At 41.4% G+C, this 57,671-nt stretch carries 46 protein-coding genes and 2 pseudogenes (2 of these 48 cut by a window edge); 24 read left to right on the plus strand and 24 right to left on the minus strand.

Features of this window, described 5'->3' with window-relative positions:
- On the minus strand, window positions 1-420 hold the 5' portion of the coding sequence (locus ND16A_RS11120; protein ID WP_033077222.1) for an amidohydrolase. 369 nt of this gene lie to the left of the window's left edge; only the first 420 of its 789 coding nucleotides appear in the window; its start codon is at window positions 418-420; its stop codon lies off the left edge, out of view.
- Window positions 408-1,538 carry a methionine aminotransferase gene (locus tag ND16A_RS11115; RefSeq protein WP_052073017.1) on the minus strand — a complete coding sequence of 377 codons (1,131 nt, stop codon included), beginning with the start codon at window positions 1,536-1,538 and terminating at the stop codon, window positions 408-410. Before ND16A_RS11115 ends, ND16A_RS11120 begins: the two co-directional genes overlap by 13 nt.
- Window positions 1,539-1,818: 280 nt before the next feature.
- On the opposite strand from ND16A_RS11115, the gene ND16A_RS11110 reads away from it, so the two are divergent.
- Entirely contained in the window at window positions 1,819-3,021 is a 1,203-nt protein-coding gene (locus tag ND16A_RS11110) for a cation:proton antiporter (protein WP_033077224.1), read from the plus strand.
- 188 nt (window positions 3,022-3,209) lie between these two features.
- On the opposite strand, the gene ND16A_RS11105 is transcribed toward ND16A_RS11110, so the two are convergent.
- Window positions 3,210-3,620: a hypothetical protein gene (locus tag ND16A_RS11105; protein WP_033077225.1), complete on the minus strand. Its 411-nt coding sequence runs from the start codon at window positions 3,618-3,620 to the stop codon at window positions 3,210-3,212.
- 190 nt (window positions 3,621-3,810) lie between these two features.
- On the opposite strand from ND16A_RS11105, the gene ND16A_RS11100 reads away from it, so the two are divergent.
- The 3 genes from ND16A_RS11100 (at window position 3,811) to ND16A_RS20185 (ending at window position 6,536) form a co-directional block, all read left to right on the plus strand.
- On the plus strand, window positions 3,811-4,743 hold the full coding sequence (locus tag ND16A_RS11100) for a LysR family transcriptional regulator (RefSeq protein ID WP_081945532.1): 933 nt from the start codon (window positions 3,811-3,813) through the stop codon (window positions 4,741-4,743).
- A gap of 252 nt (window positions 4,744-4,995) precedes the next feature.
- Complete coding sequence (locus ND16A_RS11095; protein WP_235282047.1) at window positions 4,996-5,391, plus strand: MOSC domain-containing protein; 396 nt, start codon at window positions 4,996-4,998, stop codon at window positions 5,389-5,391.
- A gap of 716 nt (window positions 5,392-6,107) precedes the next feature.
- Window positions 6,108-6,536 (plus strand): hypothetical protein, encoded by a 429-nt coding sequence (locus tag ND16A_RS20185; RefSeq protein WP_052073009.1) that lies wholly within the window; start codon window positions 6,108-6,110, stop codon window positions 6,534-6,536.
- A gap of 110 nt (window positions 6,537-6,646) precedes the next feature.
- Here ND16A_RS20185 and ND16A_RS19915 read toward each other — a convergent pair.
- The 5 genes and pseudogenes from ND16A_RS19915 to aroG all read right to left on the minus strand — a co-directional run.
- Window positions 6,647-6,889: pseudogene (locus ND16A_RS19915) on the minus strand (sorbosone dehydrogenase family protein); the annotation flags it as partial.
- On the minus strand, window positions 6,888-7,070 hold the full coding sequence (locus ND16A_RS20190) for a hypothetical protein (protein WP_052073011.1): 183 nt from the start codon (window positions 7,068-7,070) through the stop codon (window positions 6,888-6,890). The pseudogene ND16A_RS19915 and the gene ND16A_RS20190, both read right to left, overlap by 2 nt.
- Before the next feature lie 64 nt (window positions 7,071-7,134).
- On the minus strand, window positions 7,135-7,893 hold the full coding sequence (locus tag ND16A_RS11090; RefSeq protein WP_033077228.1) for an alpha/beta hydrolase: 759 nt from the start codon (window positions 7,891-7,893) through the stop codon (window positions 7,135-7,137).
- 385 nt (window positions 7,894-8,278) lie between these two features.
- Complete coding sequence (locus ND16A_RS11085; protein WP_033077229.1) at window positions 8,279-8,665, minus strand: DUF2750 domain-containing protein; 387 nt, start codon at window positions 8,663-8,665, stop codon at window positions 8,279-8,281.
- A gap of 2 nt (window positions 8,666-8,667) precedes the next feature.
- Window positions 8,668-9,723 carry a 3-deoxy-7-phosphoheptulonate synthase AroG gene (aroG, locus tag ND16A_RS11080; protein ID WP_033077230.1) on the minus strand — a complete coding sequence of 352 codons (1,056 nt, stop codon included), beginning with the start codon at window positions 9,721-9,723 and terminating at the stop codon, window positions 8,668-8,670.
- 221 nt (window positions 9,724-9,944) lie between these two features.
- Here aroG and add point away from each other — a divergent pair, with 221 nt between their 5' ends.
- Both add and deoD (ND16A_RS11070) read left to right on the plus strand, forming a co-directional pair.
- Entirely contained in the window at window positions 9,945-10,949 is a 1,005-nt protein-coding gene (gene add, locus ND16A_RS11075; RefSeq protein WP_033077268.1) for an adenosine deaminase, read from the plus strand.
- Window positions 10,950-10,968: 19 nt separating this feature from the next.
- Window positions 10,969-11,685 carry a purine-nucleoside phosphorylase gene (gene deoD, locus ND16A_RS11070; RefSeq protein WP_033077231.1) on the plus strand — a complete coding sequence of 239 codons (717 nt, stop codon included), beginning with the start codon at window positions 10,969-10,971 and terminating at the stop codon, window positions 11,683-11,685.
- A gap of 69 nt (window positions 11,686-11,754) precedes the next feature.
- Here the strand turns inward: deoD (ND16A_RS11070) and ND16A_RS11065 are convergent, their stop codons facing one another.
- Together ND16A_RS11065 and ND16A_RS11060 are read right to left on the minus strand one after the other, a co-directional pair.
- On the minus strand, window positions 11,755-14,070 hold the full coding sequence (locus ND16A_RS11065; RefSeq protein WP_033077232.1) for a TonB-dependent receptor: 2,316 nt from the start codon (window positions 14,068-14,070) through the stop codon (window positions 11,755-11,757).
- A 146-nt stretch (window positions 14,071-14,216) separates the two neighbouring features.
- Window positions 14,217-15,437: a phosphopentomutase gene (locus tag ND16A_RS11060; RefSeq protein ID WP_033077233.1), complete on the minus strand. Its 1,221-nt coding sequence runs from the start codon at window positions 15,435-15,437 to the stop codon at window positions 14,217-14,219.
- Window positions 15,438-15,672: 235 nt separating this feature from the next.
- Between ND16A_RS11060 and udk the strand changes: the two genes are divergently transcribed.
- The 3 genes from udk (at window position 15,673) to ND16A_RS11045 (ending at window position 19,327) form a co-directional block, all read left to right on the plus strand.
- A complete protein-coding gene (gene udk, locus ND16A_RS11055) occupies window positions 15,673-16,308 on the plus strand; it encodes a uridine kinase (RefSeq protein ID WP_033077234.1) in 636 nt (211 codons plus the stop codon).
- Window positions 16,309-16,347: 39 nt separating this feature from the next.
- The gene (locus ND16A_RS11050) at window positions 16,348-17,598 is read left to right on the plus strand and encodes a NupC/NupG family nucleoside CNT transporter (protein WP_033077235.1); all 1,251 of its coding nucleotides are present in this window, start codon (window positions 16,348-16,350) and stop codon (window positions 17,596-17,598) included.
- Between the two features lie 262 nt (window positions 17,599-17,860).
- On the plus strand, window positions 17,861-19,327 hold the full coding sequence (locus ND16A_RS11045; RefSeq protein ID WP_235282048.1) for an alkaline phosphatase: 1,467 nt from the start codon (window positions 17,861-17,863) through the stop codon (window positions 19,325-19,327).
- A gap of 153 nt (window positions 19,328-19,480) precedes the next feature.
- Here ND16A_RS11045 and nhaA read toward each other — a convergent pair whose 3' ends face one another.
- On the minus strand, window positions 19,481-20,686 hold the full coding sequence (gene nhaA / locus ND16A_RS11040; protein WP_033077236.1) for a Na+/H+ antiporter NhaA: 1,206 nt from the start codon (window positions 20,684-20,686) through the stop codon (window positions 19,481-19,483).
- A 423-nt stretch (window positions 20,687-21,109) separates the two neighbouring features.
- On the opposite strand from nhaA, the pseudogene ND16A_RS21025 reads away from it, so the two are divergent.
- Window positions 21,110-21,256 (plus strand): annotated as a pseudogene (locus tag ND16A_RS21025) (IS3 family transposase); the annotation flags it as partial.
- Between the two features lie 19 nt (window positions 21,257-21,275).
- Entirely contained in the window at window positions 21,276-22,166 is an 891-nt protein-coding gene (locus ND16A_RS11035; RefSeq protein ID WP_033077237.1) for a prenyltransferase, read from the plus strand.
- Between the two features lie 45 nt (window positions 22,167-22,211).
- On the opposite strand, the gene ND16A_RS11030 is transcribed toward ND16A_RS11035, so the two are convergent.
- From ND16A_RS11030 to ND16A_RS11020, 3 genes are all read right to left on the minus strand, one after another.
- Window positions 22,212-24,362: an MtrB/PioB family decaheme-associated outer membrane protein gene (locus tag ND16A_RS11030; protein ID WP_033077238.1), complete on the minus strand. Its 2,151-nt coding sequence runs from the start codon at window positions 24,360-24,362 to the stop codon at window positions 22,212-22,214.
- A 17-nt stretch (window positions 24,363-24,379) separates the two neighbouring features.
- Entirely contained in the window at window positions 24,380-25,390 is a 1,011-nt protein-coding gene (locus ND16A_RS11025) for a DmsE family decaheme c-type cytochrome (RefSeq protein WP_033077239.1), read from the minus strand.
- Window positions 25,391-25,484: 94 nt separating this feature from the next.
- Window positions 25,485-27,749 (minus strand): OmcA/MtrC family decaheme c-type cytochrome, encoded by a 2,265-nt coding sequence (locus ND16A_RS11020; protein ID WP_033077240.1) that lies wholly within the window; start codon window positions 27,747-27,749, stop codon window positions 25,485-25,487.
- Between the two features lie 185 nt (window positions 27,750-27,934).
- On the opposite strand from ND16A_RS11020, the gene ND16A_RS11015 reads away from it, so the two are divergent.
- Window positions 27,935-28,540: a c-type cytochrome gene (locus tag ND16A_RS11015; protein ID WP_033077241.1), complete on the plus strand. Its 606-nt coding sequence runs from the start codon at window positions 27,935-27,937 to the stop codon at window positions 28,538-28,540.
- 101 nt (window positions 28,541-28,641) lie between these two features.
- Here the strand turns inward: ND16A_RS11015 and ND16A_RS11010 are convergent, their stop codons facing one another.
- From ND16A_RS11010 to ND16A_RS10995, 4 genes are all read right to left on the minus strand, one after another.
- A complete protein-coding gene (locus ND16A_RS11010) occupies window positions 28,642-29,820 on the minus strand; it encodes a cystathionine beta-lyase (RefSeq protein ID WP_033077242.1) in 1,179 nt (392 codons plus the stop codon).
- Window positions 29,821-30,054: 234 nt separating this feature from the next.
- Window positions 30,055-30,309, minus strand: a complete 255-nt coding sequence (locus tag ND16A_RS11005) for a prolyl oligopeptidase family serine peptidase (protein WP_327144300.1) — start codon at window positions 30,307-30,309, stop codon at window positions 30,055-30,057.
- A gap of 3 nt (window positions 30,310-30,312) precedes the next feature.
- Window positions 30,313-31,764: an arylsulfatase gene (locus tag ND16A_RS11000; RefSeq protein ID WP_033077244.1), complete on the minus strand. Its 1,452-nt coding sequence runs from the start codon at window positions 31,762-31,764 to the stop codon at window positions 30,313-30,315.
- A 43-nt stretch (window positions 31,765-31,807) separates the two neighbouring features.
- Window positions 31,808-32,599, minus strand: a complete 792-nt coding sequence (locus ND16A_RS10995) for a SphA family protein (RefSeq protein ID WP_033077245.1) — start codon at window positions 32,597-32,599, stop codon at window positions 31,808-31,810.
- A 518-nt stretch (window positions 32,600-33,117) separates the two neighbouring features.
- Here ND16A_RS10995 and ND16A_RS10990 point away from each other — a divergent pair.
- From ND16A_RS10990 to deoD (ND16A_RS10980), 3 genes are all read left to right on the plus strand, one after another.
- The gene (locus ND16A_RS10990; protein ID WP_033077270.1) at window positions 33,118-34,338 is read left to right on the plus strand and encodes a phosphopentomutase; all 1,221 of its coding nucleotides are present in this window, start codon (window positions 33,118-33,120) and stop codon (window positions 34,336-34,338) included.
- Window positions 34,339-34,436: 98 nt separating this feature from the next.
- Window positions 34,437-36,731: a TonB-dependent receptor gene (locus ND16A_RS10985; RefSeq protein ID WP_033077246.1), complete on the plus strand. Its 2,295-nt coding sequence runs from the start codon at window positions 34,437-34,439 to the stop codon at window positions 36,729-36,731.
- A 107-nt stretch (window positions 36,732-36,838) separates the two neighbouring features.
- Window positions 36,839-37,543 (plus strand): purine-nucleoside phosphorylase, encoded by a 705-nt coding sequence (deoD, locus tag ND16A_RS10980; RefSeq protein WP_033077247.1) that lies wholly within the window; start codon window positions 36,839-36,841, stop codon window positions 37,541-37,543.
- A 113-nt stretch (window positions 37,544-37,656) separates the two neighbouring features.
- Here deoD (ND16A_RS10980) and ND16A_RS10975 read toward each other — a convergent pair whose 3' ends face one another.
- Together ND16A_RS10975 and ND16A_RS10970 are read right to left on the minus strand one after the other, a co-directional pair.
- Window positions 37,657-38,613 (minus strand): sugar-binding transcriptional regulator, encoded by a 957-nt coding sequence (locus ND16A_RS10975; protein ID WP_033077248.1) that lies wholly within the window; start codon window positions 38,611-38,613, stop codon window positions 37,657-37,659.
- Window positions 38,614-38,617: 4 nt separating this feature from the next.
- Window positions 38,618-39,568, minus strand: coding sequence for a sugar-binding transcriptional regulator (locus ND16A_RS10970; RefSeq protein WP_033077249.1), 951 nt, complete (start codon window positions 39,566-39,568; stop codon window positions 38,618-38,620).
- A gap of 379 nt (window positions 39,569-39,947) precedes the next feature.
- Between ND16A_RS10970 and deoC the strand changes: the two genes are divergently transcribed.
- From deoC to ND16A_RS10955, 3 genes are all read left to right on the plus strand, one after another.
- The gene (gene deoC / locus ND16A_RS10965; RefSeq protein ID WP_081945536.1) at window positions 39,948-40,943 is read left to right on the plus strand and encodes a deoxyribose-phosphate aldolase; all 996 of its coding nucleotides are present in this window, start codon (window positions 39,948-39,950) and stop codon (window positions 40,941-40,943) included.
- A gap of 27 nt (window positions 40,944-40,970) precedes the next feature.
- Entirely contained in the window at window positions 40,971-43,376 is a 2,406-nt protein-coding gene (locus ND16A_RS10960; RefSeq protein ID WP_033077250.1) for an aldehyde dehydrogenase family protein, read from the plus strand.
- A gap of 105 nt (window positions 43,377-43,481) precedes the next feature.
- Window positions 43,482-44,720, plus strand: a complete 1,239-nt coding sequence (locus ND16A_RS10955) for a NupC/NupG family nucleoside CNT transporter (protein ID WP_033077251.1) — start codon at window positions 43,482-43,484, stop codon at window positions 44,718-44,720.
- Window positions 44,721-44,766: 46 nt separating this feature from the next.
- On the opposite strand, the gene ND16A_RS10950 is transcribed toward ND16A_RS10955, so the two are convergent.
- The gene (locus tag ND16A_RS10950; protein ID WP_033077252.1) at window positions 44,767-47,175 is read right to left on the minus strand and encodes a DNA polymerase II; all 2,409 of its coding nucleotides are present in this window, start codon (window positions 47,173-47,175) and stop codon (window positions 44,767-44,769) included.
- 93 nt (window positions 47,176-47,268) lie between these two features.
- Between ND16A_RS10950 and dinG the strand changes: the two genes are divergently transcribed.
- Window positions 47,269-49,350 carry an ATP-dependent DNA helicase DinG gene (gene dinG, locus ND16A_RS10945; RefSeq protein WP_033077253.1) on the plus strand — a complete coding sequence of 694 codons (2,082 nt, stop codon included), beginning with the start codon at window positions 47,269-47,271 and terminating at the stop codon, window positions 49,348-49,350.
- Between the two features lie 12 nt (window positions 49,351-49,362).
- Here dinG and queE read toward each other — a convergent pair whose 3' ends face one another.
- Window positions 49,363-50,037: a 7-carboxy-7-deazaguanine synthase QueE gene (queE, locus tag ND16A_RS10940; RefSeq protein WP_235282049.1), complete on the minus strand. Its 675-nt coding sequence runs from the start codon at window positions 50,035-50,037 to the stop codon at window positions 49,363-49,365.
- Between the two features lie 75 nt (window positions 50,038-50,112).
- Between queE and queC the strand changes: the two genes are divergently transcribed.
- Both queC and ND16A_RS10930 read left to right on the plus strand, forming a co-directional pair.
- Complete coding sequence (gene queC, locus ND16A_RS10935; protein WP_235282055.1) at window positions 50,113-50,805, plus strand: 7-cyano-7-deazaguanine synthase QueC; 693 nt, start codon at window positions 50,113-50,115, stop codon at window positions 50,803-50,805.
- Window positions 50,806-51,353: 548 nt separating this feature from the next.
- The gene (locus tag ND16A_RS10930; protein ID WP_235282057.1) at window positions 51,354-52,301 is read left to right on the plus strand and encodes an MBL fold metallo-hydrolase; all 948 of its coding nucleotides are present in this window, start codon (window positions 51,354-51,356) and stop codon (window positions 52,299-52,301) included.
- Window positions 52,302-52,608: 307 nt separating this feature from the next.
- Here ND16A_RS10930 and ND16A_RS10925 read toward each other — a convergent pair whose 3' ends face one another.
- Window positions 52,609-53,256 carry a hypothetical protein gene (locus ND16A_RS10925; RefSeq protein ID WP_033077254.1) on the minus strand — a complete coding sequence of 216 codons (648 nt, stop codon included), beginning with the start codon at window positions 53,254-53,256 and terminating at the stop codon, window positions 52,609-52,611.
- Between the two features lie 368 nt (window positions 53,257-53,624).
- Between ND16A_RS10925 and ND16A_RS10920 the strand changes: the two genes are divergently transcribed.
- From ND16A_RS10920 to ND16A_RS10910, 3 genes are all read left to right on the plus strand, one after another.
- A complete protein-coding gene (locus ND16A_RS10920; RefSeq protein WP_033077255.1) occupies window positions 53,625-55,148 on the plus strand; it encodes a sensor histidine kinase in 1,524 nt (507 codons plus the stop codon).
- Window positions 55,148-56,524 carry a sigma-54-dependent transcriptional regulator gene (locus ND16A_RS10915; protein WP_033077256.1) on the plus strand — a complete coding sequence of 459 codons (1,377 nt, stop codon included), beginning with the start codon at window positions 55,148-55,150 and terminating at the stop codon, window positions 56,522-56,524. The genes ND16A_RS10920 and ND16A_RS10915 overlap by 1 nt, the downstream gene beginning before the upstream one ends.
- Window positions 56,525-56,878: 354 nt before the next feature.
- Window positions 56,879-57,085 (plus strand): hypothetical protein, encoded by a 207-nt coding sequence (locus ND16A_RS10910; RefSeq protein WP_033077257.1) that lies wholly within the window; start codon window positions 56,879-56,881, stop codon window positions 57,083-57,085.
- Window positions 57,086-57,107: 22 nt separating this feature from the next.
- Here the strand turns inward: ND16A_RS10910 and uvrB are convergent, their stop codons facing one another.
- Window positions 57,108-57,671: the end of an excinuclease ABC subunit UvrB gene (gene uvrB / locus ND16A_RS10905; protein ID WP_443080320.1), read on the minus strand. Its footprint extends 1,437 nt past the window's final position; the window shows 564 of its 2,001 coding nt (coding positions 1,438-2,001); its start codon lies off the right edge, out of view — the gene reads right to left on this strand; it ends in the stop codon at window positions 57,108-57,110.

Below are 57,671 nucleotides of genomic sequence, written 5' to 3' on the forward strand. Positions count from 1 at the left end.
GATGCCATTAATGGTGATTAGTTTTCGCTTTTGCCCTTGTTCGACATGATCTTGCTCTTTGCCCAGGCGAAATAAATGGCGTTTGTCGTAATGTTCAACTGTGCCATTAGCCCATACCCAATAAAAACGATTCACCTTCTTATCGTTTTTATTGACTAACACACTGCCAGCAACGACACAGTTATATTGCTGTGCCATTTTCTTTAGCCAGACTAAGGCAATGCCGCCATCTTCGGCCTCTGCCACGCCTTTTTTATTAATACAGAAGCCCGTTGAAAATGTTTCTGGCAGCAATAATAAGTCGGCGGCAGCATTTTCACTAAAGTGATCGGCGATCAGCTGTTCTAAGCGATTAAAATTGGCTTGTTGATCTAACCAATGAATATCGTATTGCACTGCGGCTATGATTAAAGTTGACATAATATTTCTGCGGCTTTTAGTAGGGTGTCGTCGTTTTTTGCAAAACAGAGGCGGATCACTTTATTATTTTGAAGATAATTCAGCCGTTGTTTCGCTTGGTAAAATGGACTGAGTGGGATAGCAGCCACGCCTTTCTCTTTTGCTAGCCAATGACAAAATTGACGATCATTGAGTTTTGATATCGCTGAATAATCCAATAATAAGAAATAAGTCCCTTTTGACGGCAGTATGGTAAAACGTGAATCCTTTAGTGCGTTGATCAGTACATCTCGTTTTTGCTGATAGAAACTTGCTAAGCTGGTGACATGCAATGGTTGCTCTTTTAACATTTGCGCAATCGATATTTGTGCCGGAGTAAATGCGCTAAAGGTGACGTATTGATGGATTTTTCTAAACTCGCTAGTAAGCTCTTTTGGTGCGGCGCAATAGCCCATTTTCCAGCCAGTGCAATGAAAGGTTTTACCAAAGCTGGATACAACCAAGGCTCGTTTAAATAACTCGGGATAGCGCAACACACTTTCATGGCGTAAGTCATCAAAGGTGATGTGTTCGTATACTTCGTCGCTGATCACATATAAATTATATTTTTCAATCAATGCCTGTAGCGCACTAAGATCCGACTGGCTGAGTATTGAGCCTGTTGGGTTGTGTGGGCTGTTGATGATAATAGCGCGTGTATTTGCATTAATGGTCTGCTCGACCAGTGACCAGTTTATTCCATAACTTGGAACATCAAGTGCTATATGGCGACAAATTCCGCCAGCAAGCTCAACGGCAGGTGCATAAGAGTCGTAGGCGGGATCAAAAATAATCACTTCATCATCTTTGCGCACCAGGGTTTGGATAGCTACCCATAATGCTTCTGTCGCCCCAGAAGTAATAGTAACGTTGTTTAGCCCATCGAGCTGTTGTTCTACAGCTAAATGAGTTTGATATTGCCTATGTACCATTTTGGCAATTTGCGTTAACAGCTCAGGCAACCCGTTTGATGGTGAGTATTGATTCTGCCCGGCACTAATCGCTTGGTTAATTTTATCTTTCAAAAAAGCCGGGGTATCAAATTCAGGGAAGCCTTGCGATAAATTTATCGCCTGATGTTGATTCGCCATAATCGACATTTCAGTGAAAATACTGGTATCTAAGTTTGGCAGTTTACTGGTAAAAGAGGATGACACAAAAGGCTCCTGTGATGTTGTTTAAGTGGGTATTGAAACAAAGTTCGAATGTTAAGGATAACGATTTATTAATTCAATTGTTATCAATTTTTAAACCACACTCCAAAATAAATTTTCTAAGCCTCTGAAATAGTTAAGAGTTTAGTAAAGACAATGGTGAATTTTATATTTTTTACTAATATAAGTAGATAGTCATTAATCGTTAAACACGCAGAGGCACAACGTGCACGATAGGCCCGCATTAATCCTGACCGCTCTATTGATTTTATTATTTGGTTTAATTTCGAAAAAAGCTGAACACTCCATCGTTTCAGCGCCTATGGTTTTTGTCGCCATTGGTGTTCTGGTGAGTCCATTAGGGTTAGATCTTTTTCAAGCCCAGTTTCACGGCGAGGCAGTTAAGGGTATTGCCGAAATCACCTTGCTGATGATTTTATTTATTGATGCTTCATTTATTAAATTTTCGCACCTTAAACAGCGTCTCGCCGGGGTTCCTGCAAGGTTATTGTTAGTTGGGCTGCCTTTAACCATGATACTAGGAACCGTTGTCGGCTACTTTATTTTCCCTGCCGTGAATATTTGGTATTTAGTGATATTGGCATTAATTTTATCGCCAACCGATGCCGCTTTAGGACAAGCCGTAGTGAAAAGCGATGCCGTGCCGGAAAAAATCAGAGATTCGATCAGTATCGAGAGTGGCTTAAATGATGGTATCGCATTGCCGCTAATTCTGGTCTGCATTGCGATACTGGGCAGTGGTGATTTTACCCTATCTACTGATGATAAATGGCTGAGATATCTAGCGTTACAACTCACTTTAGGGCCTTTATTTGGCGCAGTCGTCGGCATAGTAGGAGGAAGGCTGGTTGAATGGGCATCGGCGAAAGACTGGATGGAACCTACTTTTCAACGCTTAGCTTCCTTTTCTCTTGCGTTACTGGCATATGCTTGCGCTGAATTATTTCATGGTAACGGCTTTATCGCCGCTTTTGTTGCAGGCCTAACTCTGGGGGTTAAATCGCCAATGGTTCGCCTGCGACTGCAAGAATTTGGTGAGGCCGAAGGCCAGTTATTGTCGCTGTTTATCTTCCTTATCCTGGGCTTGGTTGCCGTGCCTTTTGCTTATCAATTCTGGACCAGAGAAATCGTTATTTATGCATTGTTAAGTTTAACCCTAATTCGCATGCTACCGGTTATGCTCTGTCTGCTCGGCACCGGGTTACCGTTTTACAGCAAAATTTTTATTGCCTGGTTTGGACCCCGCGGCATTGCATCATTTTTATACTTGTTGATCATGGTAAGTGATTTGGGCATAAAGGGCTACGAACAAGTTTTAGCAACCATTATTCTCACTGTGCTAATGAGCGTTTTTGCTCATGGCATATCTGCGGTGGCGATGAGTGATAAGTTTAAAAAAACGCTTTGATTTTAGCATGATTAAAAACTTGCAACGATTTATCGGTTAATTTACCGATTTCAGTTGCTCAGCTAGACATCCACAAGTCGCTAAAAATAAACTGGCTGCCGCAGCCAATTCTCACCAACACGAAAGAATCCCTTACAGTTAATGTAATCGGGATTTTTCGTATCTGGCGTTGGATTAATTATCTGCTATTATTTTTCCACAACTTCGTTGTTATTAATAATATAAACATCTTTGCCTTTAAGCACACCTGTACACTGTTCATTAGGTTTAGCACACCAAGCATCGACTACATGCAATTCATCTTCTGCTTTTACAATGTAGCGCCAGCCGTAAAGAACTTCTTTTTTCTTTTGTGCCGCTTTTCTTGCACCAATAAGGCCACCAGCTACTTTTGCCGCATCATTACCACTCCCGGAACCAAATGCCGAGCCAATGCCAACACCAATAGCAGCGCCAAGAACAGGCCGACCATCACGGCCAACTTCTGTGGTGATGACTTCTGACTTTTCAACAACGCCTTCAATAACATTGGAAGCGGCGAAGGTTTGGCTGGCAAACAAGGTAACAAATACTAGTGCTATTGCTTTAAATTTTATCATCTTATTTCTTCATCCTTATAAGTCTTAACTTAACAACAAACGAGATAAGCTTATGCGCAGATTTTTCTAGCTAGACTTCAGCTCGTTCAACTAATGAGCAAATAATACCCAGTTTGAATTATTCCGTCCAATGACTTATTCTCAGAACTAACATTCCTAAAAGTCATATCTGAATTGAATAGTAGAGTTAATGATGATTGATACTGAAAAGAAGCTTTCCCGGTTGGATTTTAATTTACTCATTCCTTTGAGTGTTTTACTTAAAGAAAAGAACATCAGCAGAGCTGCAGAACAACTTTCGATATCGCAATCAGGAATGAGCAAAACCTTGCAAAGGCTGAGAGATTTATTTGACGACCCTTTGTTTTATCGTACCAGTAGAGGCGTGATTCCAACAGTAAGAGCCAAAGAGTTAGAGCTGTTATTACCAGACGTGGTGGCTGCGCTTGAAAACATCATGATAAGTAGTAGCTTTGATCCGAAAACAAGCGAGAAATGTTTTAATATTTCGGTACCGGCTATTTTAAGCCACTCCATTACCCTGCCATTAATTAACCACCTGATAGAACATGCGCCCAATGTACGCATCAATGAACAACAAATACTGCTTAACCCACTCCCTCTACTCGAGTCTGGCGCGTTAGATTTTGCTGTACATCTGCAGAAACCTGATGACAATAATTTTGCCGCAATTTCTTTAGGGCAGGTAACGCCAATAATTTATGCAAAGCAAAATCACCCTCTGTTTAAGTATAAACAGGTGTCTTTAGAGCACTGCTTAGCTTATAACTTTGTTGAATTATTGATATCGTCTGGCGATGTTATACCTGCTGACAATCCATTGAATAAATTATTATTTGGAGAAAATAAAGTCAAACAAACCATCCTCACCAGCAGTCAAATGCATATCTTAATCGAGGTAATGAATCACTCAGATTACTTATTCGTCGGCTCCAGCCTACAGATGTCATCAATGTCACTAAGCCAACAAATAAAGCCGGTATATGAATTTGACATGTCTAATAAGAAACCGTTTGACTTGTATCTGATTCATCATAATCGAATCACCAATAGTGAAGCTCATCAATGGTTAAAACAATTATTCATGACCAGCACAATCTAACTCTAGCGAAGGAGTGGAATAATTCTCTTAGTGAACATTACGAGCAAAAAAACAAGCGATTAATCGTCAATATTTTACCAATACATTTTTATTAACCATACTTTAGCTATGCCATAATTTAGTATGATGACTTAGCCTGATAACTAATACCCTATGCAAAAGCCCAATCCCCCAATGCAGCAATTGTTAAACACCCTGCCCCAGCAAGGTGAACTTGTTTGGATTGGCGCAAGGACGGCAAGAAATGAAGCAATGCTAGAATTAAACCAAGCTGACGTTAAAGTCGGTGAAGGCCTGGTTCAGGACAGGTTTAGCGGCAATGCCGAAAGTAAAAGACAAATCACTTTGATCCAGCAAGAGCACTTAATGGCGATGGCTTCGCTATTACATCGAGATAGCATTGCCGCCAGTGACCTAAGACGTAACCTCGTGGTGTCTGGCATTAATCTGCTGGCTTTAAAAGGGCAAACTTTTTGTATAAACGCTGTTGTATTACAAACTACCGGCTTGTGTCACCCTTGCACAAAAATGGAAAGGCTGCTAGGACCCGGAGGTTATAATGCCATGCGAGGACACGGAGGCATCACCGCGAAAGTGTTAACCTCTGGGGTTATCAAATTAGGCGATACGGTTAAGCTAATCGATTAATTCCCTAATTGAAATAACCTCCACTTCTATAAATACTGCCTACAATCAAAGGATTAACAAAATAAATTAGCGATTCACGGATTTTATGGACTTACCAACACTTAAACATTCAGGTTTAGCATTTATCATAGGGTTAATGCTTATCTCTAACACCGCGTTAGCCGACGACTGGTCATTTCAACTATAACCCTACGCATTAGCCACAACCATTGAAGGTGATGCCGGTATTCGACAAGGCGTGTTAGAAGGTGTAATGATAAAAAGAAAAATCTACCCGAGTGTTTTGGTTGATTCATTTGTCGGTTTTCGTTGGTGGGATAATGACATTGATGTCACGATAAAATCAGAACTTTACCAATAGATTTGCAACGTGAAATATTGACAAATTTTACAAACGTCAGACCGCTATATTTTTAAGGATCGGCTAAACTACTATCGTTAAATTCATCCGGTAATTGAACCTGTGCTTCGCTTACTTTGATCAACAAAGTCAAAACCACGATTGCAATTAAGGTAATAGCCAATCTTTTCATAGGATACATCCCAACAACTCAAATTGGCGTGATCATAGGAAATTTTACTGGTTGAAGTGTTACCCCTTTGTAACGCTTTAGCCGAGGGCGAGAAAGCAGTTGACCAAGATTTAGGCGTACAACTTTGTGAAAAAATGGTTTAATGGTGCAAATAAATTTATTGATGTTAAAGTGAGAGAGTGAATGAACGAACCTGTTATCGCCCGTTGGGCCTTGATTCGGGACATGCTCGTTTTTCAAGTGAAGTTAGCAATGGATGCCATTCGTGACTTGTTCTTAAGCCCGGTATCCATTATATGTGGGCTTGTTGATATATTAAAAGGTCATTCTCTTTCCCAGAGCTATTTTCATAAATTAATGAGGTTTGGTCATAAAACCGACTCGTGGTTAAACTTGTTTGGTAACCATAATACCGGGGCTGAACATATTAATGTTATAGATAGTCAAAAAGCTAAGGCCGATGTGAATGTGGATCAATTATTTTCCCAAGTTGAGTCCTTATTAAAAGAGCAACACGGCAAGGGAGGTTTAACGGCTTCCGCGAAAGCCACAATTGATCGTTATCTTAATAAGATAGTGGAAACCAAAACTCCCAGTGATAAACAAAGATAAAACAATACGGCTCACAGCGGCCTCCTGGTGAATAGTACACGACATTTCAGCGGTAAATGAATATAGTGACTGACTCCATTTATCGTTATCTTGCGCCGTTTTGAAACGAATTAATTGCCATACCTTACTCGATATATCACATTGGCGTAATCATCAGAAATTAACAGGCTGCCATCGGGCATCTCTAAAATGGCTGCTGGCCGGCCAAAAGTTTCCTCATTTTTCATAAACCCCGTAATAAACGGGGTATATTTTACAATTTTATTATTTTCAATGGTTGCTACGGCGACTTTGTAACCCGATTTTTTACTGCGATTCCACGAGCCATGTTCGGTCACAAACAATTGCTGTTTAACCTGCACGTCGTGAGCCAACATATACAATCCCATTTGGAGATAACGCCATTTGCCGGGCATTGTTCACACCTTTGGCAAAAAATTCAATGGTGAACCCTTCTGGCAGGTTAAGGGAATCCAGATCGATAGCGCCGACATGCAGCGATAAAAATGCCATTGTCAGGATAAGTTTTTTCATATTTTTGCCTTTTTGTATACATTTCTATTAACAATCTACGCCAATATAGTCCATTGCATTAGTGTTATTTGGATTGCAAGTATTGATAAATCGCGTTTGCATATTCTGGGTGTTCTGAAATATCGTTGTGGCCTGCCGATTTTATGACCAGCGATTGTTGTTGTTTGCCAAAAGCGGAGATTAAATTGTCACTATGTTTTCTCGGGATCACCTGATCATACTCGGCCATTAAAATGAGTGGTAATGTGTTAATTTCTGCTACTTGGCCGAGTGAATTGTATTTATCTTTTAATAACAAAGAGATCGGGAACATCCAGTAGACTCCTTTCGCGACATTTTCAATGCTGTCATAGGGAGTAACCAGAATAAGGTTTTCAATGTTGCGTCTTGCCGCAACATAAGTTGCAATGCCTGAGCCTAGACTGCGCCCCAAAAGAGACATCTTTGTATGCTGGCTAACGAGTTGATCATAGATATGTAAAGCATCGCTATACAAACCGTTCTCCGTTGGGGTTCCCATACTTTCACCATAACCCCGGTATGGGATCAGGTAAACGCTATAATTAGGTAGGACTTTTTGGAAAAATGAGATGTTTTGTTCGATGCTTTCGGCATTACCTCCATAGTAAAGCAACGCCTCATCTTGTTTTGGGTTAATTACCCAGCCTCTCAGTTCAATACCATTATTGGTAAAACTCACTTTAGTTGCGTCAACGAACTTGTCGCTTGGTTGTGGGAAGTATAATAAGGCTCGTTGACCGAAATAGATCAAAAGACAACAAAGAACATAGGCAACGAATGCGGCCAATAACATACTTTTCATCTCTCGATTTCTCCTTGCCTCTAACATTCATCTCGCCACATGACGGCAAGCAATTATGGAAAACTGTATTTCAAATCTCGTCTCTACTGTAAGTAGTTATACTTGCCTACATCTCCTTGCGGTAAACTGAAACCTCTTGGAGATCCCGGACCAAAATCACAACTACTAACGACATCGAAATAAAGGCAATGATACAAATCATAAAGCATTTCATATTCACCTCGCATATGTTGTAAAAATAAAAGTGACGGCTATATGTTAAGCATAAGAGACGGGGGATATTTCCCCCAAATAAACAAAAAAGAGCCTCTCATCAGGCTCTTTTTAGGTATTATAGCTAAAGTTTGAATGTCACCTTAATCAGTGTTTTCATTGTTTAATTTAACTAATTCTTACGGGCAAGTTTCGCCAGTTTTTTTTCAATCACTTGGGAAAACTCCCAAGGATGAAATACCTGGCCGGTTAATGCCGTAGTCGGAAAGATGATTAAACTTAATTCGTCTTCTTCCATGCCCGGTAACCATTTATCTTTAATATCATTAAAACTTAACAATTTCGGCTGGCAATGATCCCATTCGTCGGTAGCCCACAATGAAGCGGTTTCTTCTGTCGGCCAAAACGGGACGTAGTCTTCCTCATTTTCGGTGAGCATAACCGCACCGTGCTCGTCGGTCAAAATCCACGCCTGGCGCTCGGCCATTAAATTTTGCATGAACAGCTCATAGCGCTGCTCATCCGATAAATTCACACTGTTCTTATCAATTAATACCATAGTTAGCCTTTCATACGTTTAATTGAAGCTTGCGAAAGTTTCTCTAATAACACTTCGGTGTCTTGCCAGCCAATACAGGCATCGGTAATGCTTTGCCCGTAAGTCTCTACTTTATTATCGACAATATCCTGGCGACCTTCAACCAGGTGGCTTTCCACCATCACGCCAAAGATTGACTGATTGCCATTGGTCATTTGATTGCAGACATCGTCACAAACCAGCATTTGGTTTTCAAATTTCTTACTCGAGTTGGCATGGCTGAAATCTATCATAATTTTAGCAGCTAAATTCACCGATTCCAGTTGTGATGATATGGCATCGACATGTGGTTTTGAATAATTTGGCTCTTTACCACCACGCAAAATGATGTGACAGTCTGGATTACCTTTGGTTTCAACAATGGCGGAATGGCCTAATTTGGTCACCGATAAAAAGTGATGTGGTGCACTTGCTGCCCCTATCGCATCGATTGCTACTTTTATGGTGCCGTCGGTGCCGTTTTTAAAACCCACCGGACAGGAAAGACCAGACGCTAATTCCCGGTGTACTTGCGATTCTGTGGTACGAGCACCAATAGCGCCCCAACACATTAAATCGGCCATATATTGTGGCGTGATCATATCAAGGTATTCACCCGCGGTTGGTAACCCCATGTCGTTTAAATCGAGTAACAGTTTACGGCCGATGCGCAGGCCTTCATTAATTTGGAAACTGCCATCAAGGTGTGGATCGTTGATCAAGCCCTTCCAGCCGACGGTGGTTCGCGGCTTTTCGAAGTAAACTCGCATCACAATTTCAAGACTGTCTTTATACTTGCGACGCAGTTTATTTAAGCGACTGCCGTACTCAAGCGCGGCGATAGGATCATGAATCGAACATGGACCAATGACCACCAACAGGCGATCATCTTTCTCGTTGATAATATCACTTATCGCTTGTCGGCCAGCAAATACACTTTGAGACGTTTTTTCGTTGTTGCGATAGCGTTCAAGTAACGCTATTGGTGGTAAAAGTTCTTTTAGTTGATTAATGCGAACGTCATCGGTTTGGTGCAACATGGCAGTCTCTTTCAGGTTAAATGTCTGTAAGCGCTCAATCTAGCAGTGTTTTTAGAACATGCCAACGTTAAAATGCAGTAAATGCTCTAAATAGTTGGCTTTATAGCAAGTTGATTAAAAAAACTTCTCATTGAGCGAATTAAATCACTAATTTGGCTATTATCTTATTAGCAACTATTTATATAATAGCGTATATATTAATTTTAGATGAAGGCCTGACCATGGTTTTTGATAATCTTCCCCTTATCGATTTACATCGCCACCTCGATGGTAACATTCGCCCAGATACGATATGGGATTTAGCCCAACAAAATGGCATCGCCTTACCGGTTGAGCACTTTAACGACTTTATCCCGCATGTTCGCATTGAAGATAAAGCCAGTGATTTGATGGAATTTTTGGCAAAGCTCGATTGGGGGGTAAAGGTATTAGCCAACCTTGAAGACGTGCAACGAGTCGCATTTGAAAACGTAGAAGATTTATCACTTGCCGGTATCGATTACGCTGAACTGCGTTTTTCCCCTTATTACATGGCCATGTCGCATAATTTACCCACCGCCGATGTTGTCGCCGCCGTTATCGCCGGGGTAAAACAAGGTTGTAGTGAATTTAATGTACAAGCCAATCTTATTGGTATTTTAAGCCGCACCTTTGGTTTAGAGAAATGCCAACACGAACTGGACTCTTTACTGGTTCATAAAGATAACCTGGTCGCCATCGACTTGGCTGGCGACGAGCTAGGCCAGCCAGCAGAGTTGTTTGAACAACAATTTAAGCAAGTGGATAAGGCGGGATTAAATGTTACCGTTCATGCCGGTGAAGCTGCGGGACCCGAGAGTGTTTGGCAGGCCATTAAGCTATTGAAAGCCACTCGTATCGGTCACGGCGTAAGAAGTTATCAAGACCCGGCACTATTAGAGTATTTGGCCACCAACAATATTACCTTAGAGACTTGTTTAACCTCAAATTATCAAACTGGCACCATTGCCAACATTGCAGACCACCCTATTCATACCTTTTTAGCCAATGGGGTTAAGGTGTGTTTAAACACCGACGACCCAGCGGTTGAAGGCATAGAGCTTAGGCATGAATACCACATTGCCAAAACGACTTTAGGCTTAACCGATAAGCAATTACAAGACATTCAATTAAATGCCCTGCATGCGGCGTTTATCTCAGATGCTGAAAAACAAGCGTTACTTAAGTTAAAATCAGCTAACATTTAACCCATTAGGAAATAGACAAATGGCAACTCCCCACATAGAAGCAGCAAATGGTGATATCGCAGCAACGGTATTAATGCCTGGCGATCCATTAAGAGCAAAATTAATTGCCGATACATTTCTCGACGATGCCGTATGTTTTAATACGGTACGCAATATCTTAGGCTATACCGGCACCTACAAAGGCAAGCGCATCTCGGTGATGGCCTCGGGTATGGGCATTCCATCCATTTCGATTTATGCCACCGAATTGTACAAAGACTATGGCGTAGAAAACATTATTCGTATTGGCAGCTGTGGCGCGGTATTAGACGATGTCAATATGATGGACGTTATCATTGGCATGGGTGCCAGCACCGACTCGAAAGTGAATCGTAGTCGTTTTAACAATCATGACTTGGCCGCCATTGCCGATTATGGTTTGTTAAAAAATGCCGTAGATGCCGCCAGCAATTTAAATAAACCGGTGAAGATAGGCAATATTTTTACCGCCGATTTATTTTATACCCCAGAATTTGAGTTTTTCGATAGCATGGCCAAACACGGTATCTTGGGTGTTGAAATGGAAGCCGCAGGGCTTTATGGCGTAGCGGCAGAGTATGGCAAAAAAGCCTTATGTATTTTAACGGTGAGTGATCATATAAAACGTGGCGAAAGTTTATCGGCACAAGACAGACAAACCTCGTTTAAAGATATGATGGAAATTGCTATGGAATCAGTTTTACTGCAATATTCATAACTTTAAATTTGCCCTAATAAAAAAACGGCGCAATGCGCCGTTTTTATTAGGGAAAATTTAAAGTCTGTCTTAGAAGAAACTTACTTTAAATTCAGCACCAACAAAGCGCTCTTCATTGACAATGGCAGTGTTATTAGTGAAATCAACCGCGCCGATTGCTTGTTGCTCATCGGTAATATTACGCACAAATAATGACACATCGTATTCTTGATCATCAGTCTCCCAAGCATAACCCGTACGAACACCACCTTCGAATAATGACTTACCGGTAAATTCAGTAGAATCATATAAGAAGAAACTGATCTCATCACGGTAAGACCAATCGGTATAGGCATAAAACTCACCGTCACCAAGTTCACGAGAATAACGAGCCGTGAAGGTGTAAATCCATTCTGGCGCATGCGGTAAGCTGTTGCCATCGATTATGGCTCTATCAGGAATGAATGCCGCAGGATTGCCCGGAATGATCTCGTCATTAATGGTACAAGAGGCACAAACAGGCACTGATAAACCACTGTCGTTTATTTCAGTGTTGTTATAACTGGCACCAACAGTAATCGCTAAGTTGTCCGTTAACATAAATTCTGAATCAAGTTCAAAACCATAGCCGACAGTTTCATCGGCATTTATTAACCGCGCGGTGTTACTGTCGCCACCTACCGAAGTTAACTGTTGATCATCCATGGTGTAGTAGAAAACTGAAGCATTGATTCGGCCACTGCCGTCCAATACATCGGCTTTAACACCGGTTTCAAACGATAAAATGGTTTCTGATTTGGCTACCGAAATCCCTTCATCAAAGGAAAATAATGAACGACCCTGAATACTCGGCGCTCTAAAGGTATCGGCGACACGCGCGTATAAATTAATATCATCCGAATATTTATGACTAACACTGATGTCCCAACTCACGTGTGAGTCACTAGTACTTTCCTCACCAGCTTGTAAGTCAGGAAAACCATCAAAAGCCAATGGGGATTGGGTTCTAAGATTGTTATAATCTTTATCATCATCTGAATAACGTAAACCTAAAGTCATTGAAGTCGTATCAGATAAATCATAATCGAATGAACCAAACACCGCCCAGGCCGTAGTATCCTGATTTTGCACAACATAACCAGCCTGTACGCCATCTGTGAATAAGGCATCGTAGGCAAAACTTTCAATGGTTAATTCTTCGCTAAAGTAAAATAGACCCACTTGATAGTTAAAATCACCGGTAAAATTACTGGTTAAACGTAACTCTTGGGTAATTTGCTCGTGATCTGGAATACCATCTGCAGTTTCTGAACTGATATTTATCACCCCAGGGCCGGTAGCGAATTCCACTGGCGGACAACCAAAGCCATTACAACCGTAACCACCATCAACATCGGCACGAGAGAATAACTCGGCACTTTCATAACCGGTAATTGAAGTGACGGTGTAATCATCGAAATCAAATTCCAGTTTTAAGCTGGCGCCTTCAGTTTCTACTTGTTGCGTTGCTCGCGAAGCTGAGTCATGAAAAACAGTGTCACGGTCAAAACCACTGACTAACGAATTACTACCCGTTTTAATGGCATTGGCATAGAAAGTCACCGGCTCACCATCTAAATCTCGCATGTGATAGTTAAATAACGCGTTAAAATCATCGCCTTCGTATAAGAACTGGATACGCATGGCTTGATCAGTATAACCACCTAAAACGTCATCTTGTTCAAACCCCGGGGCTTTGTTATCGATGTAATTATCGCGGTCTTGACGTAATACCGAAATACGTGCCGATAAATTATCGGTTAAACCACCACCAATGGCAGCTCTAACATCGGAGGTAGACTTACTTCCGTAGGATACTGAGACAAAGCCGTCAAAGTCTTGTGACGGTTTTACCGAGTCAAACTTTACTAGTCCTGCAGGGGTGTTACGGCCGAACAAGGTACCTTGTGGGCCGGCTAAGGCTTCAACCCGAGCAACATCAAATACCGGGAAGCCTTTTAAGATTGGATTTTCTTGTACGACGTCATCAACCACTAGCGATACCGGTTGTGAAGCGTTTAAATCGAAATCGGAATTACCTAAGCCACGCATATAGAAGCGCGGGAAGGTACGACCAAATGATGATTCTACCGAAAGGCTGGGTACACGTGCATTTAAAAAGCGGATATCCATGGCGCCGGAACTGATGGCGGCCAGTTTTTCACCCTGCAATGCAGTGACAGAAATTGGTACTTCTTGCACATTCTCAACGCGTTTACGGGCAGTTACTTCGATAACTTCGAGTTTGCTTTTATCTAATGCCTGAGCTTCTTCAGCGGCGATTGCGTTTGGTGTTGCCGCAACAATTGTTGAAAACAGTGCAGCCTTAACACCCCATGACAGAGCATTGGTTTTAAAGATTGTCATCTTATCTCCCTGGTTTTTTTGTCTTTTTGCCGCTTATTACAATTAAGTAAAAACCAAACGACTTAAGTTATTTTTATATTAAAAATGTTACCTTAGTGTAACAAACAGATCATAAAACAATTGTTTGAACATTTAAAGTTCTATCGCTATTTGAGTAATAATTGCGGCTTAAAAGACACGCCGTACTCTAATGGCTCCAAGCCAAAAATATCGGCCAGCGTAGCACCAATGTCGGCAAAGGTATCGCGTTCACCCAAATCGATTGCCGGCATATTTTTTTGGTAAAACATTACCGGTACGTATTCGCGGGTATGATCGCTACCATGCCAGGTGGGATCGCAGCCATGATCGGCGGTCAATACCAAGATATCATCATCTCTTAACTCGTCATCGATATGCAACAGGCGGGCATCGAGGTATTCAAGGGCCTTACCATAACCAACAGGATCACGACGATGACCAAAGTCTTGATCAAAGTTCACCAAATTGGTAAAGATCAGGCTATTATCGCCTTGCTTTTGCAACTGCTCAATACTGGTATCGATTAATGCGGTTAAGCCGGTGGCTTTGTAAGCTTCAGAAATCCCCTGACCGGCATAAATATCAGAAATTTTACCTATGCTGATCACTTTACCGCCCTGCTCGGTTAATTTTTCCAGCATGGTAGGTGCTGGTGGCAACACGGAATAATCGCGACGATTACCGGTACGCTCAAAATTTGCGGAACAATCACCAATAAAGGGTCTGGCAATCACCCGGCCAATATTCATGTCTAACTCGGTCAGTAAATCTCTGACTTGTTGACAATATTGATACAGGTTGTCTAAGCCGAAGGTGTCTTCGTGGGCGGCAATTTGAAAGACACTGTCGGCGGAGGTATAACAGATTGGCAAACCAGACTGCATATGCTGCTCACCCAATTCGCCGATAATCGTGGTGCCTGAGGCATGGCAATTGCCCAAACACCCTTCTATCCCGGTTTTTTGATAAACGTTTTGCAGTAGTTCATCGGTAAATGATCGCTGCCTATTGGTGAAATAGCCCCAATCAAACAATACCGGTACCCCCATTATTTCCCAATGGCCACTGGGAGTGTCCTTACCAGTGCTGATCTCGGCGGCATAACCATAAGCCCCGGATTGCGGCGCATGTCCGGTTACAGCGGGTGATTTTTTGCCGGCGTCTGTCGCGGCGTGTAACAGGCCCATTGCAGACAGCGTTGGCAGGTGAAGTTTACGACCCGTTTCATGGTGAAATGCATCGGCAAGGTTGGCAAAAGTATTGGCTCCAACATCGCCAAACGCTTCTGCATCGGGTGCAGCTCCCAGACCAAAACTATCAATTACCAGTATTAACGCACGAGCCATATTTTAAACCTTATTAATTTAAACCTTATTAAACAGTATGTTAATATTTTACACCGAATCGAAATAAACAGTTAATAGAATCTTTCTATCTTGCAAACATTTATTGTAGACTAGGCGGCGGTCTACTTAATTATAGAATCATTTATAAATTAGTCTGGGTGATGTTAAGTTTCCCTAGTTTTTAATGAAAAATAAACAATACTAGTTTACAAGTTATGATTCTTTGGGAATAAATTTGTCTCTCAACACCCTCACAACCATTGCCATTGTTGGTGCATCCGCATCAGGTAAGTCTTTGTTTGCGCAAACCATTTACGATGAATTAGTCGATGAGTTGGGCTCGCAAAGCATGACCATCATCAAAGAGGACTCGTATTACCGCAACCAAGATCACTTGCCTTTCGAACAACGTTTAAATACTAATTATGATCATCCAAAAGCGTTTGAGCATGAATTGTTGGCGCAACATTTATTGCAGTTAAGTGCAGGTAAGTCTATTGAGGTGCCCGTTTATGACTATAAACAGCATACACGTAGCGTAGATATTGAACAGGTAAGTCCGGCCCGGGTGGTGTTAGTGGAAGGCATCTTATTGCTTACCGATAAAACCTTACGTGACCGATTTGATATTAATATCTTTATCGATACGCCATTAGATATTTGTTTAATTCGCCGCATTAAACGTGATTTAGAAGAAAGAGGCAGAGATTTGGACTCGGTGACGAGCCAATATCAACAAACCGTACGACCTATGTATTACCGTTATATCGAACCGTCACGGGAACATGCGGATATCGTCATCACCAAAGGTGGGCGCAACAGAATGGCACTGGAGCTGATAAAAGCGAAAGTGCGTGAACTGGCAAAATAATAATAAAAATAAAATAAATTTTAACATATAGGTGAATTGATGAACTTTGATACTTTACGTGGTGTAGTTGGGATACTTCTTATCCTCGGGGTTGCATATTTAGCGAGTTCGCATAAAAAGAGCATTAACTGGCGCACCGTTGGTGGTGCTTTTACCATACAAGCGTTTTTTGCGGCGCTTGTCCTTTACAGCTCAGCAGGCCGTGCAGCACTGGAATGGATTTCAACGAAAGTTCAAAATGTCATTGATTATTCTGGTGACGGCATCGCGTTTCTCTTCGGCAATTTAGGCAATGCAGCTTCTTTTACCGAGGGCGGTATAGGCTTCGTATTTGCCATTCGAGTGTTACCGGTAATAGTATTTTTTTCATCACTTATCGCCGTTCTGTATTACTTAGGTATTATGGACAAAATCATCAAGTTTCTTGGTGGCGGTTTAGCCAAATTACTGAAAACCTCTGATCCAGAATCGCTATCAGCTACCGCCAACATTTTTGTCGGTCAAACCGAAGCACCGTTAGTCGTACGTCCATTTTTACCAACAATGACTCGCTCTGAACTTTTTGCCGTAATGGTGGGTGGTTTAGCCTCAGTTGCGGGTGCCGTATTGGCAGGATATGCGTTATTAGGTGTTGAGCTCAAATATTTGATTGCCGCAAGCTTCATGGCCGCCCCTGGTGGCTTACTGATGGCCAAATTTATCATGCCGGAAACCGAAGAACCGAAAAATGCGCTTGAGCAAGTGCCCGATGAAGGCCAAGAGAAAGATGCAGTAAACGTAATAGATGCGGCTGCAGAAGGTGCCAGTAAAGGGATGATGTTGGCTCTTAATGTGGGTGCCATGTTGATGGCTTTTGTTGCCTTAATCGCCTTGTTAAATGGTCTCATTGGCGGTATTGGCGAGATGGTTGGCGTTGAAGGACTCACTTTGCAAATGATCTTGGGTTACTTATTCCAACCCATTGCTTATATGTTAGGTGTGCCTTGGGAAGAAGCGTTTCAGGCCGGCAGTTTTTTAGGACAAAAGCTTATCCTCAATGAATTTGTTGCCTACGCCGATTTTATTCCACTTAAAGACCAGTTAAGTGCCGGTACGCAAGCAATAGTCACTTTTGCATTGTGTGGCTTTGCCAATTTATCTTCCATCGCCATATTACTCGGCGGCATTGGTTCGCTAGCTCCCAGTCGTAGACACGACATCGCCCAACTAGGTATGAAGGCGGTGTTTGCCGCCACTCTTGCCAACTTAATGAGTGCGGCCATTGCCGGCGTATTCATTTCATTAGCGTAATTAACAGAAAGCCCGTACTAAGCGGGCTGTTTTATTTAAGGTATACAAGACAAACCAAGATTCAAAGTTTACCGCGATTTAATCACAGACATTTTAAGTGATGATTGGCTTTACCCGTTTGTTTGGCACACACAATCAAGACATCGACCTTTATAAATAAAAAACAAAATTACCGCTACTTTGCTCTTAACCTTATATATTCAATCTGCTAGTATTCCTCAACTATATAGATACTAAACTTGCAGCTTTTCAGGAATTTGTAGTGATTAAATCCTTCTCCTCGCCTTTAACCAAAAAAAGTACATTTATTTTAGCCGTTTCATTATTCGGCTTAAACGCCGGCGTACAAACAAAAGAAAATGAAACGCCGACTGAGCAACCTAAAAACATCATTATGATAGTTGCCGATGGCATGGGTCCGGTATTTCCAACCGCCTATCGCTATTATTTTGATGATGAAAATACGCCATTAGTGGAAAGAACCATTTTTGATCAATTTTATGTCGGCAGTGCCAGCACCTACCCTGCAACAGAATCTGGTTATATCTCCACTTCTGTTGCCAGTGGCGCGGCATTGGCTACCGGCAAAAAGAAGACAAACCTGTTTGTTACCGATTCTGCGGCGAGTGCGACAGCGTTAGCTACCGGGGTAAAAACTTATAATAAAGCCATTGGCGTAGATCAAAATAAAAAACCACAATTAACCGTTTTGGAGTGGGCAAAAAGTATCGGTAAAAAAACCGGTATCGCGGTAACATCACAAATTGTTCACGCCACCCCAGCCTCATATATCGCCAAAAACGTCAGTCGAAAAAACTACAACCCCATTGCCGATGATTACTTTGACTTAAGGGTGAATGGTAAATTTAAAGTCGATGTGATGCTTGGCGGCGGTACCAAATACTTTATCCGTGACGACAGAAACTTAAAGGACGAATTTGTTGCCGCGGGTTATCAATATATCGATAGCTATGACCAATTAAGCACCTTAACCCCAGAGCAACCGGTATTAGGCTTGTTTGCCAAAGATGCACTGCCAGCCGAATTAGACTCGAAACAAAAAAATCGTCTCACTACTTTGGCCAAAACCGCCATTAAGCAATTAGAAAATGAAAACGGTTTCTTCCTGCTATTAGAAGCCAGTCAGGTTGACTGGGGCGCGCACAGTAATGACATTGCCTATTCCATGGGCGAAATGAAAGACTTGGCGGCAACAATGACGTATTTAAAATCTTATGTTGCCAGCAACCCTGACACTCTGGTGGTGCTCACAGCTGATCATAATACCGGAGGTTTTACCATAGGCGCTCGCGGTGTGTATAAATGGCAACCTGAATATTTAAAAAATTTCAAATCATCCCCAAATAAAATGGCGAAACGGTTGGCTAAGAAAACTCTGTCAGTTAACAATTTAAGCGATGAACTCGGCTTTGCCCTCAAACCTGAGGAGTTAAAACAATTAGAAGTGATTTTGCTTGAACACACTATAGATATTAAAACAAATGCTCTGAGCGAAGACAAAAACAAAAAAAACCTAGTTACGCGTTACTATGAATATATAAATAAAATCATAGACTTAAGAACAAATAGTGGTTGGACAACAAAAGGCCATACCGGTATTGATGTGCCGGTATACGCCTTTGGTAAAGGCAAAGAAAAGTTTGCTGGCTTTCAGGATAACATTGAAATTGCCGATAAAATATTTGCTTTAATGGGCAAATCAAATTAACTAACCGCGCTATCATTCTGGTAGTTCGGGATCAGTTCATGTACGAATACAAAGGCCTGCAATTTTGCAGGCCTTGTTTTAATTATCGCTAAATGATCAATAAATTATCCGACTTGGTATAAAGCAAGCCGATTAAATAACTGCTGGAATAAATTACTCAGCAGCTTTGTTTGGAAGCGAGAATTTTAAAATCAAATAACCGATTATACCGGAGATTAAGGAACCAATGATTATTCCTAAGCGCTCATCGAACAATTTATCAAAGCCAGTGGATTCAAACGTTAACGAGCCGATAAATAAACTCATGGTAAATCCGATACCACATAATGCCGCGGTGCCATAAAGGGCTTTCAGGTTCATACCTGTTGGCAGTTTGGTAAAGTTCAGCTTTATCGCTAACCAACAAAAGCCAAATACACCGACTTGTTTACCAATGAGTAAACCTAACGCAATGCCTATTGGTACATTGTGCAGCACATCTTCCATGCCCACGCCTCTTAAACTGATGCCGGCATTGGCAAAAGCAAACACTGGCAGCACAAAAAAAGCGACAACGGCGTGCAGATCATGCTCTAAGCTCTTTAACGGCGAGTATTCCGGGTTAGTTTCAGATTTCATAGGGATAAATAATGCCACCAACACCCCGGATAACGTGGCGTGTACACCGGATTTTAGCATTGCCGTCCACATGATAAGGCCGATCACCATGTACAAACTTCTGGCTTCAATTTTGTACCGATTTAATAAAAACAATATTGGCAAACAACATGCAGAGACAATTAGCCCGGTAATTGAAATATCGGCGGTATAGAAACAGGCGATAATAATAATGGCACCAATATCATCAAAAATGGCAAGAGAAGTTAAAAATATTTTTACCGAGGTAGGTACACGTGAGCCAAGCAAGGCTAGAACCCCTAAAGCAAAGGCAATATCCGTTGCCGCCGGAATGGCCCAGCCGTTTATCGCTTGCGGATCATCGTAATTAAAATACACATAAACCAGTGCCGGCACTAACATACCACCAATAGCACCAACCCCAGGTAAAATGATATTGCGTTTATCCGCTAATTCACCCTCAATTAATTCCCGTTTTAACTCAAGCCCGACCAGGAAGAAGAACACCGCCATTAAGCCATCGTTGATCCACAGCAGTAACGGTTTCGCCACTTCTAAAGGCCCTACCTTTACCGCGACAGGAATATCTAAAAACAATGCGTAATAATGATCCCAAGAGGAATTGGCAAAAATCATGGCAAGCACTGCGGCCACCATTAAAATAATACCACCTGCCGATTCGAGTTTAAAAAAGCTGGTGATGAAATTGTCTTGCTGGGTGATGTCTTGCTGGGTGATCATAGGTCTCCAAACTGATGAATAATAAATGATTTCGGTTATTTTTTCTTAACAGCCAGATGTTATAGCAAATTTTTGCTAATTAATTAACTTATCCTAGTCCAAATCACAGAAAAGTAAGATAAATGGCGTTAGATACGCAAATAGAGTAATCAATAACTCAGTTCAGGTTTTGCCGCTTTGAACTAAACCGATCCCGCCGGAGTTGGGTGTTCCCTGCGAGTTAGAAGTATGAGATAGGCCGACGTTCTGAACATCATAATTATAAATCTACAGGCTTAATTCTAAAAGGCCATTGTCAATATCATTCTTTTTAATTTTCTAAACCTGCAAAATTACTTCCATCATTATAGAAATGTTACGTTAAAAATATTTTGTTTATGTCAGCGTAATAACGTAAATTTAAAGTAATAATGAGTACGGTGAAAAAATTACCAAACAAGATTTGAAACACAGCAAGATATTTTAAATTACATTGCTATCTTTTATAACAGTCACCGCTTGCATTCTTCTTTGGATTACAACAGCCCAAATGCTGATGAAAGTGAAATGAATAAATGGATTTTTTATTAATCTCTATTGGAACAGTAAAATGAAATATAAAGCTGTATTGTTATCAATGAGGTTGCCTTTTTTGCTACTCACGCCGGTTTGTATTTTATTAGGTGCTAGTGTTGTTATTGCAAGTCCCGAGAAGCTTAATTTTTTATCCTTATCTTTAGCCTTTGTTGGCGCCCTATTAGCTCATATTAGTGTTAATACCCTTAATGAATTTTTCGACTTTAACAGTGGTTTAGATCTGATCACCAAAAGAACTGGTTTTAGTGGTGGAAGCGGTGGCTTACCGCAACAGCCTGAGTTAAGTAAGCATGTTTTAATGCTTGCTGTGATTTGTCTATTTTTGGTTGTTTTAATTGGTGGTTATTTTTATTCTCGTTATGGCGCTGAAATTTTGCCTGTTGGTATTTTGGGGCTGCTGATCGTAGTTACTTATACTCAATTGATTAATAAAAGCCCGTTATTATGCTTGATTGCGCCTGGACTTGGTTTTGGTTTTTTAATGGTGGTAGGTACTCAGTTTGTCTTAGTTGGGCAATATTGGGCTAGTTCTTTGCTGATTGCTGTTATCCCATTTTTTTTAGTCAATAATTTATTATTGCTTAATCAATATCCTGACATCGAGGCAGATCGAAAAGTTGGTCGTAAACATTTTCCAATAACCTATGGCGTTAAACAAAGTACCAGAGTGTATGGCGTGTTTTCTTTGGCGAGCATGCTGGCGATTGTTATATATGTTAGTTTTGGCTATCTGCCCGAACTAAGCCTTATCGCTTTAATTCCCATGCCTTTAGCGTTATTTTCCTATTCTGGGGCGCTCAAGTATAAACAAGCAATTGGTGAACATCCACAATACCTTGGCGCGAATGTAGCAGTAACTATTTTAACGCCTTTATTGTTATCAATTTCGATTATTGCAGGCTAGTTATTGTTCATTCAACCGGACAATATAACGGACCCTTTCGCAAAACTAGAACTGATAAGTCATTCCAGCAGTCAGTCTATAGGCATCGTAGTTATAACTTGATAAACCGTTGCCAAGTACATTGACCATGCGATCTATGTCATATTCAAATCGCCAGTCTTGTTCGTCAAATTGTTGATACAAAAGATCAAAATGCAAGTTCAAAACCGGTGAATAGATATAATCTGCGTATACTTTGATGTCATGAGAATTAACCACCAGTTCGTTGTGACTGTTACTGCTCGATAATGAAGGTGTCTTTACCTGTGTTGTACCAATAGCATATGAGTAGCTGTAATCCATTCCCATGGTAAGTTTACCATCCGATAGCTTTTCAGCCATTAGATTTATACCAGCACTATCTGATTTGTCATCTTGGTTACTTAACCAATCAACCTGATTGAACCAATAACTGCCTTGGCTAATATTATCTTGCCATTGTTTATGTGTATAAATGAGCAATGATAGGTGTTTGTTAAATGATGTGCTCATTGACAGGTCAACGCCACGGCGTTTACTTTCAATTAACCCTATGTCGGTTTTTTGATATTTATCCCGTGAAAAGTAAGCCTGAAGATTTACTTCTGAATTCACCAAGATATTTGTTTCGGCGTTACTAAACGGACTAAAAGATAATCTGCCCTTAGCTTGTTCTCGTTCTCTATCTGCTTGATAATATTTTTGTAATGCTAATGCATCACTAATCGGTGTTGTCTGATCTGTGCGATTATAAAGTGAGCCATCACGAAACTCCCGTGATAACTCAACACTGACGGCATTAAAAGGGGCAAGTCGAGTAGCAACCTTGAACCAATACTTTTCATTTTTAGTTTTCTTTCTATCTTGTAAATCACGTTCTCGTTGATCTAATTGCCAGCCAAAAGTTAACTGCGATCCTATAGCAAAACGATACTGGCTGTATAAATTGATTTTAGTTTTCTTGAAGTTATATGGCCGATTTGAAGCGACATCGTCCAATACCACACTGTCAGTGTACACATATTGATATTCATTACTTTGTGTGTTGTTGTCACGATCGTCTAAATGATAATTTAATGTTATTTTCCATTTGTTTTCGGTTTTATACTGTACCTTGATATGGCCTGATAAAGTGCCTACTACTGCATTTAAATGGTTTGACGGCAGCATATTAATGGATAATAGAGGATTATTACTATAAGGTAAAAACGATTCTTTTTGCCTCAGCTGTCCATAATTCAACCGAGCCTGAAGGCTTAAATTATTCTTGTGATAGTTGCCGAATAAACTTATTTGATCAAATTGATTATCTGGCGCGGTAGATAATTGGCCACCGTCTGCACCACCAAATAACACTGAGTAGGGGCTATGCCAGTTTATTACCGAGCGTTTATTATTAAAGTCACTTTTATAATAATTTAACAACAGCGAACCATATTCATAGACAAAGTAACTGCCAACATCAAACTGCTGATGATTTTGGTCAACCCCTGTTGGTAATATCACTACTTTGTTAAGAATATTGCCGCTGGTGCTATTTGTGCCTTGTTTATTTTGGGTTTGAACATCAATATAACCTTGCCAATTTTTGTCAAATTGTTTATCTACCGTTAGTCGCCAAGATTCTCTTTCAATTTGTTGAGAAAAGTTAGCAAAAAGCTCACTTGGCATCTGGGATGTTGTTGCAACTCGCTGCCAGTTATCTGCTAATGCTAATGACGCGCCACCAGCGTTAGTATATGGCGTTAGTGCTGAGTCATGGCCAAACTGGTTTAGTGTTGCATAATTTAATACCACTTTGTAAGCAGCTGCTTTTGCAGCAAGCAATGTTACGCTGCTGTTGTCTTTGCCTATTCCTTTGGCAAACAAGCGGTAATGTCTACCTTGTGTTCTCTTATCTATGTCAGCGTCTATATGACCTGAACCGCCTTCACTGTTATCACCGATGTCGGTGGAAAAACGGCCATTATTATCTTGCGTATTGCTCAAATTGGCTGTTATTTTTACAACGGTGTCTGGTATGACCGTACAATATTTACAAAGCCATTTATCTTTGTTAATTTTATCTGTATTTGCATCTTTTAAGCTAAAGCCATCGGCTAGAGAACTCGCGCTGAAACAAAGAAAAATAGCAAGAGTAAGGCTATTAAGGAGCGGCTTATGTTTAGATTTCTTCATGCTTGTACTCCTTAATTTTAACGTTTAAATGTTTGACCCGCAGGGTGATTACTGCCATGCACCAGGCTATGACAATTCATACAATTTTGGCCTAAAGCGAATACACTTTGTGTTGTTCTAACAAATTCATTTCCGCCTACCGCAGTTGATGGATGATCGGCCGGGGTATGACAATCTTGGCATAGTTGCGGGGTGCGTTGTTTAAGTAAGTTGGCATTGATAGAGCCATGTGAGTCATGGCAAATACTACAATCTTCGGCCACAGGTGCATGTTCCCACAACAATGGACCTCGTTTCTCGGTGTGACATTGGTAACAAGTTTCATTTATGGATGGACGTTTCAACTCATGTTCGGCAAATGAACCATGCGGATTATGACAATCAGAACAGGTCATTTGGCCCCATTTTAATGGGTGACTCGATCGTTTATTTAGCGCATGTAATTGCTCTTTATGGCAGTTACCGCATACTTGATTTTGTTGTTGTTTTAATAGGATGGGATCTTGAGCGTGATGTACTTGATGACAAGATGCGCAAGGTACTTGTTCATCCTGATGTGAACTTCCTCGCCACGACAGTCGTTGCCTATCTTCATGACAACTTAAACATACGCTATTCTGTTTATCGGCATCAACTAAGGATTTCTCACCAAAGGTGATCATCGGCTCTCTCAGCTTACCTTTGCGCACTCTATTAGTATGTTTACCCGCTGGTCCGTGGCAAGCTTCACACTGTAAACCGGTAAATGGAGAATTTTCGACATCTTGACGGCCGTGAACATTATCGAATATCGCCATGGCATTGTTCTCAGATTCACCATCGTGGCACTTAAGACAACTGTCTGCACCTTTTTTGGAATATTTGCCTTGGTTGAATTTTTTTACCAACAAGGTGTCAAGTTGCTCAGCGGTTAGTGGCGGGATTGCCTCTTGGGTTTTTGTATTTTTTACATTGGTAGCAAAACTCTGCGCTGACAATAATGGGGTTATCAATATTATCGTCAAAAAAGCAGCAAAAATTTTACCCATAGTTTGAACTCTTTATTTATTAAATACGAGATGCACCAGGTTAAACTACAATAGGCTAAATATAAAAACCTGGCCTTTACGCTTTCACCGTTGATTAATGTAGAGTATGCATTTTATCAACCGCAAACTCTGCACCTATACCATGACAAACTGAGCATGATTCCACTTTATTAGCGGCAGCAAAGTTCGCACTACCAAATATTGCTCCATTTTGTATCATATGATCAATAAGTGATTGGTTTTTGGTTGAAATTGCCCCTTTGCCTGGATCAATCAATCCCGGTAAATTCGGGTCAATTAATCCCAACTTGACATTAAGATGGCAACTTCCGCAGACAACAGCCGTAGGGCTAACATAAACGCTATCATTTGCTCCCGATGCAGCTGATGCACGCGTGTTTTGCTGAATTGGCAGATCAAATTGCCCTTCCGCGTGACATGCATTACAGTTGTCAATGTTATTAGGGAAATGGTCGATTTGTTCTGGGTTCTCGTCGTCAAGCGCATCTTTGTCTAAGCCAGAATGTAAACGATGGACATGACGCTTTAAATCACCTAAACCTCGGAATCCTGTACGTGTTGCGTTATGACATGTTTTACATTGGATTAGGTCTGTTGCGCCGTGATGAAACATTTTATCGGCATGACAACCCTGGCAAGATTCCATGTTCGCGCCAATTTTGTCGTATGCCTCGGTACTGATAGAGCCATCTCCATTGAAGAAAGCAATTGTTGGCTCTGATTCTATTTGGGCAACATCCATAGACGCTGTTTCAGGTGAGTCGCAACGCACGATAGCGCCGTCTTTCTCATTCATACAAACGAGTACGTCAACAGGTGTCGCAGTGATGACATCCGTTGCTGTAATTCCCGCTAATAAACCTGGTGCAGAACAACTGAATAACCCCGCGCCATCAGGTGTACAATCATTAAAGGCAACTTCTTGATGGTTTAGCTGGTAACCTGTACCGTCGTCCCAGTTAAGAGCAAGGGCACCGTTGTCGGTACCGTGGCCATATTTACCAAACATAGCACCTTGTGGGGTATCAATGTCATTACTGTCACGTAATGCCGTAACTGGAGCACCTTCTAGTGTTATCATCACGTCCACTTCAATATCACCTGTAGCTAAGTCAACACGTACCGCTTCAGGCTTGGTGACAATGGCGGTACGGGCAATATCTTTGTAGTCCATTATACCAACATGGTTGCTACGTACCGAGCTAAACCCAGATTCGCCGTGACATGTTTGACATTCACTATTATCGGCTTGAACACCGGCAAGATGACCAGTACCAGTAGCAAAATCTACGTTGTCATGACAAGAACCACAGGCTTGCATTGTTGGTTGTTGCATCCAGTTTATCGCGTCTGGCGTTGCCACATTGCTATCGTCATGACAATTGCTACAGTTACGAATATCTTGAGGCAGGTGTGTAGCTGAATAATCATGTTTGCTGTCCCTATATCCCCAGATAGCAAATTCACCGCCATTAATAACAGAAGGTAAGTTTGCACCACGGTGAATTCTGTGAATCATTACTTTAAAGTCGACCGTTTCACCACTATTAGCATCACCACTACCAGGGTTGTGACAAGTCACACAATAGGCGGTATCCACGCGACCACCACCGTGGAAGGCAAGTTCTCCATGACAGTTGTTACACGTGCCTTGGGAAACCATTTCACGGCTCGAAATTGAATCGGTTGCGCCTGTAGATGGCTGCCAGTCGTAGGTTCTATTCATGGTAGGATAACCATTGCCACTAATTTGGAAAGCAACTCTTTGGGTATAATCAGGATTATAGATAACCGCTACCGGCGATGTTACATTACTCATATCAAAACTAAAGGTGTAACTGTACGTTCCGTCTTTGTTGTTGATAAATATGCCTGCTTCAGTACTCGCATTTTCAGATGTTGCCTGTATGGCGTCTTCAGTGCCAGGACCATTAATTGGATCGGTTGGTGCACGTTCGGTTTTGTTGATATAACTTTGCCAATAAGAAGATTCACCCGATGTAGCGTCAATGGGGGTTAACTGGGCGACAGTGAATCGAATTTGACTACCTTGTAAACCGTTGAAACCTACACCAATGTCATCTTCGATGCTGAAATCAACGGTTAATTTGCCGTCGATGGCAATTGTGGCACCGGTTATTGCTGATTCCATGGTTTCTGTAATTCTTGATGTGCCCGTAGAACCTGATGGACCTGTTTCTCCCACAGAACCCGTAGGACCATCGGGACCCGCAGGTCCTGTGGCACCGTCATCACCACATCCAAATAGCGCAAGTATGCCAATCAAGACAACACTGGTTAGCAGTTGCTTAAGGTGCCATAGTTTCATGTTTTTCATTAGAGACTCCATGGGTATATTGGCTACAATTTTTGCTTGCTTTACCCTGTATTGGATCAATTTATCTATGTGCTAACTGTTTTGCATAACAAGCTATAGTTACTTATTCATACTAGTATATATTTAGGAACGCATTTGAGCTTAGATATGAAATTTAATAATTTTCATAAATGGATTATAACAACATGATCAAAATCAAATTTATGACACTTTTCTTGACACTATTTACTGGCTTTTCACAGGCTAGCTCAATCGACTCTACAATAACTATGTGCAATGACTGTCATGGAGCAAAAGGCGTAAGTAGCGATTCAGATATACCGAGTATTGCTGGATTTTCTGAAACCACCATTTCAGACATGCTGATAGCTTATATTGATGAAACACGAAGTGCGCGCAGTTCTAAGTATCGTCATGGTGATACTAGCCGATCGGAAACAAACATGTATGCTATTGCGAAAGAGCTTTCAGAAGAAAATATCGAAGCGATAGCAAGCTATTATTCTGAGCAAATTTTTATTCCGAGCAAACAAACCTTTGACTCAGCACTTGCAAAAAAAGGTGAAAAGTTACATGAAGAGAGATGCATTATATGTCATGAACAGGGCGGAAGCTCTGCGGACGATGATGCAAGTATTTTAGCGGGACAATGGATGCCATTTTTAGAGCAAGCGTTTAAAGATTATCGTTCTGGAGAACGAGAAACTGAAGAGGGAATGAAGAAAAAAATAGATAGACTATCAGAAAAGCAAATCAAAGCGCTGATACATTATTATGCTAGTCAACAATAGGGATTGAACGATGAAAAAGGATCTACTGACGTAGATCCCAAACTTGGTATCAGCCTATAAACAAATAGCATTGTTTAGCGGTTTTATTTTGATTAATAATATTATAAATTACTGTTTAATCTGGCAAAACCTCGTTCAAGGTCATCAATTAAATCGTCAATATCTTCCAAACCGATATGTAATCGTATCACCGGGGTAGTATAGCCGAACGCCGATTCAGCCCTGGCTTTGTTAAGCCCGGAATAAGCCAATACCAAGCTTTCAAATCCGCCCCATGAAAACCCCATCTTAAAGTGACTCATGCCATCTAAAAATGCGGTTAACGCCTGATTATTGCTCTTTTTTAACACAAAAGAGAATAAACCATTGCCACCGACAAAATCACGCTTAAAATATTCATGACCGGGACACGACGGCAATGTCGGATGCAGCACGGTTTCCACTTCTGCTCGGGTGGCTAACCATTTGGCAATTTTTAACGAATTCTTTTCGTGCTGTTTTAATCGCACCCCTAAGGTGCGAATACCACGCATCGCCAAGGTGATATCATCCGGTGAGGCACACTGCCCTAACAGATAAGATTTTTCTCGTAACACCGGCCAGCTCTTCTCGTTTGCCGTGGCTGTACCCAGCATAATATCGGAATGGCCGCTGACGTATTTGGTCGCAGCTTGTACCGAAACATCGACGCCATAATCAAAAGGTTGAAAATGCAATGGTGACGCCCAGGTATTATCCAATATCACCGTAATGTCTGGGTTTTGCGCATGCGCTACCTCACAAATGCCGGGTACATCTTGAACCTCCATGGTGATAGAACCCGGGGATTCAACAAACACGACTTTGGTATTGTCTTGGATCAGGTTTTTAATATCCCGGCCGATCATCGGATCATAAAACGTGACCTCAACACCAAATTGCGACAGCGTTTGCGTACAAAAATCTCGGGTTGGCTCGTAGGCCGAGTCCACCATTAACAAATGATCACCGGCTTTAACAAAGGCTAAAATCGCACTGGTTATCGCGGCAGTACCACATGGATAAACATAACAGCCTACACCACCTTCAATCTCGTTCATCGCATCAGCAAACGCAAACGTGGTTGGTGTACCACGACGACCGTAAAACAGCTCTTGTTGCTGTCTTTTTACACTGGCTTCTTTCATCTGGGCGACTGAGTCAAAGACTACAGTAGATGCCCTGAATACAGGTGGATTTACCACACCTTTGGTCCACTTTGCTTGTCGTCCAGCATTTACGAGTTTAGTATCTTTTTTCATTATCGACTCTAAGTTAAGGTTCAGTTCAAATAGCTGTCTAGCCATCTAAACAGATTTTTTAACGAATATAAAGGGTTTTGTGGTTTTCGCAGGTAATAACTCATTTCAATGAGTTATTACCCTGGAGTCGTAAACCTCACTTCCAACTTACTACTTTCTACTTTCCACTTTCCACTTTCTACTTTCAACTTTCAACCAAGCATTTCATCCGAAGGTAGATGAGTTTTCAAAAATTTACGACACTGCCAAAGGGTACGCCCGGTGATTGGCAAAAAAAACCATCAGATGTGGCCTATCATCGATTCGATCGTAGGTATATTGCACGCTGGCTTTTTTCAATTCTACGGCCAAGGTATATGAATTTTTTACCGAGGCAATCGCATCTATTTTGCCATCGATTAACAATGCCGAATGACCGTTTCTATCGACGTGGCTGATGGAAGAAGCTTCATTGTACACTTCAGCAGCCTCTGCCTGAGGCTCACCAATGAATTATTCTACTTTGGGTGGTACATAAGGATCCGCCTGCCCCGTTGGAATTGGTGGGAATTTTTTCAAAGAAGCCGCATGTTCATAAAGTTGTGGCAGCCCCTTTTTTAACACCCAGGTATGAGGAAATAGTACATTATTTTTTTCCTGAGGATCTGTCATCAGGTCATAAACTCTTGGCATAGTGTAAGTGGTTAATCTATCATCCCAGGAATTTTGCTCTTTCATGTGTATTTTCCAGTTTTTCCATTTTACCCCAAAGATGTCATTGCCCATGTAAACGACAAAGCCATCACGACCAGACTCTTTCTTTTTCCCTAACAAGAAGTCGGAAACATCAATACCATCGATAGCACGATCTGTAGGTACTTTACCGCCAATAATTTTTGCTAAGCTAGGAAATAAGTCCATCGCGTGAACAATTTCATCACTTGACTGACCCGCTTTTATTTTTTTTGGCCAGCGTATCGCAAATGGTACTCGTAACGCGCCTTCAAAACTGGTAAACAGAGTGCCTCTCCACGGGCCTGCTGAACCATTCACCACAGTTTCTACGGTTAAGTTAGTATTTTGAAAATTAGTGGCTTCAGGACCATTATCCGCAGTAAAGATGAAAATAGTGTTATCGCTAATGCCTAAATCATCAATAGTGTCGGTCAACTCTTTCACATAGCTGTCAATTTGCATTAACAAGTCAGCCCAAACACCATTGCCAGACTTCCCTTTAAAATCTGGGTGTGGGATGGTGGGGAAATGAGTAGCCGTATACGGCAAATAGACAAAAAATGGCTTGTCTGCTTTGGCATTTTTTGTCATAAAGCTTTTTGCCCGATCGGTCAAATCCCGGTCAATGAGTGCCCTGTATTCTAAATTATAGGCTCTGGATTTTTTAGGTGTTTGGCCCTTTATACTGTCCAGTACATACGGCTCAGCTATGCCTGATTCGGCAAAGCCTTCGAGTGCCGTATATACTGACTCATCGGTAGTATTTGGAATACCATACCATTCATCAAAGCCCTGATCGGTTGGGAATCGACCTTTGGTTCTACCTAAGTGCCATTTGCCATACATACCGGTTGCATAGCCAGCATTAGACAGCATTTCAGCCATAGTAACTTCCCATTGTACTAAGCCATAAACCCCTTCCCCTAAAGGAACAGCACCATTGCCACTGCGTGCAGCATAGCGCCCGGTCATTAATGCAGAGCGCGAAGGAGTACATTGCACTTCCACATTGAAATTTGTCAGCCTTAAGCCTTCACTAGCAATCTTATCCAAATTAGGGGTTGCCGCTCCACGTATGATCCCTCCGCCATTAAAACCGGGTTCACCCCAACCAAAATTGTCCATAAAAATCAAAACAACATTTGGCTTTGCTGTCGCTGCTGGGGCAATGAAACTAGCAAGCATGAGCACGATTGCTGAGCCTGTTATCATTATTTTATTAATATTCATAAATGTCCTTAATCTATGTGTTGATTTGATTCAATCTTGATTGTTAAAAACTCATAGCCGCAGAAAGAAAAATATGATCTCCCTCAAGACGGTTTTCGGCTTTATATTCATTAAGCCATTTAGCTATAATTGAAATCATTTGTCCCTTAATGGTTGGCATCCATAGCACGGCCGGCCCGACACCTGCAGCTCGCCCTTTAAAGCCTCCGAGTACAGCTCCCTCTCCACTATCACCAGTGATTTGTTTTATATAAAAACCATGGACACCTATGGCGAAAGTATCGGATAAAAACTGATTAAACATATAATCAAGATGAACTTCTTCACCGGTTTGATAATTTGTCTCTTCATTTTCAGTATTGTAAATATAGCCAAGGTTAAACGAATAATCCTGCCCGGTTTCCAGGTTTAAATAGGTAGCAGAAAAGTTGGTATCGAAAGACCAGTAATTTAAACTGGGATTAATGTTCTTATTAATGTCGTATTGACCTGTTGGTGTGACAATGTATTCACCCAAACTAAAATGAAAGTTACCGCGATTCCAAAAAAACATAGCCGGTACAAAAGTGATATCGCCCAAATCAGTAACATCGTCTTCAACCCTAAGGCTATTAATGTTGGTATCCAATTTGGTATGAGAAATAGGTACGACAATCCCTGCCCCGTATTGAGCGCCAAAGATTTTTAACTCTGGCGTATACAGTACAGTGGTTAGATTTATCAGCAGAGTCAGTTCTGTATCTAATTCAATATTACCGGCACGAGAAGTTAACTCGGAGTCGGCATTGTAATAATAGACGTCATCTCGAACTGTGATGCTGGTGCTAGGTTGCACGGCAGCAGCAAAATCACCGTAAGTGCCAGGAAGGTAGTTGCTATAACCACCTTCGGCAGCCTGTATAGTAAAAGGGAATGCAAGCGCTACAACTAAGGTAACTTTTTTACCATTAAATATTTCCTCATATTAATAAGCGCTGCTTCTAGCATCACATCACTACCGTTTATTGGTGAAAGTTAATCAATCAGTGGGCGAAGTTCAGGTAAGCATTTTTATTTCTTTATAAATGCACCGATTGATTTCAACCAGAAGTATTTAAAAAAAATTAACGTAAACCAGCAAAACAAGCAGTCGAACCTGCTAACGAAGCTACTCTCGAAACATACAATCAATAAGAATTTTTTCAATCACCGAAAAATAATTCAATGAAATTATTTACAGGCCATGAAAATTATATTACCGTGAGTGAGTTGTTTAAATTTTGTAATGAAAGTTTAAACAACATTTTATCAGCCTTAATAGCAAAAAAGGTATTAGGCCCCCATCTTAAATGTGTATATTTCGTGAGGATAATCATGTCGAGAGCAATAATATTAGTCATTGACAGTTTTGGTATCGGTTATGCGCCAGATGCCGATAAATTTGGCGATCGTTCTGCTAATACGTTTGCTAACCTGGCTCAGGCTTATTACCAAGAGAAGCAACAGCCAATAAACATTCCTAATTTAGCTTCTTTAGGCTTAGTTGCTGCCTGCGAGCAAGCATCAAACAGAACTTTTCCCTATGTCGGCGGGAAACCTGAAAAAGGTGCTTACGGCTATGCTGCGGAAATTAGCTCAGGCAAAGACACCCCGAGTGGACACTGGGAAATGACCGGCGTACCGGTCCTTTTCGATTGGGATTACTTTACCAACAAAGAGCAAAGTTTCTCTGTAGAGTTACTCGAAAAAATTTCCAAAAAAACCGGAGTAAAATCGATATTAGGGAATTGTCATGCTTCCGGCACAACCATTATTGAGCAATATGGCGAAGACCATATTAACAGTGGCATGCCTATTTGTTACACCTCAGCAGACAGCGTTTTTCAAGTTGCAGCGCATGAAGAATCTTTTGGCTTGGCCAACCTTTATACTTATTGCGAGCAAGTTCGTGAGTTACTCGACGATGAGAAGTTAAACATTGGCCGGGTAATAGCTCGTCCATTTGTTGGCAATGATGCCAGCAATTTTCAGCGTACCGGAAATCGCCGTGATTACTCCGTTTTACCTCCTTCAAAAACGGTACTGGATAAAGTCTGTGCCAAAAACGTAGGGGACGTAATAAGTGTCGGCAAGATAGCAGACATTTTCGCCCACCAAGGTATCAATGTTACCACAAAAGCTACGGGGTTAGATGCTCTTATTGACGCCACATTAGAGCATATTAAACAGCGTAAAAACGAAAGTATTATTTTTACCAACCTGGTTAATTTTGATCAAGATTACGGCCATCGACGCGATCCGATTGGCTATGCGAAAGCTCTGGAACATTTAGATCGACGTCTACCTGAATTCTACCAACTGATGAATGACGAAGACATATTGTTTATGACCGCAGACCACGGCTGCGACCCTACATGGCCGGGTTCTGATCACACCAGAGAATATGTTCCGCAACTCGTTTATTCAAAATCAATTAAGTCAGTGAATTTAGGCGAGAGAAATACCTTTGCCGATTTAGGTCAAACCATTGCAGAGATGTTTAATGTCTCACCAATGGATTATGGCACCTCCTATTTCACCGAGATTTCTGACTAAAAATTTTACACATTTGGCTGTTGTTAAAATATTCACAATAACTCTGAAGCAAAATTATAAATAATGTTTTAGAACAATTATAACAAGGGATAACACCTATGAAAGATATAAAAAAGTCTGCGCTAACTTGTTCGATCCAAGCTGCTATCATTACCTCTGCTATCGGCATGGGGAGTCAAGCCCTAGCCGAAACTGAAACAAACGCATTAGATAAAACAAAACTCGAAGTTATTGAAGTAACTGCCCGTAAAAGAACTGAGAATGTGCAAGAGGTACCTATTGCGGTTACGGCCTTACAGGGTGACAAACTGGCCGCTATCAGTTCAGGTGCCATGGATATTCGCTTTTTAAATGCACGTGTTCCCAGCCTTAGTGTTGAGTCATCCTTTGGTCGTACCTTCCCGCGCTTTTACATGCGTGGCTTAGGCAATTCCGATTTCGATTTAAACGCCTCACAACCGGTATCACTCGTGGTTGATGAAGTCGTGCAAGAAAACCCGATATTAAAAGGTTTTCCGGTATTTGATGTCGCCCGGGTTGAAGCCTTAGCCGGTCCTCAGGGTACCTTGTTCGGCCGTAACACCCCTGCAGGCCTGGTGAAATTTGACTCAGTAAAACCGTCACAAGACTTTGACGCCTTTGTCTCAGTATCCTACGGCAGTAAATCTACTTCCGATGTAAGAGCTGGCATTGGCGGTGGTTTAACCGACAACTTATCGGCGCGTATTTCAGTATTGCGTCAAGATCGTGATAATTACATTGATAATGAAGCCCCTGGCTTTGAAGAAAGTGATGTATTAGGTGGTTACACTGACGAAGCCATGCGTCTTCAGTTTTTATACGAAGGCGATGATTTTAACGCGTTATTTAACTACCACATGCGTGATTTAGACGGCGAACCGGTAGCATTCTACGCCAATGCCATTAAAACGGGGAGTAACTCCTTAGTCAGTGGTTTTGACCGTGACACTGTTTTTCATGACTCGGCTTCACGGGCTACGCAGCAAGTAGAAACTGAAGGGGCCAGCTTGAAGCTGGAATTTGATTTCGATGATTACACGGTAACCTCAATTACCGGTTATGAAAGTGCCGAGTTATTCTCTCGCGCCGATGTTGACGGTGGTTACGGCTGTAATGGCTTTGGTTGTCCGCCAGTGGAATTCGCTACCGGTCCTGGGGTGATAAATATCAGTTCAGAAACTGCTGATGGTATTCCAGATCACGAGCAAATTACTCAAGAGTTACGTTTAACCAGTAATTTTACCGGCGATTTTAACTATCAAGTTGGGGTATTTTACTTTAGCGAAGATTTAACTATTGAAAGTTTTTCTTATGATGCCTTATTCGCTGCAGGTGCTGAAAATGGTTATGTAGTGCAAAATCAAGACACTACAGCTTGGGCGGTGTTTGGTTCATTTGATTACGATTTATCTGAACACACTTCAATGACCTTAGGTTTACGTTATTCAGACGATGACAAAGATTACAAAAACCTTAGAACCCAATCACCATTGTCTTTCTTAGGCTTCCCTGATGTTCAAGCTGGTGAAGAAAATACCAGTGATACCCACGTAAGTTGGGATTTAAGTATTTCTCATAAGTACACAGATGATATCAACTTGTATGCCCGTATCGCCGATACATTCCGTGCACCAAGTATTCAGGGGCGTTCATTGTTTGAACCTGATGAAGGTATCTCTGTTGCCGATTCAGAAACCATTCTGTCGTTTGAAACGGGTATTAAAGCCGATGTATTAGACGGTAGTGGCCGAGTTAACGCGTCAGTGTTCTACTATACCATGGACGATCAACAATTAACTTCCGTTGGTGGTGATAGTAACACGGCCCGTTTATTAAACGCCGATGAAACTATCGGCTATGGTTTTGAACTCGATTCAGAATTTATGTTAACCGAAAATCTTGCTATCACTGTTGGTGCCAGTTACAACAACACCGAATTAAATGATGATTCATTATCGGTTCCTGGTTGTGCTTCATGTACGATAACGGATCCATTAAATGCTGATGGGGAAGCGATTGTTGATGACAACAGCTTACCGCATGCACCAGAGTGGATTTACACCTTTACTGCTCGTTACGCGCGTGAGATTGGCGATGGTGAATTCTACATTTACACCGATTGGTCATACCGTGATGAAATTAGCTTCTTCTTATATGATTCAAAAGAATTTACTGGTGATGCATTACTCGAGGGTGGCGCACGTACCGGTTACTCCTGGTCTACTGATGAGCAAGATTTTGATGTTTCATTATTTGTTCGTAACATCACTGATGAGCAACAAGCGATCGGCGCGGTTGATTTCACTAACAACACTGCCATTGTCAATGAAGAGCGTTTTGTTGGTGCAGAGTTTAAAGTAAGTTTCTTTTAATCGATTATTTTAAATATTCCCTGGTACCAAAAGTAGCCAAACGTATTTGCTACTTTTGGTCACTATTGCAAGTGTAAATAAAGAAATTAATATAAAGGTAAATTAATATGGCAACACCACATATATCAGCGGAGTTGGGAGACTTTGCTAAAACAGTTTTAATGCCCGGCGACCCACTAAGAGCTAAATATATAGCAGAGACCTTTTTAGAAAATGTGAAATGCGTAAATACCGTACGTAACGTTTTAGGCTACACCGGTACTTACAAAGGTAAGCCGATTTCGGTAATGGCTTCTGGCATGGGGATCCCTTCAACCTGCATTTATGCGACAGAATTATATAATGATTATGGTGTTGAAGAGATCATTCGTGTCGGCTCTTGTGGTTCAGTACAGGATGAAATCAACTTAGGCGACATTGTTGTCGGTATGGCAGCAAGTACGGACTCAGCGGTAAACCGTCAGCGCTTTAATCATTGGGATTTCGCCGCGAGTGCCGATTATGGTCTGTTGGCAAAAGTGATGAAAACAGCTGAGTTAAGCCAACAGAAAGTAGTAGTTGGAAATATATTTAGTGCTGATTTATTTTACACCCCTGACTTTGAAGTGTTTGCAGTTATGGAGAAATTAGGCATCGTTGGCGTCGAAATGGAAGCCGCAGGGCTTTATGGTGTTGCAGCTGAGTTAGGGAAAAAAGCATTAACGGTACTTACCGTAAGTGACCATATTAAAACCGGTGAAAAAATGTCCGCGCAAGCACGACAAAATACCTTTGCTGACATGATGGTTTTGACATTAGAAAGTGTCATTTAAGTTAATTACTTTCGTAAGGTTACGGTAATGCCTATTGCTGACTTCGGCTGAACTAATACGGCTAAAGTGTAGTATTTTAAACGGCCTGTAAAATCAATTCAGGCCGTTTACAATCAGTAATTTAATACGAAATCCGCCGATGTTTCTCCGATGATCAAATCAGTTATTGCTCCTGTCCTTAATGCAGCTACAGCAGCTTTGCCTTTACTTTTTCCACCAACAACTGCACATACTGTTGTTTGACATTTGAGTATTTCCGCAATTTTAATACCCAATGCAAGATCATTTGCTGCATCGATTGCCTGCCCGTCAATATCGAGTAGAGTCCCGAAAAAACCAGCTACCGCTTGTTGTTGCAAAACTTTTTGCCAAAGTTGCTCATCTAATAGATGATTATTGGTAAAAATACTATTATTAATGACGTCATCAATGCCCACCACTATTCTTTCTGACGTAAGAGCCTTCTCGTGCAAAGCCAGAATGGAGGGTTGTGCAAGAAAAATGTTCTTTTTATCTTGATTAAGGGCAAAATACGGATGAGGTAAAAGAAAACCTTTCGCTTGTGTCTTAGTCACTAAATCATGAATTACATCTTCTTTCATGATCGCGTGATTCTGTTTAATACTCCCTGAAATGGCAACAAAATCAACACCAGGGCAAGAAATACTGGGCAGCGAACGGGCCATTGATTTTAGTGTCCTGCCTTGACCAACACCTATTCTCTTAACCTTTGAGCGACTTAACCAGGCATATAATTCTTTTGCTGCGGCATAGCCGGTGATATCAATGCTCTGCTGCTCATTCAATTCTTTATCCGGAACGACCTGGCAGCTAGCAAGTGAAAAATTTGCCATTATTTGTTGTGCTTTAGCGATACAATCTTCAGGGTAGCTCGCAACCCAAGCCTTAACATAGCCATTTTTCTCTGCCGTAGAAATCAGTCTATGCACCTTTGCCGTGGATATATTTAAATAGCGGGCAATTTCAGATAATGTTTTATTTTCAACATTGCTAAGCCAGGCGGCCTTTGTCGCCAGCGAATATTCATAATTCGTTATCTTATTGGTCATTACATCAACTCTCAGTAATTATAGCGGCAGCAGTATCAGAGTCGATAACTAAATCGCTAATATAGCCGCCACGCAATGCGGCACGGATTGCCATTGACTTGGCTTTACCGCCGGCAATAACTAAACTACTTTTTTGTTTTAATGAGGATAAATCCAAGGCTAAAGCAATTGGCACATTTTTACCGGTGACAGGTTTGCCATTTTCATTGATGAAGTGGCCAAGAATATCGCCAACGGCTCCCTGTGTTTTAAGGTTTGCGATCTCTTGTTCATTAAGGCCAAGAATATTTTTCATATGCTCAGTATCATTGATGGTACCGATACTAAAAGCATACATAGAAGCGTTCGTGGCTAATGACATAATAGAAGAAGTGCCCTGCCGCTTTAATGCCGAATTTGCTTCCGATCTTGTTCTTGCTATCGCAGGAACCGGGACTAAATATCCCTCTCCACCTGCTTTTTTACAGATATCCTCAATAATTTCAAAAGGATTTGTTTCCAGATTAGCACTTAAGCAACCGTGCAATGCGATCCAGGCGTAGTATTGACTGTAAGGTAACTGAAGATGCTCAGCAACTGCGCTAATCGTTCTACTTTTACCTAGCCCTATCTCGGGTTTTGATAAATGGCTAATCATACTTTGTAGCTTATGGGCGCCAGCTTCCATTAGGGGGTCACCACCTAACGTATGATAACTGCTTGGCGCCAAATCAGTTTCACAGACAATACAAGAGTTAAGTGAAAACATTTGACAAAGCTTCCTTTCTAAATTCAACAAAGTATTAGGGTTGCCGTCAATGGTATAAGAAATTTGTTCCGTTTCTTTGGCATAGGATAGCAATCTATTGACCTTTGAACGAGAAAGCCCGAGCAAATCAGCAGTTTCATTTTGTTTTATATTAGCTCCATAAATATACCAGGCAGACCTAAGGCCAATTGTTGTATTTTGAGACAATCGCAATTACTCCTACATAAGAATTTATAAATAAAATTCTATCATAAATTTAAAGGCTTATAGCATTTAATAAGCAAGCCCATGAAATATTTTAGCAGGATATCAACGCGAATCGTGAAATAATTTTCACACAAAGAAAAATAAACCATGAAATTATTTACACGCAGCGAAAAATATATTAACCTAAGTGCACTAGTATAGATTATTCGTTTTTAAAATGCCTGAATATCATTGTGTCATTGTGTAAACACTGTGTATTTAACGGGTCTGGTAATCGCGGCATAAAAGAACAGCTGAATTCACTAAAGCGAATACTTCTTCTATGCTTTATCTGTATTTTTAAAGATATTTTTATTTTCAACTCTTTAGGTTAACCATTATGTCAAAAGTGCAAATATTATCTAAACAAGCAAGCCCTGAGGCTTCAGTTGTCCCTGTTTTTGCGCCTTTAGAATTTACGCCGCATTGGCTCGATTCAATTCGCGTAAACTATAGTGCTGCTGAACGTCGCATAAAAACACTGGCAGGAAGACGTTCGGTAAAAAAAGAACAACAACTCGCCTGGATGCTAAGAGCGATTAGTTGTATCGATTTAACCACTTTACAGGGTGATGATACCGAAGGCCGGGTGCGGCGCCTGGCGAATAAGGCACTAAACCCTTTAAGACAAGATTTAATTAAGCAAGCCAACTGTGAACAATTAAATTTAACCACGGGTGCCGTTTGTGTCTATCACTCAATGATCCCCGCCGCTCTTGCTGTTTTAAAAAATCGTGTGCCTATCGCTGCGGTATCTGCGGGCTTTCCTACTGGCTTAGCACCTATGTCGATAAAGCTTCAGGAAATTGAAGCTTCTGTTGCTGCCGGTGCCGCTGAGATTGATATTGTGGTGACTCGATCGCACGTATTAACCCATAACTGGCAAGCTTTATACGATGAGGTGAAAGCCTATAAGCTGGCCTGTGGTAGTGCACGGATGAAAACAATCATCGCAACGGGACAGTTAGGTAACCTAAAAAATGTCGCAAAAGCGTCAATGGTGGCGATGATGGCCGGCTCTGATTTTATTAAAACCTCGACCGGCACCGAAAGTGTTAACGCCACTTTATTAGTGAGTTTAATCATGATGCGAACCATTAGAGAGTTTTATCAGTTAACCGGTCGTAAAGTTGCATTCAAACCGGCCGGTGGTATTCGCACCGCAAAGGATGCCGTTAATTATTTGGTGCTGGTAAAAGAAGAATTGGGTGATGAATGGCTCAATGCAAATATGTTTAGGTTTGGTGCATCTGGCCTATTAACCGATTTAGAACGTCAAATTGAGTTCCATCTTACCGGCAGATACTCTGCTAATTATCGCCATGCAATGGCCTAACCGTTATTTAATACAGGATTACTTGCAATGCTTATAGAGAAATTTAATACCATGGCTTACGGTACGGCTCCAGAAAGTGATAAAGAGGCGCGCAAATGGCTAACAGAACATAAAGCCAAGTTTGGTCTTTTTATCAATGGCAAATGGGAAAAAAATGCTAAAGACGATTATTTTCCAACGGCATCCCCAGCAAATAAAGAAGTGTTGGCAGAAATTACCCAGGCTTCTACCGAGAATATTGATGAAGCGGTCGCTTGTGCGCGTAAGGCGTTAGCTGGCTGGCAGGCTCTTACCGGCCATGAACGAGCAAAACACCTTTATGCTTTAGCACGGTTAATTCAAAAACACTCTCGGGTGATATCCGTGTTAGAGTCTATGGATAATGGTAAAACCATCCGTGAATCGAGAGATCTCGATATACCATTGGCGGCCCGTCACTTTTATTACCATGCAGGCTGGGCGCAAATCAGTGAAACGGAATTAACTGGCTATGAAGCTTATGGTGTGATTGGACAAATAATTCCCTGGAACTTCCCTTTTCTCATGCTCGCCTGGAAATTGGCTCCGGCTTTAGCCGCAGGCAATACTATCGTGTTAAAACCAGCAGAATCAACCTCCCTTTCGGCGCTTTATTTTGCTGACTTAATTCAAAAGGCCGGCATTCCCAAAGGTGTTATCAATATTATTACCGGTGATGGTGAGGTCGGTGAAGCTATCGTGAATCACCCAGACATTAATAAGATAGCTTTTACTGGCTCGACTAAGGTCGGACAAATTATTCGTCGTGCGGTTGCCGGAACCGCGAAAGGTTTAACCCTTGAACTGGGTGGTAAATCCCCTTTTATTGTCTTTGAAGATGCCGATCTTGATGGCGCCGTAGAGGGTTTGGTTGACGCGATTTGGCTTAACCAAGGGCAAGTTTGTTGTGCCGGTTCACGCTTATTAATGCAAGAAAGCATTGCCGAAAAATTAATCGCAAAAATTAAACATCGGATGAGTAAACTGCGTGCCGGAGACTCTCTGGATAAATGCATTGATGTGGGTGCCATCATTGATGAATCACAACGGCAACAGATTGACACACTGGTACAACAGGGTGTCGCAGAAGGCGCGACTATTTGGCAGGCAGAGTGTGCTCTGCCCGAGAAAGGTGTTTACTACCCTCCTACACTGTTAACCGATGTAGGGATGAATAATACCTGTATGGTGAATGAAATTTTTGGTCCGGTGCTTACTGCGATCACCTTTCGTACCCAGGAAGAAGCAATCGAATTGGCGAATAATACCCGTTATGGTCTTGCTTGTTCGGTATGGTCGGAAGATATCAATCGCGCGTTAGAGCTTGCTCCGCAAGTTCGAGCGGGTGTCATTTGGATTAACGGCAGTAACATGTTTGACGCATCGGTAGGTTTTGGTGGTTATAAAGAATCGGGTTTCGGTCGAGAAGGCGGCCATGAAGGCATGCTGGCTTACGTTAAACCGACATTTTTAACGTCATTAAAAGATGAAAAGCCTATTGTTAATGTTACCCCGAAGAACTATACCACCAGCGCAAGCTTATCGACCATAAACCGTACGGCAAAAATGTTTATTGGTGGTAAACAAGCCAGAGCAGACGGTGGCGATAGTTATCCTGTTTTTGATAACAAAGGTAATCTAGAAGGCGAAGTCGGCTTAGGCAATAGAAAAGATATTCGAAATGCTGTTGAGGCGGCCGATAAAGCCGCTGGCTGGTCTGTAGCCAATGGCCATACCCGAGCGCAAATTCTTTATTACATCGCTGAAAATTTATCTTTAAGAGAAAAAGAGTTTGTCGAGTCGATAAAGCGAATGACTGGCGCCAAGCAAGCACAGGCCGAAAAAGAAGTATCGCTATCGATACAACGACTATTTTCTGCTGCGGCCTGGGCTGACAAGTTTGAAGGCTCAGTACACCAACCGCCAGTGCGTGGTGTTGTATTAGCAATGAAAGAAGCGGTAGGAATAATTGGTATTACTGCCGCTGAAAATAGTCCTTGGTTATCATTTATTTCGCTACTTTCTTCAGCGATAGCGATGGGCAACCGTGTCATTATTATACCGGGCAGTCAAGCGGCTCTAATGGCCATCGATTTCTATCAAATTCTTGAGGCATCAGACTTACCCGCAGGCGTAGTGAACATTATCACCGGTAACCGTGACGAATTAACCATGGCCATGGCGACCCATAATAATGTTGATGCACTTTGGTATTTCGGCTCACAACAAACCTCACAAGCAATCGAGGTGGAAGCCGCAGACAATATGAAGCGCACCTGGGTAAGTTACGGAAAAGCCTATGACTGGAGTGACAATGGGCAAGCCGAGGGGCGTAATATTCTAAACAAAGCGGTTGAAATTAAAAACATCTGGGTGCCTTACGGTGACCAGATGGGAGGTACAACCAAGTACTAATATCAAAGCCTTTGGGTAGTGGTCAATGTCTTTGACCACTACCCTTTCACCTTTTCACTCTTTCACCCTTTTACCCTTTTTATCTAATATTCTGTTGGAGGATTCATGGACTCTGGTATCTTGCGAGGTGGCTTTGGGATAGTTATCATTATCTTTGCTGCTTATCTACTCTCCACTAACCGTAGCCAAATTAATTGGCGTACCGTGGCTACGGCCTTTTTGTTGCAAATATCGCTTGGCGCATTTGTATTAGCCATACCCGCAGGCAGAGACTTCCTTACTTCCGTGTCGAATGCCGTGCAAAGTGTCATTGACAGTGCGCAAATAGGGATAAACTTTTTGTTTGGTGGGCTAGGCACTGATGCCATGTTAAACAATGGTGTCGGTTTCGTTTTTGCAATAAAAGTGTTACCCGTCATCATATTTTTTTCCTCACTGATTGCTGTGCTTTACTACCTGGGGATTATGCAATGGGTGGTAAAAATAATTGGTGGCGGCGTACAAAAATTACTTAAAACTAGTAAAGCGGAATCCTTATCAGCAACCGCAAACATATTTGTTGGTCAGACCGAAGCGCCCTTAGTGATCAAACCTTACATTGCCAAAATGAGCAAATCTGAATTGTTTGCGATCATGGTTGGCGGGCTAGCTTCCGTTGCCGGTTCGGTATTGGCGGGTTATGCTGGATTAGGGGTAAAGTTGGAATACCTTGTGGCGGCATCCTTTATGGCGGCTCCTGGTGGATTGTTAATGGCCAAAATGATTGTACCCGAAGCCAAAGATTACGTGGAGAACACAAGCGAAGCAGTTTTCGATGAGGACAAGCCGGCAAATGTCATTGATGCCGCCGCCTCCGGTGCCGTTTCTGGTTTAAAGCTAGCCGCATGTATTGGCGCCATGTTAATTTCTTTTATCGCATTAATTGCATTGCTTAATAATCTTGTCGGTAGTGTTACCGGCTTATTTGGCCTTGAAGGCATTACCATAGAGTGGTTACTTGGCTACTTGTTTGCTCCATTTGCCTATGTCATTGGTGTTCCTCTCGATGAGGTTTTACAGGCCAGTAGTTTTATTGGCCAAAAAGTAGTGGTGAATGAATTCTTTGCTTACGCTAACTTTGTTCAAGTGAAAGATGACTTAAGTGCAACCACTCAAATAATTGTTACCTTTGCCCTCTGTGGCTTTGCTAACTTAAGTTCAATAGCAATTTTACTCGGAGGTATTGGCTCTATGGCGCCAAATAGGCGTCACGACATCGCTAAGTTAGGAATGAAAGCAATGTTTGCCGCCACATTATCTAACTTAATGAGCGCAACTATCGCCGGTATCTTTATTTCGTTGTAAAGGACCATCTGAGGTAACTGTAAATTTGGGGAGTCATTTTAACCTATTAGAATAGGTCGAATTGCCTATCCATTATTTGACCGAAACTAGTATCTATAAATGGCAAGATATCGTCGGCTATTGGTTTTAATTGTGATTCGACATAAAAGCCATAATCCAATTCAGATGATAAATGCTCTACCGCTTGTGCTCCGTCTTTTGTTATATAGTACTCAATCCAGCCTTTATTTTGATAACGTAAAGGTTTATTAGTTTCTGCATTAATCGCATCAGCATGGCGTGCAGCTTTAACGTGTGGCGGTACATTCTTGATGTAAGTATCTAATTTACGTCGCAAACGTTTTCGGTATTTTAACTTATTATCGAATTCGCGGTTGTAAGTTTTTATTACTGTATCTCGAATAAATTCAATAACTTCTTCTTGATTAAAAACTCTTCGATATAACTCTTGCTGGAAATTTTTAGATAACTCAGTCCAATCGCTTCTAACCGTTTCCATACCTTTGAATACTAATAACATCTCATCATTGTTCATGACGGTGCCAGCGTAGCGCTTTTTAGTACCAATCACTTTTGTTGCTTTAGAAGCATGACCACGCACTGTCGGCATCAAAAACTGGTGAAAATGGGTTTCGAATTCGATTTCCAGTGACGACTCAATTAGATATTTTTGCTTCAGCTCTTTGGTCATTTTAGCATTGATATAATTCATCATCTCTTTGCCAATATCCTGACTTTGTTGATCGGTTTTGTCTTCACCAACACTGACAAAAATGGAATCGGTATCGCCGTATATCACGGTATAACCTTTGGCCTCAATCCACTCTTTCGTTTGATTGAGTAACTGGTGCGAACGTTTGGTAATAGATCCAGACAGTCTTGGATCGAAGAAACGGCAACCGGTAGATCCTAGAATGCCATAAAATGAATTCATGATAATCTTTATTGCCTGCGATAACGGCGCATTTTGTTGCCGTTTCGCTTTATCGCGCTCTGCCCATAATTCTTCGATGATGGTGGGTAGGAAATGCTTCTCTCGGGAAAAATAGGCGCCATCAAAGCCAGGGATTGGCTTTGATTGTTCACTTAAACCTTCATCTTGATGCTCTAACAAGCCTTCGATTAATCCCATAGGATCAATATTAAAGCTGCGGATAATGCTCGGATACAGGCTTTTAAAATCTAATACCAAGACATTTTTATAAAGGCCCGGAATGGAGTCCATCACATAGCCGCCGGGGGCGACTAAATCACTTTCGCCATCGCCCATATTCGGCGCCACATAACCACTGCGATGCAGTTTTGGTAAATACAAATTGGTAAACGCGGCAACACTGCCCCCAACCCGATCCAGCTCTAGGCCAGTTAAAGATGAGCGTAATATGGCAAAATCTAACAGCTGTGTTTTTTCAAAAATTAGCCACACCAGGCGGCAATCTTCAAGGTTATATCGGGCCAGTGATTGCTTGTCATATAAAAACTTACGAGTAATTTCGGCAACACGATTATCGACATCTTCGATATCTTTACCTGTGCCTAACAATTCTTGTGCGACATACTCCAGTGAAAAACTGGGAAAGCTATAGGTCGCGCTTTTTAACAAGTCGATACCATCAAGTACCACCCGGCCGGCAATTAAAATGAAATTTTGCTCTGGAGACATGCGGTTTTGTCGCCAGTATGGAGCGCTGCCATCACGGCCAATAGAAAATTTGATATTGTTCAAATCACAGCGTTTTTGCAGCAACTTGAAATCAAAATTAATCACGTTCCAGCCGATCAAAATATCGGGGTCGACCTTATTTAACCAGGTGATAAAATTGATCAATAACTGGTATTCATCATTTACCCACTCGAGATTATCGGCACAATCGGTTTCGGCATCACCAATGATAAACACCTTTTCAATGCTCTGATATTTACTATCTTCACCAAAACAGCCGATCGAGTACAAATCACCGGCCATTGAACATTCGATATCGATAGATAGCATTGACAATTGCGGGCTAAAGTCGGTGGTTCTCGCCTGTGCTTGATTGAACTGGGTAAAACCTACCGCTTGTTGTTCATAACCGACAAATTCCAGAGAGCTGGTGATAAACCGTTCCATTAAAAATCGATCTTCAGGCCGAACATCGTCTTCATAACATTTGATTAAATTGGATTTTAACAGGTCACGGGCTTTATAAAAGTTGCTCAGGGTTTTGAAATAAAAACCGTGCACGCTAAGCTGGTTAAACGTTTGCAATTCTAGCGGCTTACTTTGATGCAATAGGTTGGCGTTAATTAACAGCGCCACGGCATTTTCAGCTTGCTCGGTGGGCACAAAAAATACCGCTAACTCATTATTAATCGTAAGCTTAACTGGCCCACTCTCGCCCTTTAACCAATACGTTAACTGCATGCCATTACGGCTATCTTGTACCTGCCGGGTAAGCACATAACCTTTTTGCAAATTTGTTACCACTTTTATACTGTAAAAACCAAAAAACCTGTTAATATATACAGCATAGTAAATCAGCTGTACGCTAATGGAAACATAAAAATCATGTTAGGTGAAAAAACCAAGGAAATTATCCGCAACGCTTATAAAAAAATAGGCGACAGTCTTGAAAATTTTACCCCGCGTAAACAACAAGCCTATTTAATTGCCGAAATTGCCAAAACCATTGCTGGTGAATACTCGAAAGACAGAAAGCAAATCGTTATTGAAGCCGGTACGGGTACGGGTAAATCTTTGGCCTATTGTTTAGGGGCGATTCCATTGGCCGTTGCCAAGCAAAAGAAAGTGGTGATCTCAACCGCCACAGTTGCCTTGCAAGAGCAATTGGTGATTAAAGATTTGCCTTTTTTGCTGGACAATTCTGGCCTTGTGTTTACTTATTGTCTGGCAAAAGGCCGCCAGCGATATGTCTGTAAACAGCGCCTGGCATTGGCTTGTCATACCGACAGCGACTCAGGACAAACGGCATTATTTCAGGAAAAACCAAAAGCATCCGATATTAAACTGTTAAAAACCCTGAACGACAAGCTATCGTCAGGTAAATGGCAGGGAGATCGAGACTCCTGGCCGACGCCTATCCCCAATCATATCTGGCAACACATTCAAAGTGACAAGCACAGTTGTTTAAAACATTTGACCGAGCACACCCATTGTCCCTTCCATCAAGCCCGAGAACAAATGGATGCCGCCGATGTATTGGTGGTCAATCACTCTTTACTGTTGGCGGATTTGGAATTGGGTGGCGGCATCATCTTGTCGGAGCCAGAAGACAGCATTTACATCATCGATGAAGTACATCATTTACCCGACATTACCCGCGACCATTCATCGGCCATGGCCACGGTGAAAGGTGCGATCGACTGGCTCGGCAAAGTCGCTGTCACCAGTGATAAAATTAGCAACCTGAGTAAAAGTCAGCGGGCAATTTCGCCATCGTTAAAACTTGCCGATTTAACTCAGGAGATCATCGCCGATTTACAAAAAGTAAATTCGTTTTTGGATGCCAATCAGCAAGTGTATTTTAGCCAGGAGAAACAATATCGCTTTGAAAACGGCATTATCCCGAAAAACTTGAAAAACCTTGCCGAAGATATCGCCGGAGCCAGCAAAAAGGCACTGTCGGAAATAACCAAACTGTATAACTTACTGATGGAAGAAGTAAAAGACGGTTCGGTGCAAATGTATTTGGCCGAGCCACTGTTAGCGGAATCGGGCTTTGAAATCCAACGTTTGGAAAACCTGGAAAAAATTTGGTTTATGTATGCCAAAACCGACTCTGAAAAAGGCGCGCCACTGGCCCGCTGGATAGAAAAAACCACTGGTAAGCGCGATGACTATTTGATCAGTGCCTCGCCAATTGAAGTTGGTTTTATGCTGGAAGACAACTTATGGAGCAAATGTGAAGCGGCAGTGCTATGTTCCGCCACAGTATGTGCGTTGAACTCCTTTGACCATTTTCGTAGGCAGGCCGGACTTGGCAATAATGACGGCACCCAATACAAAAAACTCGATTCGCCGTTTAATTACCAGGAAAATGCGGTTTTAACTATCCCGAATATGCAATTTGAACCCAATGTTAGCGATAAGTTTACCGATGAGTTAATTAAAAAACTGCCCGGCATGCTCAAAGACAAGCAAGCCAATCTGGTGTTGTTCTCATCGTATTGGCAAATGGAAAAGGTGGCCGAGGCGTTACGCGACAAGAAAAAACTGAAAATTCAGGTGCAAGGCGAAACCTCGCGCCAGCAAATCATTGAAAGCCATAAAGCCTTATGTGATGACGGCAAAACCAGCATCGTTTTTGGTAGTCAGAGTTTTTCTGAAGGGCTGGATTTACCAGGAAAGTACTTAACCAACCTGATCATTACCAAACTACCGTTTTCAGTTCCTACCTCGCCGGTTGATCAAGCGCAAGCCGAGTACATCAAACTAAAAGGGGGAAATCCGTTTATGTCGCTAAGCGTGCCTGATGCCTCGAAAAAGCTGATCCAGTCTTGTGGTCGATTATTAAGAAACGAGAAAGATACCGGGATGATCAGTATTTTGGACCGACGCTTAGTGTCAAAACGTTATGGCAAAGAGTTATTAGACGCTTTGCCACCGTTTAAACGCAATATTGAGTATTGATTGAAGATTGGCTTATTCAATACCAATGTATTTATGCACTTGCACAGATAAACGCCAATTATTCTCAATACAAGTATCGATAGCTAGCTTGGTCGCCCTTTCTTTTTGGCTTATGGGTTGTAAATAAACCGGAGTTTTGCTGATACCGTGTTCGGCTAACAGTGACTTTAAATCATCAACGTGCTGTTCAGTGGCGACCGGGTGTTTAATTTCATTTGCTCGCTGCATTGCCGAAGATAAAATGTCGTAGCCGCCGCGCATATTCACTTTTGGTGAAACCGTTACCCAACAGTTATCCGATACCAATATTTCAAACGTTCCTGAGGTTTCAACCTGACAAGAATAACCGTGCTGTTCAAACAAATCGCAAATGGGGATTAAGTCAACCATGCATGGCTCACCACCGGTAATGACTACATGTTTCGCTTTAAAGCCTTTACTTTGAAAAATACGTAACATCGCTTGTGGATCTAAATCTACCCACTCATCCGTTTCTGCGGTTTTGTGTAACACCACTTCACTGCTAACTTCACTGTCTAGGTTAATTTCCCAAGTGTGTTTGGTATCACACCAACTGCACCCTACCGGGCAGCCCTGCAAGCGTAAAAATATTGAAGGTTGACCAGTAAATGAACCTTCACCCTGGATGGTTTCAAATAATTCATTAATTTTATAGTGACTCATCATAAATAATCTTTGGCATTGACTCAACTTCGAGTAAAATTGTTATTAATGATAAGTATACCTGAAGAGAGCTAATTAATGGCTGAAAATATGGCTGAAAACGCGACAAACACTGACAATAACAAAGTTGTTGTTATTTATTCTGGCGGTATGGATTCGTTTACGGTGCTGAACCGCGCCATAAAAGATGGCAAACAAGTGTACGCCCTAACGTTCGATTACGGACAAAAGCACGTAAAAGAAATTGAGTATGCCGCCAACGTCTGCAAAGAGTTAAACATTCCCCACAAAGTCATCGACATTAGTGCGATTAATCAATTGCTTGGCGGTTCGTCATTAACCGATGATATTGACATCCCTGAAGGTCACTACGAAGAAGAAAGCATGAAATCAACGGTGGTTCCAAACCGTAACATGATCCTACTTTCTCTGGCTGTTGGCTATGCGGTATCAAGGGAAGCGAGCCAGGTATATTATGGTGCGCATTCTGGCGATCACGCCATTTATCCGGATTGTCGTCCGGAATTTGTGCTGAAAATGAACGATGTTTGCCAAATAGCAAACTATCAACCGGTGGAAATTTATAGCCCGTATTTAACCGACAGCAAAATTGATATTTTAACCGATGGCATTTCTATGGAATTAGATTATTCAAAATCCTGGACCTGCTATAACGGCAGAGAAAAAGCCTGTGGCCAATGTGGAGCCTGCCAGGAGAGATTAGAAGCGTTTCGTGAAAATGATCTGGTTGACCCGTTAGAGTACGAATAATGTAAGCTGTTCCTAGTCCTTAGCTGTATTGGCTCTAACTTTAACCGACAATATTCCCAGCGATTACAGTATAGCCATGCAGTCCTCAGATGACACTAAGCGGAAGGTTTGGTTTGGCCTATTGATATTCAGGCAAAGTATAAAGGCCGACTCGGAGCTTTCGGAAAAAAATAAGGTGTATTTTTTAGCCGTTTGTAAGGTCGTCTCAGTTCGCTAAGCTGAAATCGAGCCATCGTCACTATGATTATCAGCGGCATGTTCGACAGCTGACCAGAGCTTTTTGAAAGCAATATATCTAGCAATTTAAGAGCAAGCCCTGAGTATTCGTTAGTGAGCTGAGGATTTCATACATCATCGAAAGAAAACCGGTAAACATACGCTTGTTCTGTACCAAATTTAGTGATTTAAATTCAAACTTCAACTTAAGAAATCGCTAGTTCACCTCAAAAATGTTTAATTTAAGTTAATGCTTTGTTATAAGAAAGGAAGGAAGTACATCAATGCGCTATAACTTGATGATTTATAAATTAAAATAATGGGAAGTAATATTGAAAATATTTAAACAAATTATACTCACCGTAGGCCTGACTGGCTTGCTGAGCAACAGCACGTTGGCAGCGAATTCTAGTTTTGATTTCTCGGCGTCACCCATTGCCGAAAATGTGTATAGCATTATTGCACCATCATTTGGCTTACCGACCCCTGAGAATAAAGGCTGGAATTCCAACAGTTACTTTATTGTCACCGAACAAGGGGTTCTGGTCTTTGATACCGGTTCTTCTGAATTAATTGGTAAAGCAATTAGAAGAGCCATTAAAGCTGTCACGGATAAACCCGTTCGTTGGGTAGTAAATTCACATAGTCATGCAGATCACTGGTTGGGTAATGCGGGGGTTACCGATACCGGCGCTGAAATTATTGCAAGTGGTCGAGCGATGACGACAATAAAAGAGGATGGACAAGGAGCGGTGCAGGCTTTTTCCCGCATGACTAAAGGGGCGACCGGCTCTACCCACATTGTGTATCCAACTTTGTTGTTGCCTCAAGGTGAAAAACGCAATCTAGGGGGAGTGGATGTTGAATTTATCTTTTCTAATGATGGCCATTCTCCGGGAGATGTTTTGCTGTGGTTGCCGAAACAAAAAATTATCTTTGGCGGTGATGTATTAAGCTCTGATTGGATGCCGATTATTACCCCCCATGCAAATGTACCTAATTTGATTGAAACCCTTTATGCAGTGGTAAAGTTGAACCCCACTATTGTCTTAACAGGACACGGTAAAGCAACCACGACCAAGTCGGTAATACGAGATGCTAATTTATTAGATAGTGTTTGGAAGCTTGTAAAAGAAGGCTATGAAAACAATAAAAAGCCTGATGAAATCCTCTCACATGTCAGCACTATGCTGGGGCCAAAATACAAGCCTTTATATAAAAATTTCAATTCTGCCATTAAGGAACAAGTTATGACGATGTATAAAAAACAGAAAGAGTAGATTTTTTAAAAACCTGTTATTTGCTAAGTGCCAAGGCCGGCTACTTGCATGAAATGATCTTCTAAAATGTATGGCGCGAAGAGCCGCGGTTGGCATGAGCCGGTGCATTTTAGGCTACTTGTTTTAGTTTCTGAAAATGGTCAGCTATGTGGCGAAAGTGAGCGAAAGGTGCAAGTTTAAATAACACTCTAAATCTAGAATTTCCAGCCAAAGCTTGCGCAACTACACCTTTGAATGTTAATGGAAAAAGCCGCACAGCAGCTTTTTCCTATTTGCATGAATAATGCTTACGTAGACTGGTATTGCCTTAGCGCTTAGCGTCCAATGCCTGTTGAATTTGATCCAGCTCATCAGTGCTAAATTTACCTCGGCTAAGCATATGTTGTATGGCTTTAGCATGACTATCACGGTCACCATCGGCTTTAATAAAAACATGATCACCATCAGTTCTCATCACTCTGTGAATGACTTGTTTATCTATGTGTCTTTTCTCGCCATTGTCATCATGCATTTCAATGACCACAACTCTTGCATTATCGCCATCAGCGCCCTCTTCACTAATCCACTCTAATTCGCGCACTACATCGTCAACTTCAACAACCATAACGTTCTCTTCATGTTGTTGATGAAGTTCACCGCCATGCCTTCTATGCAATTTTGGCATCTTGCCAAACGATTCCACAATAATGTCCTGACTCTCTTGCGGTAAATCGGCTATTTCTGTTTTTAACAGCTCAATATCATGCAACGCGGCTGTACTGATCTCAAACTCAGTAACATCACCATTATTGACAATGCTCACTTGTGCGGTCATCGAATCGTTGCTAATGATCTGAATTTCTCTTTCCATTTCAACATCTTCAGCGAAAGCCGAAGTGGCAACAAAAGACGATAACCCTAATGCCAAAGTGGTGGCCAAAATAGTTTTACTAAATGTGTTTAACTGTTTGTTCATGAATTACTCCGTTGTATTTATTTTATCGATAAACAAAAAGCATGTTTATCGCTGTGATCCATGCTGCGATTTTCATACCAAGTTTATAACACAGTGAATAAAAAGGTGGAAACTGGCCTCTTTCGCCCATTTAGCGGTGTTTGATTAAAATAATACTGAGCAATGAATTTGCTGGTGCAGTTTTACCGTACCATTAAATTCCGATATCAGTATGCAATATCCTCATATCAGGAATATATCCCGTCGGATAAATTTAAAAATCCCACACTTCCTCATAACCAACTGAAAATATTGAAATTTATTTATGTTATCGAATGGCATTAAACTTGATATATTAAAGCTACTACAACCTAATTGTTACCTAGCTTATGTCTTTAAAAACCTATTTATTTTCTCTTATTGGTGGATTGATCCTGTTACTGGCAAGCAGCCAGCTTATTTTAGTCAATTGGATGAGTGCTAATTTTAATGAGCAAGTTAACCTACAAGCCAGACATATGTCTGAACAGGTAATAGAATTTGCCGCAGATAACATTGAATTTTCACTTGAAGATGGTGAGTCTGTTGAAATTATAGAACTCGATAAAAACGGCCATGAAAGAGTTAAGCATGAATTAAATGGACAGGAATTAAATGAACAGCAGTTCACTGAGCATGAAAGGATCATTGAATATGAAAATCAAGACATCCGGGTAATTCACCAGGTCAGCAGCAATGACGAGAAACTCAAAGTATATAAAATAACCGGTGAGCCAACCGACGATGTTGCTGCTAAGAAACAAAGAGTGAATAAGCAAGAATACCGTACGTTGCACAAAGCTACGGTGGTAAAAGAATTAAAAGATCTGGTTAATGAAATCCATCAAATTGAAATTGATGGCGATGCAAGCAAGCCGAAAACCCGCACCAATAACAATCAACACGTACGCAAAGATTTTGTTTATCGTATTGACACCAGTAAAACCGATATCAGTGTTTTAATGACAAAAATCCTTTGGATCATCATCGTATCAACATTGATCGCGTTAATATTTGCCTATTGGCTAAGCCACAAATTTAACAAACCCCTAAAAGCTCTTTCTTCCGGGTTTAAACAACTCGCGAGTGGCAATTATAAGCACCAGGTAAATGAGCAAGGGGTTAATGAAATTCGGCAAACGATTTGTCACTTTAATGAGATGACTGAGCGCCTTGAGCAACTTGCCATTACCGAGCAAAAAAACCAGCAGCTGCAGCAACTGGCAGAATTGGGCGATGTAAGCCAGGGGTTAGCGCATGCGTTAAGAAATCCGATCCACACCATAGGTTTGGCGGTGGAACAAATAAAAGATCCGCAATTAAATGAACAGCTCCGTGAGCAGTTAATCGACACCATCACCGCCAAAATAAATCACATAAACAAAACCATCTCCGCCCTGCTGCAACTCACCAGCTCAGGGCTCACTCGTAATGAACAAGTACCTGTTGCAGCGGTAATACAAGACATTATTCTTGAATATAAATCCAGTGATGATAAGCAATTACACATTCACTCAAACTGCGATAACCTTGTCCAGGTTACCGGCAATGAGTCTGAAATACGCTCAATATTGCATACCCTTATCATCAATGCCTGTGAAGCAAGTCAGCACAATGGGGTAATTACCATTAGTACCGTCATCGATGATAACAGCCAGGTTACGGTGCGTATTGAGGATGACGGCAAGGGTTTAAACGAAGATATCGAAGACGATTTATTCAAACCTCATATTACCGACAAACCGGAAGGTGCTGGTATGGGTCTGTATATAGCTAACCGGTTAATTTCGTTAAATTATAATGGTAAACTTGAGTTGATCAATATCGATAATGGTTGTCAGGCAACCGCGATTTTTGCCAAGGATAAACAATAATGGATAATACCGATACCTTGATACTGGTGGTTGAAGATGAACAAGAGCAACGTGAAATCATCGTCAGTTTATTACTTGCCTCAAGTTACCAGGTAATAAGCGCCAATTGTGTAGAACAAGCCATTGTTATGCTGAAAGAGCATCCGATTGATGTCATTTTTTCCGATTGGAAACTGGGCAAACTTTCTGGCATCGATTTACTCAATTATGTCAAAAATCCCAATACCAAAAAATTAACTCACCAGCATGGCTTTATTATTGCCACCGCGCACGGCACCATAAGCCATGCCGTAGAGGCCCTTAAAAAAGGTGCAGATGACTACATTGCCAAGCCGTTTCAGCGACAAGAGTTATTGCTTACGATTAACAAAGCACTGAACGCGAAAAAACTCAGAGAGCAAAACCAAAATTTAAGCTCACAATTAAGTGAGCAAAATAAAATGGTTGGCTTGGTGGGTAAAGCGCCTTGTATGCAAAAGGTGTATCAACGCATTGACCGCGTTTCAGCAACCGATGCCACCATATTAATTTTAGGTGAAACCGGAACCGGTAAAGAGCTAGCGGCGCGAGCTTTGCATCAATCATCCGATAGAAGTAAAGCACCGTTTATTGCCATCAATTGTGGTGCCATTGCCGAATCACTCGCCGAAGCCGAGCTGTTTGGTGCAGAAAAAGGCGCTTTTACCGGAGCCAATGCCACTAAAATAGGTAAATTTGAAGCGGCCCATGGCGGCACAGTATTTCTCGACGAGGTCGGTGAACTTACCTTAACCACACAGGTAAAGTTATTGCGATTTTTACAAGAAGGCAGCATCACCAGACTTGGCAGCAATCAGGAATTATCGCTGAATGTAAGAGTAATCGCGGCAACTCATAGAAAATTAGAACAAGAAGTGAAACAGGGGCGATTTCGCGAAGATTTATTTTATCGATTAAACATAGTCCCCATTAACATGCCCGCATTAAGAGAACGCAATGAAGATATTGCTCCATTGTGTGAGCATTTTTTATCTTTGCACAGTAAACGTCACAACATCAATGTGCCAAAACTGTCGACTTCTGCATATCGCTCACTACTGGAATACCATTGGCCCGGTAACGTTCGGGAACTGTCGAATCGGCTTGAACGTTTTGTGTTGTTAGATGATGAACAAGAATTGATCAGTGCTTTGCACGTTCAAGACTCACAGCACAGCGACAATACACCTGAGTTTAATTTTCCTGAAGAGAGCTTCAGTTGGGACAGTTTTGAGCAACAATGCTTAGCCAGTGCATTAACGAAAAATCAGGGAAACAGAACCAAAGCCGCCAAACATTTACAAATGTCGTATAAAGCTTTTTTATACCGATTAGAAAAATATCAGCTAAATAAGTAACTTACTTAGTAACCTGAGCTAGGGATAAGCAGCACTTGCTCAATATTCCACTTTATTCGATTTTCGGCGTTAAAAAAAAGGTCAATAGCAGGCTATTAACAATTGTTTTGCCTTGAAAATCAAAAAAATTGAAGCATTGATTGATAATAACAATCTTTCTATATTTTTTAAAATAGTTTACTGGTAACAGTTAACTTGATGATATAAAAGTAGATCAAGCACTCATTATCCCAAGCTCAGGTTAATTAGCAAAAGGCACAAGGAATTTGTTCGGGGAAATCGGCGGCAAAAAAGGATAAACGACCATTTATGTCCTAAACTAAGTTTATGTTCAATTAACTTTTAGGAGGACATATGGGCTCTATTTGGGAACATCACGCGGTTCATTTAGCGGATCTCATTGGCTCAAAAGATGAATTGCAAGCTCACTTGTATTTAGAGCGCTTAATGCTATTTCCTGTCGATATACAGGATAAAATCATTCATGAGATTTCAAGTTTACGCAAATGTAACACCGACGATATTGCCGAAATAATTACGTTTTACAGCTCCAGAACCTAAAATAAAGTCATTCACTTTAACATTAAGTTTTTAATTGTAAATCCCGCAGTTTCGAAATTTCATCTCTGCAAGCCGCCGCTTTTTCAAACTCAAGATTGCGTGCATGCTCAAACATTTCATTTTCAAGGCCAGCAACTTTTTTATCAATTTCACTTGTCGTTAAAATATGTTGCTCTGCCTTAGGTGAGGCGACTTTTAAATCACCTTCTTTCAAGCCAGTACCAGAGCCCATAACATCGGCAATCTTTTTGGTTAAGCCTTTTGGCACAATGCCATTTTCAATATTATAGGCATGTTGTTTTGCCCGACGGCGCTCGGTTTCATCGATGGCTTTTTTCATCGAACCGGTAATTCTGTCGGCATATAATAATGCCTTACCTTCCAGGTGACGGGCAGCTCGACCTATGGTTTGAATTAATGAGCGTTCGGAGCGTAAAAAACCTTCTTTATCGGCGTCCAAAATAGCGACTAACGACACTTCCGGCAAATCCAGGCCTTCCCGAAGTAAGTTGATGCCAATAAGTACATCAAACTTGCCTAAACGTAAATCACGAATAATCTCCATACGTTCGACCGTATCCACATC

This window comes from Thalassotalea sp. ND16A (assembly GCF_000764205.1).
Classification (GTDB): domain Bacteria; phylum Pseudomonadota; class Gammaproteobacteria; order Enterobacterales; family Alteromonadaceae; genus Thalassotalea_A.

What these genes read in the sequence shown, in the direction of transcription:
- ND16A_RS11085 (WP_033077229.1), bottom strand. Translation starts at nt 8,665, where the DNA reads ATGGTATTAATTGATAAGAACAGTGTGAATTTATCGGATGAGCAGCGC.
- deoD (WP_033077247.1), top strand. Translation starts at nt 36,839, where the DNA reads ATGGCAACACCACATATATCAGCGGAGTTGGGAGACTTTGCTAAAACA.
- ND16A_RS11105 (WP_033077225.1), bottom strand. Translation starts at nt 3,620, where the DNA reads ATGATAAAATTTAAAGCAATAGCACTAGTATTTGTTACCTTGTTTGCC.
- ND16A_RS10960 (WP_033077250.1), top strand. Translation starts at nt 40,971, where the DNA reads ATGCTTATAGAGAAATTTAATACCATGGCTTACGGTACGGCTCCAGAA.
- ND16A_RS11115 (WP_052073017.1), bottom strand. Translation starts at nt 1,538, where the DNA reads ATGTCGATTATGGCGAATCAACATCAGGCGATAAATTTATCGCAAGGC.
- deoC (WP_081945536.1), top strand. Translation starts at nt 39,948, where the DNA reads ATGTCAAAAGTGCAAATATTATCTAAACAAGCAAGCCCTGAGGCTTCA.
- ND16A_RS10925 (WP_033077254.1), bottom strand. Translation starts at nt 53,256, where the DNA reads ATGAACAAACAGTTAAACACATTTAGTAAAACTATTTTGGCCACCACT.
- ND16A_RS11090 (WP_033077228.1), bottom strand. Translation starts at nt 7,893, where the DNA reads ATGAAAAGTATGTTATTGGCCGCATTCGTTGCCTATGTTCTTTGTTGT.
- ND16A_RS11025 (WP_033077239.1), bottom strand. Translation starts at nt 25,390, where the DNA reads ATGGGTAAAATTTTTGCTGCTTTTTTGACGATAATATTGATAACCCCA.
- ND16A_RS11015 (WP_033077241.1), top strand. Translation starts at nt 27,935, where the DNA reads ATGATCAAAATCAAATTTATGACACTTTTCTTGACACTATTTACTGGC.
- aroG (WP_033077230.1), bottom strand. Translation starts at nt 9,723, where the DNA reads ATGTTGCACCAAACCGATGACGTTCGCATTAATCAACTAAAAGAACTT.
- deoD (WP_033077231.1), top strand. Translation starts at nt 10,969, where the DNA reads ATGGCAACTCCCCACATAGAAGCAGCAAATGGTGATATCGCAGCAACG.
- ND16A_RS10975 (WP_033077248.1), bottom strand. Translation starts at nt 38,613, where the DNA reads ATGACCAATAAGATAACGAATTATGAATATTCGCTGGCGACAAAGGCC.
- ND16A_RS10955 (WP_033077251.1), top strand. Translation starts at nt 43,482, where the DNA reads ATGGACTCTGGTATCTTGCGAGGTGGCTTTGGGATAGTTATCATTATC.
- ND16A_RS11065 (WP_033077232.1), bottom strand. Translation starts at nt 14,070, where the DNA reads ATGACAATCTTTAAAACCAATGCTCTGTCATGGGGTGTTAAGGCTGCA.
- add (WP_033077268.1), top strand. Translation starts at nt 9,945, where the DNA reads ATGGTTTTTGATAATCTTCCCCTTATCGATTTACATCGCCACCTCGAT.
- ND16A_RS11100 (WP_081945532.1), top strand. Translation starts at nt 3,811, where the DNA reads ATGATGATTGATACTGAAAAGAAGCTTTCCCGGTTGGATTTTAATTTA.
- ND16A_RS10910 (WP_033077257.1), top strand. Translation starts at nt 56,879, where the DNA reads ATGGGCTCTATTTGGGAACATCACGCGGTTCATTTAGCGGATCTCATT.
- ND16A_RS11000 (WP_033077244.1), bottom strand. Translation starts at nt 31,764, where the DNA reads ATGAATATTAATAAAATAATGATAACAGGCTCAGCAATCGTGCTCATG.
- ND16A_RS11060 (WP_033077233.1), bottom strand. Translation starts at nt 15,437, where the DNA reads ATGGCTCGTGCGTTAATACTGGTAATTGATAGTTTTGGTCTGGGAGCT.
- ND16A_RS20185 (WP_052073009.1), top strand. Translation starts at nt 6,108, where the DNA reads ATGAACGAACCTGTTATCGCCCGTTGGGCCTTGATTCGGGACATGCTC.
- ND16A_RS20190 (WP_052073011.1), bottom strand. Translation starts at nt 7,070, where the DNA reads ATGAAAAAACTTATCCTGACAATGGCATTTTTATCGCTGCATGTCGGC.
- ND16A_RS11010 (WP_033077242.1), bottom strand. Translation starts at nt 29,820, where the DNA reads ATGAAAAAAGATACTAAACTCGTAAATGCTGGACGACAAGCAAAGTGG.
- queE (WP_235282049.1), bottom strand. Translation starts at nt 50,037, where the DNA reads ATGATGAGTCACTATAAAATTAATGAATTATTTGAAACCATCCAGGGT.
- ND16A_RS11035 (WP_033077237.1), top strand. Translation starts at nt 21,276, where the DNA reads ATGAAATATAAAGCTGTATTGTTATCAATGAGGTTGCCTTTTTTGCTA.
- queC (WP_235282055.1), top strand. Translation starts at nt 50,113, where the DNA reads ATGGCTGAAAATATGGCTGAAAACGCGACAAACACTGACAATAACAAA.
- ND16A_RS11030 (WP_033077238.1), bottom strand. Translation starts at nt 24,362, where the DNA reads ATGAAGAAATCTAAACATAAGCCGCTCCTTAATAGCCTTACTCTTGCT.
- ND16A_RS11050 (WP_033077235.1), top strand. Translation starts at nt 16,348, where the DNA reads ATGAACTTTGATACTTTACGTGGTGTAGTTGGGATACTTCTTATCCTC.
- dinG (WP_033077253.1), top strand. Translation starts at nt 47,269, where the DNA reads ATGTTAGGTGAAAAAACCAAGGAAATTATCCGCAACGCTTATAAAAAA.
- ND16A_RS11020 (WP_033077240.1), bottom strand. Translation starts at nt 27,749, where the DNA reads ATGAAAAACATGAAACTATGGCACCTTAAGCAACTGCTAACCAGTGTT.
- ND16A_RS10985 (WP_033077246.1), top strand. Translation starts at nt 34,437, where the DNA reads ATGAAAGATATAAAAAAGTCTGCGCTAACTTGTTCGATCCAAGCTGCT.
- ND16A_RS10920 (WP_033077255.1), top strand. Translation starts at nt 53,625, where the DNA reads ATGTCTTTAAAAACCTATTTATTTTCTCTTATTGGTGGATTGATCCTG.
- nhaA (WP_033077236.1), bottom strand. Translation starts at nt 20,686, where the DNA reads ATGATCACCCAGCAAGACATCACCCAGCAAGACAATTTCATCACCAGC.
- ND16A_RS10990 (WP_033077270.1), top strand. Translation starts at nt 33,118, where the DNA reads ATGTCGAGAGCAATAATATTAGTCATTGACAGTTTTGGTATCGGTTAT.
- ND16A_RS11095 (WP_235282047.1), top strand. Translation starts at nt 4,996, where the DNA reads ATGCTAGAATTAAACCAAGCTGACGTTAAAGTCGGTGAAGGCCTGGTT.
- ND16A_RS10915 (WP_033077256.1), top strand. Translation starts at nt 55,148, where the DNA reads ATGGATAATACCGATACCTTGATACTGGTGGTTGAAGATGAACAAGAG.